The organism is Mucilaginibacter aureus (assembly GCF_053514885.1).
Genome location: NZ_CP170601.1, coordinates 1958087 through 2015757 on the forward strand (window position 1 = coordinate 1958087; position 57671 = coordinate 2015757).

Genomic DNA, 57671 nt, shown 5'->3' on the forward strand with positions numbered 1-57671 from the left:
ATCGGTAAATTTACCCTACTGCGGCTTGGCACTCTTCGCCAAGCGTCTGCCCGCAAATGCATACCCCAAAACCCCGCCGAGGGTATTTAAGATAATATCGTCAATGTCAACCGAGCGGTAATTGCCAAAATGCTGCCAGATAAACTGGGTTAGTTCGATAGAAAATGAGAAAACCAGCGCTGTCAGAAATATGCTTTTAAGGGATCGGAATGCAGGGGAAAGCACTGGTAAAAGTACCCCCAACGGGAAAAACAAAACAACGTTTCCGGGTACATTCTCGAGCGTGTGTATCTTCATGTAAATACTTCCGCGCGAAAATGTTGCAATAAACTCTTTCAATGTATGTACAACGGGTATGAAATTGATGTGATCAAAGCCCGTGTTTTGATGCCGTGTCATGGGTATTGGCACCACGGTAACCAGTAAAACACAAATGATGTAAGTATAAAACCAGAACAAGGTAAGTTCGTGCTTCAATGAAAATGTGCTACCGTTTTTGCGGTAACCGTTAACCATTAGCCTCAAAATAAACCAAGCCGGCAGCATTAAACTAAAAATAATAAGCGCCGGCTTTAAAAGTTGATGGAACATTGCCTGGTAAGCAGATTAGATTTGTGAATTAACCGCTAAGATAATAAAAGGGCAATTGCGGCAATATTTAGTTTGTACTTTTAAAACTATCCCCCTATCTTACAATAAATTAATTGATTTTGACAGAAGAATATAAACGCTGGTACTCGCGCTGCCTGAGCAGAAACCTCGATATGCTGATCTTTGGCGATCGCGGGTACCCGGTTATCCTGTTCCCAACCTCAATGGGGCGATATTACCAAAACAAGGATTTTGGCTTACTGGATAGTGTAAGCTGGTATGTTGATCAGGGTTTGGTAAAGATCTACTGTATAGATTCGATAGATGAGCAAAGCTGGTATAACAAAGGTATCCATCCGGCCGACCGTGCCCGTACTCACGAAGCTTATGACCGTATGCTTAACGAAGAGCTGGCACCCTGGGCAAGTTACGAAACCGGTGTGAGCCGTATTGCCGTTGCCGGTTGCAGCTTTGGCGGATACCATGCCGTAAACTTTGCCTTTAAACATCCCGATAAGGTTGCGCATCTGTTTTCGATGGGTGGGGCATTCAACATCAAGCAGTTTACCGATGGCTTTTACAGCGATGAGATATTTTATAATAACCCGCCCGATTTTTTACCCGGCGATAATAACCCTGCCCTGTGGAACATGAATATTATACTGGGTACCGCTGAACACGATTTTTGTAAAGGCGAAAACATCGGCCTGTCAAACATTTTAAAGCAAAAAGATATTAATCATTGGCTGGACATTCGCTCCGGCGAACATGACTGGCCCGTTTGGCGGGAAATGTTCCCCCACTATTTATCAACCATAAAATAAGCTACCTTTATACATAGTAATAGTATTATTTTTTATTCACATAAATCAATAACATTATGAAAAAGTATCTTGCTGAATTTATCGGGACGTTTTCGTTAGTATTATTTGGATGTGGTGCAGCTGTAGTGGCCGGAAAAACAATACCAATAACAGTTTCCGATTCGATAGACGGTATCGGACTATTAGGTATAGCGCTGGCCTTTGGTTTTACGGTAGTGGTAATGGCTTACGCCATCGGCCCAATTTCGGGATGCCACATTAACCCGGCTATTACTATTGCTATGCTGGTGGCTAAAAAAATAACCGCAAAAGATGCCGTTGGTTATATTATAGCGCAATTTGCCGGTGCAACGCTGGCTGCTTTCGCTTTAATGAATATTAAGCAAGGCGGTGCAAACTTCAAAATGAATGAGTGGGCCCTTGGTTCTAACGGCTGGGGCCCGGGTTATTTAGGCACCTACACAACAATTACAGCATTTATAACCGAAACGCTGCTTACCTTTCTGTTTTTGTTCGTCATTTTCGCTACCACATCAAAATCTGGCAATAGCCCTATGGCGGGCATGGCCATAGGGCTTAGTTTGGTGCTGATACATTTAGTAGCTATTCCCATTACCGGCACATCGGTTAACCCAGCCCGTAGTTTTGGGCCGGCCATATTTGCCGGAGGAAAGGCATTAGAACAGTTGTGGCTGTTCATTATAGCGCCCATATTAGGGGGCATCCTGTCGGCTTTAGTATGGCGCGGTATATTTGAACCCAATGATGTAACCTAACTTGCTATTGATCAAAACAATTAACGGGTTTAAGTATTATTAACAGGCACTCTTTATCCTCCAACAAATGAAAAAAATAGGCATACTCTTTGGCCAGGAAAATACCTTTCCGCAGGCTTTTGTTGAATGTGTGAATCATAAAGGCGAAAAAGGCATTCGTGCCGACTTTGTAAGCATTAACAAAGTAATGCAGGCCGAACCATTAGACTATGCCGTTATTATCGATCGCATATCGCAGGATGTACCTTTTTACCGGGCTACCTTAAAAAATGCCGCCATTTGCGGTACGGCGGTTATCAATAACCCGTTTTGGTGGAGCGCCGACGAAAAGTTTTTTAACAATGCCCTCGCGGTAAAGATCGATGTACCGGTGCCTAAAACGGTCATCCTGCCATCAAAGGAACATCCGGATGATACTACTGATCTGTCCTTCCGTAACCTGGCGTACCCGCTTGATTGGCAGGGGATATTTGAGTACGTGGGCTTCCCGGCGTATATGAAACCTTTTGACGGCGGCGGCTGGAAAGAGGTTTACAAGCTGCACGATGCCGACGATTTTTTTGATAAGTACGACCGGACCAAACAATACGTAATGATGCTGCAGGAAGAAGTTGTTTTTGACGATTACTTCCGCTGTTATTGCATTGGCGGCAAGCATGTGCGTATTATGCAGTACGAGCCGCGCAACCCGCACCATCTGCGCTACGAGCATGGCAAAGCACCGGCAGCAAAAAAACTGCTCCACCAGGTTACTAAATATGTTATCCAGCTCAACCAATACCTGGGTTACGATTTTAATACCGTTGAGTTTGCAATACGCGATGGAGTACCTTATGCAATAGACTTTTGTAACCCCGCGCCCGATGCCGATGTTAAAAGTGTTGGCCAGGCCAACTTTGACTGGGTGGTAGAAACTGCCGCAAGTTATGCCATAGAGCGCGCCAAAGCGCAAAAGCCGGGTAGGGATAATTTAACCTGGGGGCAGTTTGTAAAAAGCGGCGCGGCAGGTATGCCGCTGGTAGCGTCGACTCCAAAAAAGACCGCTCCGAAAGAGGCGAAGCCAAAGAAAGTGGTAAAAAAATAATTATCCATCCATAGCAATGGGTTTTAAACCCATCGCTATCGTAAATACCCCTTAATTATGAACGAGTTTACCTTAGGTGTCGAAGAAGAGTTTATGGTGATCGATCCCGTTAGCCGGGAACTGAAATCGCATGAGCAAAAAATTGTTGATGCGGCGCAAAAGATACACGAAGACCAGGTAAAGGCCGAAATGCACCAGGCCGTAGTTGAGGTGGGCACGCATATTTGCCGCAATACCGATGAAGCCCGCGCCGAGGTAACCAAACTTAGGCGCACAGTAGCGGGCCTTGCCGGCGACCTGGGTTTACGCATAGGTGCGGCAGGTACGCACCCGTTTTCGCATTGGCAGCACCAGTTGATAACCGATCACCCAAGGTATTTCGAGATCGTCGACGAGATGCAGGAGGCCGCCCGCTCAAACCTCATTTTTGGTTTGCATGTGCATGTGGGTATCCAATCGCGCGAAATGGCCATTAATATTGCCAACCAGGTGCGCTATTTTTTGCCGCACGTGTATGCCTTATCAACCAACTCACCTTTCTGGGAAGGGCGTAATACCGGGTTCAAATCATTCCGAACCAAAGTATTCGATAAATTTCCACGCACCGGTATTCCTGATTATTTCAGTAGTATCGAGGAGTACGATAGCTACATTAAGCTATTGGTAAAAACCAATTGCATTGATAACGCTAAAAAGATATGGTGGGATATCCGGGTGCACCCGTTTTTTGAGACCATTGAGTTCCGCATTTGCGATTGCCCTATGCTGATTGACGAAACCATGGCCTTTGTGGCACTGTTTCAATGTCTGTGCGCCAAGTTGTACAAACTGCGCCAGCAAAACATGAACTTTATAACCTACAGCCGTGCGCTCATTAACGAAAATAAATGGCGTGCCGCACGTTACGGAATTGATGGCAAGATGATCGATTTTGGTAAACAGCTCGAAGTGAACACCCGCGCCCTGATTTTAGAACTGCTGGATTTTGTTGACGATGTGGTTGATGATTTAGGCTGCCGGCGGGAGTTGAACTATGTGCATAAAATACTGGAGCACGGCACCGGCGCCGACAGGCAACTGGCTGTTTATAACCAAAAACAAAGCTTTGCCGATGTGGTTGATTACATTACATCGCAAACTTTAATAGGAACGTAGGAACTACGTCAGGACTATGATATCTGCTTCTAAATCAACTTAAATATCCCAAAAAACCTTAACAGTTTTATTATTTTTGCTGATAATTTACTTTAACTGACACCAGCAACAAAAGAGATCAATGCAGAAAGAAAGAACAGCAATAAAAGTTGCCATAATTGACCTTTACGATAATTATCCCAACCAGGGTATGCGCAACTTTGTGGAGCTGGTAGAGCGTTACAGGCAACAGCACCAGGTTAACTTAAGTTACCAGGTATTTGATCTTCGAGCTAAAAACGAAATTCCGGGTACCGATTTTGATGTGTACATTTCGAGCGGCGGCCCCGGTAGCCCGATTGATACCGCCGACACCGAATGGGAGGCCCAATACTGGAACCTGGTCGATGAGATCAGCGCACATAACGCTTCCGGCAATCCTAATAAAAAACACGTATTGTTTGTTTGCCATTCGTTCCAGTTGATGTGCCGCAGATACGGGTTGGGTGTGGTAAACGAGCGCAATTCCGAATCGTTTGGTATTATGCCCGTTCATCAAACAGCGGCAGCCGCATCCGAATATTTATTTGAGGGCCTGACCGATCCGTTCGCGGTTGTCGACTCGCGCGAATGGCAGGTGATCCATCCCAACGAAGAAAAATTTAAGGAAATGGGCGCAACTTTGCTGGCTATCGAAAAGGAGCGCCCGCATATTGATCTGCCCCGCGCCATGATGGCCATCCGCTTTAACGAATACTTTTTTGGTACCCAGTTTCACCCCGAAGCCGACCCGACAGGGATGAAGGTGCACATGCTGGATGAAGAGCGCAAACAATCGATGATAGAAGAATACGGCCAGAAAAAGTACGACGATATGCTGAAGGGGCTTGACGATCCGGATCAGATCTTGCTGACACATAACACCATTATCCCTAACTTTTTGTACTCGGCTTTACACAGTTTACAGGAGGCTTAACCCCATGGTGCCATTAGCGCGAAAAGCTTATAACGAACATTACAGCGATGAAAAATATGCCGCGTTTTTGGCCAACCTGGACAAAAATTCGCCGTTCCCGATAACTTTCCGCGTTGCCGAAACGCCTTTATTTATTGATAATGCTTTTCGCAATAAGCTGATAGCAGCAGGTAACGACATTGTTAAAACCATCCTCAGGCCTGATTTTAAACAACTCACCAACCGCTCCATCCCGCCAAGGTGGAACGTGGCTAATGAAAACGATCACCCACATTTTTTAGCGCTCGATTTTGGTATTTGCAAAAATGAAAAAGGTGAGCTTGTGCCAAAACTGATAGAGCTGCAAGGTTTCCCGTCACTGTTTGGCTTTCAATCGTTGCTTGGCGAGCAATACGGAGAAAGTTTTGAAGTACCGGGGAAAGACTGGACATTGTACTTTAACGGGCTGGATAAAGAAAGCTATATTGAGTTGCTTAAGCGTACCATTGTTGGCCCGCACCAGCCACAAGAGGTGGTTTTAATGGACGTTAGCGCCAATGAGCAAAAAACCAATGTTGATTTTTACATTACCCAAAATTACCTGGGTATCGGTATCGTTTCTTTGCAAGATCTGCGCCAGTGTGAAAATAAATTATATTACGAGGTCGATGGCGAGTGGATACAGATCAAACGCATTTATAACCGTTTAATATTTGACGAGATTGCCGGCAACGATGAATTGTTAGCCAAGGTGGTGGATGTGCGCCAGCCGCTGGATGTGGAATGGGTAACTCACCCTAACTGGTTTTACCGCATCAGCAAATACACCATGCCGTTTTTAAAAGGTGCATATATCCCCAAAACCTGGTTTTTAAACCAATTGGATGAGATACCCGCCGATTTGGAAAATTATGTGCTAAAACCTTTGTTTTCTTTTGCCGGGCAGGGAGTTATTATTGATGTATCAGGAAGCGATATCGAAGCCATTGCCGATCCGGAGAACTGGATATTACAACAAAAGGTATATTACGAACCTGTTATACAATCGCCGGATGGTGGTGTTAAGGCCGAGATCAGGTTATTGTATTTATGGCCCGATGGCGACGAGCGTCCAACCTTAGCCATTAATCTGGCTCGCCTTAGTCGCGGAAAAATGATCGGTGTGCGGTATAACCAGGATTTTGACTGGGTTGGCAGCACGGTAGCCTTTATGCAAAAATAAAACCAATCAATAAACGTTTTGTATATTACTATAGGTTTCATTGCTACATTTGCCACTTGGCGTTTAAAGGCAAAATTTTATTAAATTTGCAGTATGAATTTTCAGATCATCATCGTTTTAGCAATTTTCGCAGCAGCATTATTTTATGTGAGCCGTATGGTTTACAAAAGTTTAACTGCAAAATCAGGCTGCGGTTCAAATTGTAAGTGTGGTGTTGATTTTTCAAACATCGATCATCCAAAACCGGGCAAATAGTTAAAACCAATCGCTACTTTTATTGATGTTATTAAATTTGCTAAACCTATTAACTATTAATGTCTAATAAACAGGTTTTTCAAGCTGATACCCCGGGCAGATGGACACGTTTTAAGTGGTTAAGCCGGTTACTGATCATTTTATTGGTTTGCGGCGTTGTAGGTGCGGCAATTACCATTACATCCAAACAATATCCGGCTTTACCTAATCTGGAGCAGGCGCCCAAAAAATTCTCGAAAGATGAGCTGGATGCCTTAAAGCACTCTACCAAGTACAAGGATTTTAAGTTAGAGAAAAATCAGATCCAGGAACTTAAGCGGGATCTTCGTTTGCACCAGCTCAAACATCCAAGCAATAAAAACCGGATCAATGCGGCGTTTTATGTAAACTGGGATCCGCAATCCTTCACCTCGCTCGAAAGTCATATCAGTAAGCTCGACCTGGTAGTAAGCGAGTGGTTCTTTTTAACAAAAAATGCCGATACGGTACGTGCCAGTATTGATACCGCGTTGATCAGGCTCAATAAAAAATACAAAAAGCCTATTATAGCACAGGTATCAAACTATGTAAACATCAACAACGTTGCGGGCGAGTGGGATACCAAAGACGTTGAGCGGATAATCAAATCAAAAAAAACGCGTACAAAATTTATCAATAGCCTCATCGATAAACTGGATAAGTTTCACCTGCAAGGTATCAATCTCGATTTTGAAGACTTAAAGGACAGGAACAGTGATGATTTCGTCACCTTTCAAAAAGAGGTTTACGCGGCATTGCATGCCCGGGGTTTTTTGGTTACCCAGGACGTTTTTCCGCAAAATGACGAGTACGATGTTGAAGAACTGGCCAAATACAACGATTACCTGTTTATTATGGCTTACGATCAACATACCGAGTCGAGCAATGATGGCGATATCTCCGACCAGCGCTGGGCCGAATCAGTTTTAGATGATATTTGCGCACGTATCCCCAGCAACAAGATAATTTTTGCCGTAGGTGCTTACGGGTACGATTGGCCCCAAAGCAGTATCGGTACACCGGTAACTTATCAACAGGCCATCAGTACCGCGCAGGAGCATAAGAGCAAAATTATATTCAACCCTGTTACGGCTAACCTGCACTATACCTATACTTTTCAGGATGGGATACCGCATTCGGTTTACTTTACCGATGCTATCACCAATTTCAATATCATCCGCATGGCCGATGACTGGGCCACCGCAGGTGTTGCGCTGTGGCGCTTAGGATCTGAAGACCCGCGTTTGTGGAGTTTTTTTGATAAGAACTTGTCTATCGATTCGCTGCGTAAAACCGGTGTCGACAAACAAAAGCTAACCACCGTTGCCTTAAATAACAAGGTGGAAGTTGATTATGCGGGTACAGGCGAGGTGCTCGACCTGGTATCAACCCCACACCCCGGTTTGATCAGTGTGGCACTTGATCCGGTAACGTTTAGTTTTACCGGCCAGGAGTATAAAGAGCTGCCTACAAAATACGTGATCAGACGATACGGCTATGCGCCAAAAAAGATCGTGCTCACATTTGACGATGGTCCCGATCCGGACTATACACCGCGTATCCTCGAAATTTTAAAACGTGAAAATGTACCTGCTTCGTTTTTTGTAGTCGGATCGATGGTTGAAAAGAACATCTCGATATTAAAAGACGAATTTAATGCCGGATACGAAATTGGTAACCACACTTTTTTTCACCCCGATATATCAGCGGTAAGCTTAAAACGGGTAAACCTCGAGTTAAACTCGACCCGCAAACTCATAGAACTGGTTACCGGCCGCAGTACAATTTTGTTCCGCCCGCCGTTTAATGCTGATGCCGAGCCAACAACTTTACAGGAGGTTATCCCGGTAGCACTGAGCCGCGAAGAAAGGTATATCAATATCGGCGAATCGATCGACCCACACGATTGGGAACCTGGTGTAACTGCCGATACGATCCTGGCGCGTGTTATCGCCCAAAAAGATAATGGCTCAATGTTGCTATTGCACGATGCCGGCGGCGATGGCCGTGAGCAAACGGTTAAGGTATTGCCCGATATTATCCACTATTTTAAAAGTCACGGCTATCAATTTACTACAATTGCCGATGTATTGCACAAAACCAAAGACGACCTGATGCCCAAAATTACCGATGATGCCGATAGTGGTGTGATAGGCAGTTTTTACAACATGTTTGTATTTGCTGTGTTTTATGGTAATTGGTTTATGCTATACCTGTTTTTAACGGCTATATTTTTAGCTATGGGCCGGGTGGTGCTGATAGGTATTTTGGCCCTGATACAAAACAAGGAAGATAAAAAGGAAACTGCCGAACGGTTAGCAGAGGCTGTTTTATACCCGGTAAGTATTATTGTGCCGGCTTATAATGAAGAGATAACTGCTACCAAAACCATCGAGAGTTTACTGAAAACGGACTATAAAGATTTCGAGATCATTTTTGTGGATGATGGCTCGAAAGACAAAACATTTGAAATAGTAAACGCTGCTTACGGGGGGCATCCGAAGGTTAAGATATTGACCAAGCCCAATGGTGGCAAAGCCTCGGCATTAAACTACGGAATAAGCCATGCTACCTACGATTTTGTAGTTTGTATTGATGCCGATACGCAGTTGAAAGACGATGCCGTATATCACCTGATGACCTATTTTAGCGATGAGGAAATTGGTGCGGTTGCGGGTACGGTAAAAGTTGGTAACGAAAACAACCTGATCACCCGCTGGCAATCCATCGAATATATTACGGCGCAGAATATGGATCGCCGGGCGTTTGATCTCATCAACAGTATTACCGTAGTGCCGGGTGCTATCGGCGCTTTCCGCAAAACAGCTATTGACAAGGCGGGCGGCTTTACTTATGATACTTTGGCCGAAGATTGCGATTTAACGATGCGCATTTTAAAACAAGGTTATGTTATAAAAAATTGCGCCGAAGCCATAGCCTATACCGAAGCGCCTGAATCGGTTACTATGCTGCTAAAACAGCGCTTCAGGTGGAGTTTTGGGGTGATGCAGAGCTTCTGGAAAAACCGCGATGCGTTGTTCAACAAAAAGTACAGATACTTTGGCATGGTGGGTATGCCTAACATCCTCATCTTCCAGATCATATTGCCGTTGTTTTCGCCGCTGGCGGATCTGATGATGATCTTCGGTTTAATGGGCGATCATAAAGAAAAGATCCTCATCTACTACGTGACCTTTGTGCTGGTGGACTTTATTGTGGGCATCATTGCCTTCCGGATGGAAAAAGAAAACTACAAAAAGCTGGTGTACATTATCCCGCAAAGGCTAATATGGCGGCAGTTAATGTATTACGTTTTATTTAAATCCATACGCCGCGCCGTTAAAGGTGAACTGAGCGGCTGGGGCGTTTTAAAACGTACAGGTAACGTTACCGCTAAGTAATCAAAATATTATAAAATTTACCCTTTACACGTGTTTTCGGCAGTTGCATTATAAACATTACTCATTATATTTGCTGTCGCTAAAAAAATACATGATTTAACACAGAATGAGAGAAATACAATTCAGAGAAGCGCTTCGCGAAGCAATGAACGAAGAGATGCGTAAGGACGAAAATATTTACCTGATGGGTGAAGAAGTTGCCGAATACAATGGTGCCTATAAAGTTAGCCAGGGCATGCTTGACGAATTTGGTGCAAAACGTGTAATTGATACGCCTATCTCTGAGTTAGGTTTTGCCGGTATAGGTATCGGTTCGGCTATGAATGGCCTGCGTCCTATCATCGAGTTCATGACGTTTAACTTTTCTCTGGTAGCTATCGACCAGGTAATTAACGCGGCAGCTAAAATGATGTCGATGAGCGGCGGTCAGTTTTCGGTGCCTATCGTATTCCGCGGTCCAACTGGTAATGCGGGTATGTTAAGCTCACAACACAGCCAATGCTTTGAAAACTGGTATGCCAACTGCCCGGGTTTAAAAGTAGTTGTACCGTCAAATCCTTATGACGCAAAAGGTTTGTTGAAATCAGCTATTCTTGATCCCGATCCGGTTATCTTTATGGAGTCGGAATTAATGTACGGTGATAAAGGCGAAGTACCTGAGGAAACATATTATATTGAAATAGGTAAAGCTAAAGTAGTAAGCGAAGGTACCGATGTTACCCTGGTAGGCTTTGGCAAGATCATGAAAGTGGTGATTGCCGCGGCAGCCGAACTGGCAAAAGACGGTATCAGCGCCGAAGTGATCGACTTACGTACCGTACGCCCTATTGATTACGCTACTGTGATCGAATCGGTTAAAAAAACAAACCGTTTGGTGATCGTTGAAGAAAGCTGGCCATTAGGTTCAATTGCTACCGAGGTTGCTTTTAAAGTGCAAAAAGATGCATTTGATTACCTGGATGCCCCTATCCTGCGCATTATGGGTGGAGACGTGCCATTGCCTTACGCGCCAACTTTAATACAGGAGTATTTACCAAACCCTGAGCGTGTGATAAAAGCTGTTAAAGAAGTAATGTACGTGGCTAAATAATTAGTAGCCTGTTTGAATATTAAAAAAGCCTTCCTGATTTTTTTCAGGAAGGCTTTTTGTTTGGAATAAATTAGCTGATATACCGGAGCGCAACTGCGCCTGATTTAAAGATCCTTGAATCAATTAGTTTTAGATTTAGTTGCTCCTGCAGGTTAATACCGTTGAATACCTTTGTGCCCCCTCCTGCGATTATCGGGAGAACCACAAAATGATATTCATCAATCAAGCCAAGCTCTGCCAATTGCGAAGCAAGGTTTACCCCACCGGTTGAAATATCTTTGCCTTCCTCTTGTTTTAGTCTGAGTATTTCGTCGCGAAGACCGGTGTGCACAATTTTTGTTTTGCTATTTGCTACACCGTCCAACGTTTTTGAGAATACCACAATTTTGCTAACGGCATCAAATGCGCGGGCAAATTCAACATCTAACTTCCGGGTATTGTCGGGGTTTTTAGCTAAATCGGGCCAGTAAGGCACCATCAGTTCGTACGTTTTACGCCCGTACAGGTAAGTGTCGGCATCCCGTGCGAGTTGCGTAAAATATTCCATTAATTCGTCATCTGGAAAAAATAAAGTATGGTCGCAATAGCCATCTAAGGTTGTGTTGATTGCAAAGACTAATTTTCTCATATACCAGTTTTTAGTTTTTTGATGATTTAGTGATTCATTGTCAGATCAAAAATAAGATACTGTGGACACCATAGGGAGGGCAATACGCGACAAAAAAGGGGCGATTAAGCCAACGGCACACTCTCCTCAAACAGAAAATAAATTTACTTTATATTAGCGTAACCTTTTAAATTTCCTGTCGTCTTTATCTACATGAAACTTAAACTGACCTGCTTCACAATCCTCATCTTTTTGTCGGCCATTGCAAAGGCCCAGTTAACACCCAGTCAAAAAGTATTCTACGTGTTCGCCTGTAAAAGCGATACTTTGCGTATGGACGCTTATAAAAAGCGCGATGCTAAAGCATACGCCCAACTCACCACCAGCTTTGAAAATGAGTATAAAAAACTGAGCACTGTTGACCAGGCTTGTTTTAAGGGAAACTATAACAGCGCCTGGTACAACCTGGCGTGCGTTTACTCGCTGCTCAACGACAAAGAAAATGCCTTAAACACCTTAGATAAAAGCATCAAACTGGGTTTTATCTGGTATAAAACCATAACCGGCGATGTTGATATGAATAACATACGTAACGAGCCTCGTTTTATTGCCATGGTTACCCGTGTACGCGAAGTGAACGATTATTTATACATCTTAAAAAAGGCCGGCAAATATAACACGGCTGATACCCGGCAGGTGCCGCAGTTTACCTATCAATCGGCAACCGAGCCGCACCTGGTTGAATTGCGCAAAGCCTTTAAATTGGATTCGGTAGCAGGTAAAGGCAATGAAGTGTCGCAGATAATAAGCTTACTGCATTGGATACATGATCTGGTACCTCATGATGGGCAGCACAATAACCCGGCTGTTAAAAATGCCATGAGCATGATAGCCGTTTGTAAAAAAGAGAGCCGTGGTTTAAACTGCCGGGGATTGGCAACGGTATTGAATGAATGTTATTTATCGATGGGTTTTAAGTCGCGGTTTGTTACCTGTTTCCCGAAAGATAGCCTGAAGATAGATAACGATTGCCATGTGATCAATATGGTATATGCCCGCTCATTAAATAAATGGATTTGGATAGACCCGACCAATGATGCCTACGTGATGGATGAAACCGGCACATTACTTGGCCTTGCCGAAGTGCGCGAGCGATTGGTTAACGATAAGCCGCTTATTGTTAATCCCGATGCAAACTGGAATCATCGTCAGTCGACCCTTAAACAGGATTATTTATACAACTACATGGCTAAAAACCTGTATATTTTAGAGTGCCCGCTGCGCAGCGAGTATGATACTGAAACCGCCGGCGAAGGCAAAAAAACGGAGTACGTAACCCTGCTACCGCTTGATTACTTTAAACAATCGCCTGATCAAGCCGTAGTAACCGACGATAAGAACAAGTACACCAAAGTGTTTTATAAAACCAACAACCCTAACTTGTTCTGGCAGCTGCCGGTTGACGATAAAACGTCGGCTTCGATCAGGTAAGTTACTGTTGCGACGTTGTTGAAAACCATTTTTGTGAGATAGCCCTGTTACTGTCAAATTAGTGGTTGCAAACACGACTATGATGGCAGACAGAAAAGTAAAACTATTTATTGCGATGAGTCTTGACGGCTTTATTGCCAAACCGGATGGAAGCCTTGACTTCTTATCAATTGTCGAACAAAAAGGCGAAGACTACGGTTACAGCGAGTTTATAAAAGATATTGACACTGTAATTTTAGGCCGTAAAACTTATGATAAAGTTTTAACCTTTGGCGTCCCTTTCCCGCATGCGGATAAGCAAACTTTTGTGCTCACCCGTACCGAACGGCCGGCAGAAGGTAATATTGCTTTTTATACCGGCGATCTGCACGCTCTTGTATCGAAACTGAAAACAGCGGCAGGCAAACACATATTTGTAGATGGCGGTGCAGACATTGTTAACCAGATGATGGCCTTAAATCTGATCGACGAATACATTATCTCCATCATACCGGTTTATCTGGGCGAAGGTGTGCCATTGTTTAAGCAGGGGCGACCTGAAGGCAAACTGAAGTTGATCTCATCTAAAGCGTTTGAAAAGGGATTGGTGCAACTGCATTATGCTACGGAGTAGAGTATCCTCACTCTTGCCCCATTTGTTGAAAACGATTTTTGGCATTTTGATGCGATACCGCCAAATTAGTAACCTCAATTACAAAGATGATATCCCACTATAAAAAAATAGCTTCCGAACTTTCTGTTGCCGAAAAACAAGTTAGTGCCACTGTTGATCTGTTGGATGAAGGCGCCACCGTACCCTTTATCTCCCGTTACCGTAAAGAGGCTACCGGGGCATTGGATGAAGTTGCCGTAGCCGCCATCCGCGACAGGATACAACAACTGCGCGATCTGGATAAACGTAAAGAAGCCATCATCAAATCGCTTACCGATATGGGCAAGTTAACGCCCGAACTCAACAAAGCTATTGATGAAGCCGAAAGCATGACCCTGCTTGAAGATATCTATTTGCCGTATCGCCCCAAACGCAAAACCCGTGCTACTGCTGCCCGGGAAAAAGGTTTACAGCCTTTGGCCGATATTATTTTGGAACAAGGCAGGCTGGATGTTGCCTTAGAAGCCGACAAATACATCAATGAAGAAAAGGGTGTAAACAGTGCCGAAGAAGCACTGGCCGGAGCAAGAGATATTATTGCCGAAACCATCAGCGAAAATGTTGAAGCGCGCGATAAAGTGCGTAAGCTGTTTGTTGAGAAAGGCAACTTTGATTGTAAGGTAGTGCCCGGCAAAGAGCAGGAGGGTATTAAATATAAAGACTATTTTGAGTGGAACGAGCCGGTAAAATCGGCACCATCGCACCGGATACTGGCCATGCGCAGGGGAGAGAAGGAGGAGATATTATACCTGGACCTGCTGCCACCAGAAGATGAAGCGATCAATACCCTGGAAGATCTGTTTGTAAAAGCACGTAATGAAGTTGCTGCCCAGGTTAGCCTGGCTGTTGCCGATGGTTACAAACGCCTGCTCAAACCATCGATGGAGACGGAGGTACGCCTGCTCACCAAAAAGAAGGCCGATGAAGAGGCCATTAAAGTATTTGCCGAAAATGTTCGCCAACTGCTGTTGGCTGCGCCGCTTGGCCAAAAACGTATCATGGCTATCGATCCGGGTTTCCGTACGGGTTGTAAAGTAGTTTGCCTTGATGCACAAGGGCAATTATTGGATAATACCACCATTTACCCGCACACCGGCGCAGGCAGTGTTAAAGAAGCCGAAAAGACCGTTACGCATCTTTGCGAAAAATATAACATCGAGGCTATTGCCATTGGCAACGGCACCGCAGGCCGCGAAACCGAAACATTTGTACGCGGCTTAAATATCCCCAACGTTACCATTGTGATGGTGAACGAAAGCGGGGCATCGATTTATTCGGCATCCGAAGTGGCCCGCGAAGAATTTCCCGATAAGGATATTACCGTACGCGGCGCGGTTTCTATCGGTCGCAGGCTGATAGATCCATTGGCCGAACTGGTAAAGATAGACCCTAAATCAATAGGCGTGGGCCAATACCAGCACGATGTTGACCAAACCAAGCTGCAAACCAGTTTGGATGATACCGTAATGAGCTGCGTTAATGCCGTTGGGGTTGAGCTCAATACCGCTTCCAAACAAATACTGGCCTACGTATCGGGCCTTGGGCCGCAACTGGCGCAAAACATCGTAGAGTACCGTAACCAAAATGGCGCTTTCAAAAGGCGCTTCGATCTAAAAAAGGTAGCCCGCTTGGGCGATAAAGCTTTTGAGCAGGCCGCCGGCTTTTTACGTATCCGCAATGCCGAAAACCCGCTTGATGCCAGCGCGGTGCATCCCGAAAGCTATGCCCTGGTGGAGCAGATGGCCAAAGATATGGGCTGCACAGTTCAGGACCTGATGAAAGATGATCAGCTGCGCAAGCGGATACCACTGCAAAAATATGTGACCGAAACCGTTGGTTTACCTACACTACACGATATTATGGCCGAGCTGGCCAAACCTGGTCTCGACCCGCGTGAGCAGTTTGAGGCTTTTGAATTTTCTGAAGGGATCAATGCCATAGGCGATCTGAAAGTTGGCATGGTACTGCCTGGCGTGGTAACCAATATTACCAATTTTGGCGCTTTTGTGGATATCGGCGTACACCAGGATGGCCTGGTACACCTGAGCCAGATCACCAACCGGTTTATTAAAGACCCTAACGAGGTTTTAAAGGTAAACCAAAAAGTAAAAGTTACCGTTACCGGTGTTGATGCCGACAGGAAGCGTATTTCGTTATCCATGAAAGAAAACGAAGTAAGAGAACCCGCCACAAAGAAAGAATTTGTTAAAAAGACTGCGCCTGTCGCTCAAAAACAGCATGACAGGCACATCCCGGAAACGGATATGGCTGTTAAATTAGCAGCCTTAAAAAGCAAATTTAAGTAAGCTTTTAGTCAAGCGTGATCTGACGTTTAATGCTTTCTTCCAGCGAAATAAAGGTTTCGGTGCGTTGTATGCCCTTTACGCTTTGTATATGCTCGTTCAATACTTCGCGCAGGTGGTTGGTATCGTGGCAAACAATTTTAGCGAAAATGCTCCAGCTGCCGGTTGTATAGTGCAGTTCAACAATCTCTTTAATGTTTTTTAATTGTTTAACCGCTTCGTTGTATTGCGAACCCTTCTCCAGATAGATACCCAAAAAAGCACAGATGTCATACCCCAGCTTTTGCGGATCAACCTCAAGGTTGGCGCCTTTTATCACCCCCATCTCTTCGAGCTTTTTCATACGAACGTGGATAGTTCCGCCAGAAACGATCAGATCTTTAGCTATCTCCGTGTATGGAGTGGTAGCATTCTTCATCAATATCGATAAAATTTGGATGTCCAAATTATCAATTTCTAAATTCTGGGCTTTTTTGTGCGACATAAATTCTTAAATGTTTATCTAAATACAAGTTTAATTAAAAATTGTATAAAAATACAAATATTTTGTTAAAATATTTGCAAGGAATGTTCAAGCCTGTTAAATTTGTATTAAGCAAAAAACCTAAAAGCTAATCCTGTTCTTATAAATAAATTGTTGGGTGGTGAAATTTTTGGCAGACACACCTCCTTGTCGCGGTGGCGGAGATCATGGGAAACCCGAAGCGGGCTAACCACTCTGTGAAGGTTCGACTCCTTCCCCAACAGCTATTCCGGTTGAGAAACGGAATTAAAACTACAATACTGTAGGATGGTGAAATTTGGCAGACACACCTCCTTGTCGCGGTGGCGGAGATCTTGGGAAACTCTTAGCAATAAGAATAACCACTCTGTGAAGGTTCGACCCCTTCTCCTACAGCTCTTCTCATAATTTAGGTTTATAATTGGTTAGTAAAAGCCTCCTGCCCATCAGGAGGCTTTACTGTTTTTAAGCCTTTTTTAATCATTGTCATTTCGAGCGAGCATAGCGACGAGAAATCTTCTGCGAGCGATAGGTACGTTGCTAAGCTTAAATAACGGTGTATTTCACGCAAAGGCACGGAGGCGCCAAGTTATTTAGATAAGTTTCTTGCGCCTTAGCGGCTTTGCGTGAGCTTATTTGGGCGTTGCCTGCGGCCGGGCTATTCGTTCATACGCCTGCAGGCATTACACACAAGGCCGGTATCCACTTCTATCCCTAACGCAAACTTTCGGTACGTACTATTGCTGACTGCAACTGCCACTAAGAACTGCTACTATTTACAAATCCTGTGCTTCTGCATCAACTATTGGCTTTTTGCCTTTGATGCTTTTTTCAAAACTGATGAGGAAGGCAGGCAACAAAGTAAGGTTACAGATCATTGCCGTAAGTAGGGTGAACGATAGCAAAATACCCAGTACAACCGTTCCACCAAAGGTTGATGCTGCAAAAATGCCAAAACCAAAGAAAAGGATAGTAGCGATATAGATCATGCTGATACCTGTTTCGCGGATGGTGTCGGATACAATTTGCGAGATGGTTTTGGTGCCCAGGCTCAGCTCCTGCCGGTAGCGGGTTAAAAAGTATATGGTCTGGTCGGACGAGATGCCCATCGCGATACTGAAGATCAAAATGGTAGATGGCTTTAACGGGATACCTAAAAAGCCCATCAGGCCGGCGGTAATCACTAAGGGTATGAGGTTAGGCAGAATGGATATCAGCACCATTTTTAGTCCGCGGAACAGGATCAGCATCACCATAGCGATCAGAAATATGGCCAGCGCCAAACTTTGATACAGGTTTTTCACCATATAGTTAGCGCCTTTAACAAATATCACACTGCTGCCGGTTAGCTCAACATGGAATTTCTTCGGGTTAAATATCGAGTCGATGCGTGGCTGCAGTTCATCAAACAGCTTATTCAGTTTAGCCGAGCCAATATCCGCCATCTGGAAACTAACGCGCGTTATCTGTTTGTTACTGTCGAGGTAATTGTGCAGCATATCGGTTTTTTTACCCGAATTAGCCGCGTAGCTTAATATAAAGTTTTGCTCCATGCTGTTGGGCAGGCGGTAAAAACTACTGTCGCCGCCATAAAAAGCCTGGGTTGAATATTTTAACGCTTGTGTAAGCGAAATGGAGCGGCTAAAAGCCTGGTAGGATGAAATAAGGTTTTCCAAACGATTGATCTTATTGATCACACCCAGATTCATTACCCCGTTTTTGTGTTTGGTATCAATGGTGACATCCAAAGGCAATACGCCTTTAAAGTTCGACTCGAAGAAATGCAGATCGGTTAAGGTGGTACTGCTTTTGGGCAGGTCGTCGATCAGGTAGCTGTTCACCTTGATCCGCGATAAGCCATAACCACCAACTATTAAAATAATGACGGTACCCGCATAAATTACTTTACGGTTGTGGTGTACTATATGGTCAATCTTAATTAACAATTGCTGCATAAACGGGCGATCCTTAATACCGCTTTGCGATTTGCCCGGCGCAGGCAGGTAGCTAAAGATGATGGGTATCAATATCAGGGTAAGCGCAAAGGTGAGCATAATGCTGATGGAGGCCACCAGGCCAAACTCGGTTAGTATCTGGCTGTTGGTAAAGCACAATACCCCGAAACCTATGGCAGTAGTTACGTTGGCAATAAAAGTAGTAATACCTACTTTTTCGATCACGGTATACAGCGATCGCATTTTATCGCCGGTAAGGCCATACTCGCGGTAGTATTTATTGAGTAAAAATATACTGTTAGGTATACCGATGATGACGATAAGCGGCGGTATGATCCCCGTAAGGAGTGTAATATTATAATGGTTAAGCACCAGCAAGCCCAGGCTGCAGATAACACCCAAAACCACCACAATAACCGGGAAGATAACCGGGTAAAACGAACGGAAAAAGATAAGCAGGATCAGCGCCGTTATCCCCAGCGATAAACCCAAAAACAAACTGAATTCGTGCGAAACAAGATCGCTGATAATGGTGCGGATATACGGCTGCCCCGAATAGCGCATGGTGATATGATGCGCTGTGCCAAATTGATTGGCCTGCTGCAAAATGGTATCCAGTATTTTGCTGCGGGCAGGGGTATTAACCACTTTAGGGTCGAAAGATACCGCCATCAGGGTTGATTGCCGGTCGCGGCTTAATATCAGCTGATTATAAAATGGCTGCGCATATATTTGTTGCTTAACACTGTCGGCCGCTTGTGTTGATGTTAAAGGGGCAGCCACTAAAGGTTTTAAAACAAAGGTGTGAGCAGTAGTATCCTTTTGCAGTTTGTAGATATGAGCAACAGAAATTACCGCGCTTATACCTTTTATTTTTTTTAGGCTGTTGCCTAATTTGTACCAGTCGTTAAAAAAATCTTTTTGAAACAGGTTGGGCGTTTTTACTCCTATCACCATCGCTGTGGCATCTTCGCCAAACATTTTGCGGAACTGGGTGTAACGGATGTAAGCCGAATCGGTTACAGGCAATATTTTACCGGCATTGTAGGTAAGGCGCACTTTGCTTGCCTCGAAGCCCATAAACGAGCAGAAAACTAATACCGAAAACAGAATTATTAAACGATTTTTGAGAATCAGGTTGGCAAGTTTTTTCCAGATCATTTACATAATATTCGGTAAGAGGCGGTAAAACTACGAAATTTGCTTTAAAGCCCGATTTTATGAACGATATTGTGACAAAATGGTAATATTGGCGACACATCAGGATGAAAAAATTATTGGCCAGTTTTAAGTACGCCGCACAAGGGTTTAGCTATGCTTCAAAAACGCAGCTTAACTTTCGCATCCATTTAGTGATCGCGTTTTTTGCTTTATTGTTAAGTTGGTACCTACATCTGTCGGCAAACGAATGGCTTTGGGTAATATCAACCATTGCCGTTGTATTAACTGCCGAACTGCTTAATACCGCGATCGAAATATTAACCGACCTGATTTCGCCGGACTGGAACGAAAAGGCCGGGCATATTAAAGATGTATCGGCAGCAGCCGTAACCATTACAGCTATTTTTGCGGTAATAGTGGGTTGTATTATTTTTTTACCAAAGCTTATCGCAATATTATAGCACGCTAAGGCGGTAAGGCGCCAGGAAAAAACCTTGCGGGCTTTGCGGCTTTGCGAGAGAATCAGAAAAAAATATTATGCTGCACAAAACCCGCGGAATTGTTTTTAAAACCACCAACTATGGCGAAAGCAGTGTGGTAGTGCAGGTTTTTACCGAAAAGTTCGGTTTGCAATCGTACATGGTGAACGGGGTGAAAAAGCCAAAGGCTAAGATCAGCCGGAATATGCTGCAACCATTGCATTTGCTGGATATGGTGGTTTATCATAAAGCAAACGGAAGTATACAGCGTATTGCCGAATTAAAGAACGACCCGATACTGCAAAGTATCCCTTACGATGTGGTTAAAACTTCTATCGTGATGTTTTTGAACGAGGTTTTATACAAAGCCGTAAAACACCAGGCCACCGACGAAAATCTGTTCAGGTACATTTTTCATGGGATAGAATGGCTGGAGCACCAGGATACCGGCATCTCAAATTTTCACCTGTTGTTTTTATTAAAGCTTACGCGATACCTGGGGTTTTATCCCGAAATAAATCTGAATGTCGACGCTGATTTTTTTGATATGAAGGAAGGTGTTTTTAAACGGTACAAACCCGATCATGTGCTGTACCTGTCGCCGCCGCATACACATAACTTTAACCGGTTGCTGCAGTATTCGTTCGAAAACTTGCCCGAACTGAAGTTGAGTAACGATGAGCGGCGTTACCTGATAGCGAAGCTGCTGGAATATTATGCGCTGCACATCGAAAACTTTGGCAACGTATACTCGCACGAAATTTTGGAAGAAGTATTAGGCTAATACGCTATTGATCACCTTTTCCAGTTCATCAATATCGAAAGGCTTGGCTAAAAAACTATCGGCACCGGCATGGCTGGCCAGGATCTGGATATCATTATTAGCCGAAAAGTAAATAACGGGGATATGTTTTAACACATCAGAGCTTTTGAGCGTACGGGTAGCGGTAATACCGCCAACATCGGGTATCCAGTTATCCATCAATATCACATCCGGATTAATAGCCGCAACCTTATCGATGATCTCGTTACAATCGCCAAAGGTATGCACTTTCCAGCCCTGCTCCTCTAAAATATAGGTACAAATAGACAAGATGTCATCGTCATCATCAAATATGATAATACTTTTAGAGGAGTTATCGGCCATCACTTTAATAGAATAAGGTTTGATATTATTGGACAATTACAAAGTTTATAGGTTTTGTATAAAAAAGCAAATTGCCTTGTAGTGAAAATAATAAATTATTAGCTTAATTGTAGTTAAACAAAACCGCTGCCACAATGTTTATTGTAACAGCGGTTTTTTTAAAATTTATTTTTGACCGGCCGCTACCTCCATTGGGTTGGTGCCGGTTGACTGCCCGCGAGCCGCCGCCGCGCGCTGTTTAAACATTTCAAATTTTGATGGGGGCGGTACTTTGCCCCAGTAATTGTTTGTTTCGTCAATGTCTGCGGTTTCGCGCATCGGGTCTAATTTTATTGCTGTTACTTCTTTGCTTTGTACGTAAAACTTGGTTGCTTTGTTCTCGTTGAGCCGCCATATCTGTGCCGGTATCCGGTCGATGGTTTTGGTGCCGTCGGCAAAAGTAAACTCAACGATGATGGGCATTACCAAACCACCTTTATTGCTAAAGGATAATTCGTAAAAATATTTACCGGCATATTTTGCTTTTTCTTCGGCAGTAAAATCTTCTACAGGTGCTGTTTTGCGCGGAACGGGTTTAAAGTTCACCGTATCTATTTTAACAATACCGCGGGCATATTTCCAATAAAAGTCTTGCGTTGAAGTATCACGGTCAGTATAAAATTTGATGTTAGCGTCGGCACGGTTACGTACTTTGCTGATGTCATCAAATGCGGGTAGCAATGGTTTTAAATAGGTTGGTGTAACAGGCGGGCCTTTGTGTTCGGCCATTGAGTTGCTAAAGTCGGGGCGCGATACTTTTACCGAATCTAAAGAAATATCGCAGGCATCGGTACTGTAAAACCACCCGCGCCAAAACCAATCCAGATCCTCGCCGCTGGCATCTTCCATAGTGCGGAAAAAGTCGGCAGGGGTGGGGTGTTTAAACGCCCAGCGTTTGGCATATTCTTTAAAAGCATAATCAAACAGCTTGCGGCCCATAATGGTTTCGCGCAAAATGTTTAAAGCTGTTGATGGTTTGCTGTAAGCATTGGGCCCAAAACGAACAATGTTTTCAGAATTGGTCATGATGGGCTCCAGCTCATTTTTGGGCAATTTCATGTAATCAACAATGTTGTATGCCGCGCCGCGTTTGGTGGGGAATTTATTGTCCCACAATTCTTCGGTGAGGTATTCAACAAACGAGTTCAGGCCCTCGTCCATCCAGGTCCACTGGCGCTCATCGCTGTTAACGATCATCGGGAAAAAGTTGTGCCCAACTTCGTGGATAATTACGCCCAGCATGGCGTTCTTGGTGCTTTCGCTGTAAGTGCCGTCTTTTTCGGTACGGCCATTATTAAAGCAGATCATGGGGTACTCCATACCGTTTGACGCCTCCACGCTTTGCGCTACCGGGTAAGGGTAAGTAAATGTAAAATGCGAATACGTTTTAACCGTGTGTGCAACCGCTTTAGTTGAAAACTTGCTCCACAGGTTATAAGCTTCTTTACCATAAAAGCTCATACACATTACGTTTTTGCCGTCGACGTTTACGTTCATGCCATCCCATATAAACTTACGCGATGATGTCCAGGCAAAATCGCGCACGTTGGTGGCCGTAAATACCCAGGTTTTTTTGGCTTCGCTTTTTATAGGCTCGGCGGCTTTGGCATCGGCCAGGGTGACTATCTCGACCGGTACTGCTGATGTTTTTGCTTTGTTATAACGCGCCAAGCGTGCTGCACTTAATACCGCAGCGTAATTAATACACTCGCCGGTACCGCCAACCACGTGATCGGCCGGAACGGTTAGCTGCACCTTAAAGTTACCAAAGGCCAAAGCAAACTCGCCGCGGCCGGTAAACTGGTGGTTTTGCCATCCCTGGAAATCGCTGTACACACAAAGGCGGGGGTACCACTGCGTCATGGTGAAGAGGTAATTGCCATCTTCGGCAAAGTACTCATAACCGCCGCGGCCGCCAATGGTTAAGCGGTTGCTTATTTTATAGCTCCAGTTTAGTTTAAATACAAATTGCTGGCCGGGCTTTAAGGTGTAGGGCAGATCAATCCGCATCATGGTTTTGTTGATGGTATAGCTTAACGGTTTGCCCAGAGCATCGGTTAGTTTGCTGATCTTATCGCCATAACCATTATCGCTATCGTCGGTAATAGCCGGTGCGCCGCCTTTGGGCATGGTGGTGCTGCTTTGGTAGTTTGCATTATCAATATTGCTGTGCTGATTTTCATCAAGCTGCAGCCAGATGTAGGTAAGCGGATCGGGCGAATTGTTAAAGTAAGTTACGGTTTCGCTGCCGGTGAGTTTAAGGTTCTTTTCGTCTAAGCTGGCTTTAATGTCGTAATCGGCGCGTTGCTGCCAGTATTTAACACCGGGCGCGCCGCTGGCGGTGCGTTGCTCGTTGGGTGTGCTTAAAATGCTGCCCAGTTGTTCAAATTTGTTGCCGTGGTTACTGCCGGGGTTGTTCTGGATATCCTGCGCGGTAGTGATGCCGACTGTTGTTAGGGTAATGAATAATGAAGTAAATAACTTTTTCATGTTACTTGTTAATATAAAGAGGTCAGTTTTTAAAAAGGTAATCGTTCGAACGCCATTTTTAATGAAAGCGCGAAGGCAGCGGATGATAAAAAGAATATCCAGTCTCTACGTTTGATCTTAAAAATGCTTAAAGCAGCGGCGGTTAGTGCTAATATTATTGAAACCACGGCAATTTGCCCGGTTTCTAAACCGCAGTTAAAGCCAAACAAACCCCAGCCAATGGTTTGATCGTGCGCCAGCATGATACGGATGGAATTGGCAAAGCCCATGCCATGTATCAGTCCGAAACTTAGCGCAAGATAATAGTTTATCCGGATATTTTGTGGCTTTAAACCCGCTAAACGCAGATTATTAAGCGCAGTGAGAAAAATAGTGCAGGGAATTAAAAATTCGACCCATTTGCTTGAGAAGCGGATAATATCCAGCACACTTAAAATTAAGGTTAATGAATGCCCGATGGTGAACGCGGTAACGAGGATCAATACCTGCCTGGTATCCCGAAAGGTATAAATGGCTGCCAGGGCCAAAATAAAAAGCTGGTGATCCAATGCATCTGCACTGATAATGTGGTGCCAGCCGATCTTAAAATAGAACAGAAAATCAGGAACGGATTGAGAAAGCAAGGGTCAGTTTGTTTAACTTTTTAAATGTTAAAATTAAACCCTTTTTTTGCATTATTAAAACCCGCAGGCGCTATGTACAGTTTATTGCAGCATCATCTATTATATTGTTACCTGTTTGTGGCTTGTTTGATGCCCGCTAAAACGGTTACCAAAGCACCGCACCCGCTGCATGTAAGCACGGTAGATATTAACCTGAACCCTAAAAGCCAGAAGCTTGAGGTGATCTGCAGTATTTTTACCGACGATTTTGAATCGGCTTTAGCCAAACAATACGGTGGTAAGACAGACCTGAGCTTACCGACCATGCACACGGCCATGGAAGAACCGGTAAAAAAATATATTGCCGCACATTTGCAAATTAAAACCAATGGCAGGCTTGCGCCGATGACTTATTTAGGTTTTGAAAAGGTAAAAGAGATCGTGAATGTTTATTACGAATCGAGTGATAACATTAGCGCTTTAAAAAATATAGATGTGGATGTAAGCCTGCTGTATAACCTGTACAACGATCAATCGAATATTGTGCATATCACTGTAAACGGAAAACGCCAGAGCACCAAGATCGATTACCCGGAAAGGAAAGTGAGTTTGCAGTATTAACCTTCCAACATTTCAACCTTCCAACATTTAAAACCCTCCTATATTTTACCTATTTTTGCCGCATGACTAAAGAACAATTACAAGACTTGAGAGATAGAACTGCTTCTCTGAGGAGGCATCTTTGACATCGACAAGAAGCTTGACGAATTACACACAGAAGAGGCCATAACTACCAGTCCCGATTTTTGGGACAGGCCCAAGGATGCCGAAAAAGTACTGGCATCAATGAAAAACAAAAAACAATGGACCGACGCGTACGCTAAACTGGAAACGGTTGTAGAGGATACCGACGTAATGTTTGAGTTTTACCAGGCGGGCGATGCCACGGCTGAAGAATTGGACGAACAGTACAACCAGGCGCTTAAAATTGCCGAGGACCTGGAGTTTAAAAATATGCTGAGCTCGCCCGAGGACCAGCTGAGCGCCGTACTGCAGATTACCGCAGGTGCCGGTGGTACCGAAAGCTGCGACTGGGCCGGTATGCTGATGCGCATGTATATTATGTGGGCGCAAAAAAGCGGCTACAAAGTTACCGAACAGGATTTTCAGGAAGGGGATGTGGCCGGGGTAAAAAGCGTAACGTTACAAATTGACGGCGAGTTTAGCTACGGCTACCTTAAAGGCGAAAACGGTGTGCACCGCCTGGTGCGGATATCACCGTTTGATGCCAATGCCAAAAGGCATACCTCGTTCGCGTCGGTATATGTGTACCCATTGGTTGACGATACCATTGAAATAGACGTTAACCCGGCTGATATTGAGTTTGAAACCTTCCGTTCTGGTGGTGCGGGCGGTCAGAATGTGAACAAGGTGGAAACCGCGGTACGTTTATACCACAAGCCATCGGGTATCATTATCAAGAACCAGGAGTCGCGCTCGCAGTTACAGAACAAGGAGAATGCCATACGCTTACTGAAATCGCAATTATACGAGGCCGAAATGCGCAAACGCATGGAGATCACCAACGAGATAGAGGGCAACAAAAAGAAAATTGAATGGGGCAGCCAGATACGTAACTACGTACTGCACCCTTACAAAATGGTTAAAGACGTAAGGACGGGCCACGAAACATCGAACGCGCAGGGCGTGCTGGATGGCGACCTGGATGAGTTTTTAAAAGCGTTTTTAATGGAGTTTGGGGGAACGAATTGATTTCGGATATCGGATGTTCGATTTCGGATTTGGTTTGATTTCGGACTGTTTATGCTATAGCTTCAGAAGGTTTTTAATTGAACCTCGATGTTTTATATTGCAATAATTGATGAAAACTTTAGCAGAGACTAAGTTCCAAACTTTAGTAAAGGATGTTTTTCAGAATACTTTAAAGCCACTTGGATTCAAAAAGAAAGGAAATAACTTCTATTTGGGTTGCAACGGTTTTGGCAAAATTATTAATCTTCAAAAAAGTAGCTTTTATTCTAAAGAACATATTAATTTCACAATTAACACCGGCTTGTTTTCTCCTCAATATTGGGATGCATATTATACCTATCCCGGCAAGATATTACCTGATTATCCTAATGAGCCGGAATGCGTTATAAGACGCAGGATAGGAAATTTGTTGAATACAAAAGATACATGGTATGATATTGGCGATGATACAGATGTTGACGTTCTGAAACAAATACAATATCATAATTTAGTAAATGTTATTCTGCCATATTTTAATCGTATAAACAGCACTGAAGATATCATAGCTGAATTTGGGAATGAAAGGACAAATAGCCATTCAACGGTAGCAAAGCTAATGATACTTGGTGAGCTGGGACTGGTTAAAAGAGCGCAAGAGGAACTTGTGCGGTTGATAAATAAAGGATATGTAAACAACGACACTGTTTTAGAATATTGTAATAAGTATAAGCTTAAAGTATGATTTGGTTATCACGCCAAAGCAGATATTATATAGCCGGTGGATATATTCCAGGCTTTTTTATTGGGAATAAGTAACAATCCCTGTACAAATTATGACTTTGCAATAAAAGCATTAATTTTAAGGCAACCAATTATTGTTGTCATGTTTACACGAAAAACCCTTACTATAGTATTAGTGGTCTTATTTTCATCCCGTCTTTTCGCGCAAGAAACACCTATAAAACTTTACCCTAACGGTGTGCCTAATTCAAAACCAGCGCCGGCTACTTATGCTTTTAAGCTGGAGAACAACCGGGCAAGCATGGTTACCGATCCGACCATTACGCCTTATTTCCCCGAGAAGGGAAAAGCTAACGGTACGGCAATTGTAATTTGTCCGGGTGGTGGATACGCGCGTTTATCGATGGAGGGTGAAGGCTCTTCGGTGGCTAAGAAATTCGCGGAGATAGGTGTTACGGCTTTTGTGCTGACCTACCGCTTACCCAGCGATCAGATCATGGTTGACAAAACCATTGGCCCGCTGCAGGATGCACAACGTGCTATACAACTGGTTCGTCAGCGTGCTGCGGAGTGGGGCATTAACCCGGCTAAAGTTGGCATCATCGGTTTTTCGGCGGGTGGGCACCTGGCCTCTACAGCCGGTACGCATTTTGATAAAGCGGTGATCGATAACCCGAACAACATCAGCCTGCGGCCTGATTTTATGATACTGATGTACCCGGTGATCACCTTCGGCGACCTGGCGCACAAAGGATCGCGTGAGAACCTGATCGGTAAAGATGCACCGCAGGCCATGGTGGATCTGTACTCGAACGAGAAACAGGTTACCGCCAATACCCCTATTACCATGCTGGTGCAAGCCCAGGATGATAAGACCGTACCCGTACAGAACAGCCTGATGTTTTATGAGGCCCTGCTTAAAAACAACGTTAAAGCCGAAATGCTGATCTACCCCAATGGCGGGCATGGCTTTGGTTTGAATAATAAAACCACTAAAGATCAATGGTTTAACAGTGCCACCAATTGGCTGGATGCGAATGGGCTGTTGGGAACCAAACAATAAAAAAATTGTCATTTCGAATGCCTGAAAGGCTGAGAAATCTTCTGCTGCAGAAGTATGGAGTAGACAGGTATACTGTAGACCGGCTTGGAGCAGACAAGTATACAGCAGAAGATTTCTCGTCGCTATCGCTCGCTCGAAATGACACGATGGTTTTAGAGGGGTAAGTAAAATCCGAAATCGAACATCCGAATTCCGAAATCAATCCACATCCCCCAAAATCTCATCCACCATGCCATGACCTTTCGCTTCGGCGGCGGTCATCCAGTAGTCACGCTCGGATGCCTTGTGTACCCAATCGTAGGTTTGACCGGTGTGTTTGGCGATGATCTTGTACAGGTCGCCGCGTATTTTGAGTATTTGCTGTGCGGTAATCTCGATATCGGCTGAAACACCTTGCACGCCCCCAGATGGCTGGTGGATCATGATGCGGGAGTGCTGTAAGGCGGCGCGTTTTCCTTTTTTACCGGCGCAAAGCAAAATGGCGCTCATGGAGCAGGCCATGCCTATGCAAATGGTACCCACATCAGGCGTAATCAATTGCATGGTATCGTAAATACCCATACCCGAGTACACATCGCCGCCTGGCGAATTGATATATAACTGGATATCCTTTTTAGGGTCGACAGATTGCAGGAACAGCAATTGCGCCTGGATGATGTTGGCCATCCTGTCGCCAACGGGCTCGCCTAAAAATATAATGCGGTCCATCATCAGTCGCGAAAAGACATCCATTTGCGCTACGTTGAGCTGGCGTTCTTCGGTGATATAGGGTGTCATGGCGGTTGGGATGCTGGCAGTTCGGCCAATATAGCTGTCTACATGCTGGCTGCCGATGCGGTGGTGCTTAACAGCATATTTTCTAAATTCGTTAGCGTTGATATTCATGATTAGTGCTTTTTAAACAGGCTGATAATGCGTTGCATAAAGCCCTGGTGCTGCGGTTGGGTTTGTAATTTTTGCTGCGCGGCAGCGATCTCGACCCTAAGCTTTTTGCGGCTGTACTGCGTGATCACCGCGTAAGTTTTTTGCTGATGCCGCACGTCATCGCGTAAGCTGCTGTTGAGTATGCTGTTGGCTTCAAACAATAAGGCATCCCCGGGCGCGGTGCGACCAAAAAGGTGATCTTCGATCATCTTGATATTATTCAATGAAGTCCGCATAGCTCAGTGAGTTTTGTTTTACGTTTTCCCTTACCTTTTCCAAACATTTGTATTTGGCTACCGTGGCCGACCGTTCGCCGTTATAACCAAACAGTGTGGCTATATCGCCAACAGGCAAATGGTCGTAATAGTAAGCTTTGAGCAGCTCCATACATTTTTGCCCGGCGGTTTCGAGGTAGTGCAGCAGCTTATTGCCTGCCGGTTGTTCATCGGTTACAGCCTCAAAATCGGCATCGTTTAAAGGCTGGTTTTTGCTGTTGATCCTGTACGCCTGGTTCCACAGGTGTTTGGCTATGCCCAGCAGGTAAGCTTTTTCGCTTACGCGGATGTTGGCCTGCTGTGCCTGTACTTTTTCGTAATAAATTACCAAAGTATCCTGAAAAATATCCTGGGCTTCCTCGAGCGTACCGCCCATACGGGCTATGTGCCGTGCAACAGCCGGGAAGGCTTTTTTGTACAGGCCGATGAAGAATTCTTCACGATCGGCAACCGATTTTAATGAAACTTGCTCTGCCATTGGTTATGCGTTTAAATACCTGTGTAAGTTAACAACCAAATATCACCCGAAGTTGGTAAATATTTTTTGAAGAAGGGGGAATAGAAGCAAGAAACAAGAGTCGGGAACCAGGATGAAAGCCCGGCACATTTGCTTATAAAATTATGTGTCCGGGTTATTGTATGGCTTTCAAAATTGCCCGAAAATGCGTATATTTATAGGATGAGCAGCATAAAAGCTGCTTTATTTTGTTCTTTGATAAAAGCAAAATGCGACATAGGTATACCGATGCCATACCTATGTGTTTGATGGGTATAAAAAACGGGAAATGTGGCTTTTTAGCTTAGAAATGAAGAAAAGCGTAAAAAGCCATAAAAAATACCGAAAAATACCTATGTGTTTGGAGCTGGCAGCCAGAGGCAGGAAGCCGGAAGCAAAAGTTATTTAAAACACCGATAAATACCCATGTTTTTTACGGTATAGCGATGGGTTTCAAACCCATCGCTATGAAGAAAGTTACGTTCTGATCGCATTGAATACGTTACCTGATGCAATTTAAATATTAGCTATCTTAGCACAACTATGCATAAAGGACGCGTTGAAACATTTAGTGATGGTGTGATCGCTATTATTATTACTATTATGGTGCTTGAACTGAAGGTGCCTCACGGCGATAACTTGCACGACCTGCTGCCGCTTATCCCCACCATTATCAGTTACGTGCTAAGCTTTGTGTATATTGGAATTTACTGGAACAATCATCATCATACCTTCCAGGCGGTAAAATCAGTAAACGGGGCAATTATGTGGGCCAATATGCATTTGTTGTTCTGGCTTTCGCTGATCCCGTTTGTAACCAACTGGATGGGCGACAGCCATTTTACCCAATGGCCCATTATTACCTATGGCTTTGTACTGATTATGAATGCGATAGCTTACGGTATTTTAATGGTGCAGCTCATCAAACACCATGGCGAACATTCGGTGCTGGCTAAGGCTGTGGGCAGTGATCTGAAAGGGAACGTATCTATAGGAATATACGCTACAGCTATCGCAGTGGCCTTTTTTAGCCCCTGGGTAAGTTTCGGCCTGTACGTGGTTGTAGCCTGCATCTGGTTTATACCCGATAAACGGATAGAAAGCCGGTTAGTTAAAGAGAACTAACCTGGCTTAACGTGCTAATTAAAATATTTGGCTAACAATTCGACGCCGGCCGTTGCTGCTTCTTTATCCTGATCGGGACTGCCGCCTGAAAACACGGCCATGATATATCCTGAACTTACCTTGCGGATGACACCGCCTTTGTAGCCGTATTCGCCCCGTAAAGGCGGGCGTACACCACTGCCGCTGTCCTGATAGGTATCGGCCATTTCGGAAGCCTTGGTGTTGGCTACTCCCAGCAGGTTTGAACTACCTTTTTTGAGTTGCCCAACCACCTTCATTTTTGATGTCCATGATCGCACACTATCGCCCGGAACAAATACCACAATGGCCACACCTTTAATATTGAGTTTGATGGCTCCCTGCTCAATAGCCGATAGGGCCTCATCGGCATGGCTCATAAATATTTTTTCGCTTTTGGCGGGATCTTTTTTAGGTGCAAAAGCGCATAACATGCCGCAAAGCAAGATGCCCACAAGGGCAAAATGGTACTTGTTCATGATGATGATAATAGGTTAATAACAACAAATTAAAACCATATTTTACACCATAACCTATTGATAATTGGCCAACTACTCAGGGATATTTACATGGAGGGGGAGTTTGTTTGACTATGGCGTTATGGCTGCATTTTAAACATGATGATATCCCTAAAAGAAATTAACACCAACGCTCCAGCCTATCCATCCCTTAAAGCGCGGGCCGATACCTGTTAGCGCGAGCTTATTTTTGGTAACTGCCGTTTCCTCATCTTTGGTGTTATTGTTCTCCTGGTCGTACAGGTTTAGCGACGGGCCAAAAAACACGGCAATTTTTGGCGCTACCGGAATATTTACCAATGCATTGATGCGGTACAGTTGGTGCGAGTTATTCCATTTTGGCGAACTAAGTAATTGCGAGCTCAATTCGGTAGATAATAAAGCTCCTTTCCAAAGGTTAAAATCGTGACCAAAGGTAATTCCGTAAGCATAATACCTGGCCGTATCCGTAAAGTTAATACCGCCGTTAATTTTGGTGTAAAATTTGGCATTCCCGGTTTTGATCGCCAGGTTAGCCGTCAGGTTTTCATCGGTATATAAAACCAGTTGGTGGTAACCATTATGCGAAATGCTGAGCAGGTCGATGGCGCAGCCATTCAGGGTATCGGCTATGTTTACCAAAGCCATATGCACACCATTCAATGATCTGGCTTTGTTAACCAGTCCGGCGAGCTCAAACCCGTTGGCGGCTTTAGTGGTAATATTGCCAAGGCCCGCTATATGCGCTCCCTTAAAGGTATCAGCTTTGTTAACCAGGCCTGCTAACTGGAAGCCGGCAGATGTTTTAGCGGTTATATTGGCCAGGCCTGCTATTAGCACCCCGCGGGCATCCTGATCATTCTTGTTAAAAAGGCCGGCAACCTGTACGCCATCTACATTTTTATATACAACATTGCTTAGGCCGCCCACTTGCACCCCTGTAAGGTTGCCGCCTACTACGTTAAACAAACCGGCAACCTGTACATATTTTACATCTTGTTTATTGAGGTTACACAATCCGCCAAGTTCAAAGCCATTTACACCGGCATTGTAGCCGCCAAGCACGTTGAAGGAAAAATTGTTGACGATCTGCCCGCTTAATAATCCGTGGCTGCCCACACCGGGTAATATGGATGCCTGCACCGGTACATCGGCTATAAAGCCACCGATATTGAGTGACTGGATGCGTAACCGGGAAGAGATAAACAACCTGCCCAGCCAGTTCCGTTCGGTTTTATTGGTTGCCATGCCCGGGCTATAAACATACTGATGCGGGTTGACGTATACTGTAACCTTATTTAAAAAGCTTACAGTAGTATCCCTGTAATACTCTTTACTCACCGTAAGGGTAATTGCCCCGGCCGTTTTGAGCCTGATCTTGAAAAACCCATTCTGATCGGTTAAGGTGGATACCAGTAAATGTTTTTCAAAAACGCTGGCATCCGGCAGTTTCTTCCCGGTTACATTATCTAAAATATAACCGCTGATGAAAAATGTATTTTCCGGTTCGTCGGTACTATCCGGCACCAAAACCAGGCGGTTGGGTGCCGGGCGAAGGATAATATATCCCGGCGCCTCTTTATAATCAACATTGTTGCCAAACAAACGATCAAGCAGTTGGCGCACGGTTTGATTTTCTGCCGATAAGGTAACCAGGCTATCGGTACGCAACATCTCACTGCTGTACGAAAAATAAAAATTGCCTTTTTTGCCTATTTCGGTAAGCAGGTCGGCCAGTTTGAGTTGTTTAACATTGATAGAAATATTGCGGTTGAGATTATTTTGTGCATCGGCATTTTTTACTGAAAAACACAAAGCGGTTACTAAAAGTATATAGTAGGTGAAAGGTTTAAAAAAGTTCATGATAAGGTTACTATTGAATGATGATGCGGCCCGCTTTGCGGACTATTTTAACATTAAATGTTTCACTGATGATCTGCAGGTTGCGGTCGAGGGGGTTACTGATATCAAAGGTGGTGGTGAGCGTGCGGCCTGCCAGCTTTTTATCGGCTATCACAATATTTGCTTTGTAAACCTCGTTCAGCACTTCTACCACGCGCCAAAGCGGGGTTTTATTGGCAACTAATTTTTTTGTACGATAATAATTGTAAAGTTGATCGGTGCTTTGCCCCTTTTTCATACCGCCTGATTGGTAGTCAATATCAACCTTTTCGGCAGGCTGTAACCTGATGGCTACCTTGTTCCTGATCACCTGTACTATGCCTGTTTCTACAATTACTTCTGCCTTTCCATTTCCGGTTTTGATATTGAAAGAAGTACCCAACACCTGCACTATGGCATCATTTACATGGATCAAAAAAGGTTTGGTTTTATCGTGTTCGATATTGAAAAACGCTTCGCCCCGGGCCAGTTTGATCTCACGGGTATTGCCGGTAAACTTATCCGGATAAACAATACTTGAATACTTGTTCAGCGTGATCACCGAACCATCGGGCAGTGTACCTGTACGTACCTGGCCGGCAGATTGCAGGGTAAGCATATTTACCTTTGATGGCTTTAGCGCGGTGTAGAGCACCCCACCTGCAATGCATAACACCAGTGCTATGGCAGCTATCTGCATCCAGCGCCTTTCAAAAAACATTGAACGGCGGGTAGCTTTGTTACCGGTGTTTTGGGTCATCTGTTTAAACTCTGCCCATAATTCGTCCGGATCAAGCTTGCTCTCAATTTTTAACAGTTTGCTGGTTTCCCAGATGAGCTTAAAGTGGTTAAAATGCTTTTGATTGTCGCTGCTTGCTTTTACCCATGCTTCAATAGCCTGTATCTCTTCTTTGCTGGCTTCGCCCAATAAATATTTAGCTAATAATTCGTCCATCTTTTCCATTGTTAAAATTTATTGAGTTTGCTGAGCAACCAGATCAGTAGCGGCAGGTAATCAACCAGTTTAAGTCTTAAAATTTTGAGCGCTTTGCCCATTTGTGCCTCTACTGTTTTTATCGAGATACTGAGCCTGTCGGCAATTTCGTGGTATTTCAATTCTTCAAACCTGCTCATCTGGAAAACTGTTCGGCATTTTTCGGGCAGTTCGTTCAGTGCCTCTTGTAATTTCTCTTTCAGGTCAAGTAATTCCATACCGTTACCTGCTGCATCATTATCTTTCATTGTATTAACTACATGTAACTGGTGGTTAATCTTTACTTTTTGGTGTCTCAAATTATTTAGGCATTCGTTGTAAACCGCGCCATACAGGTAAGCCTGCACCGACCCGCTGAATGACAGGCGCTCACGTCTTTCCCATAACTTTAAAAATACATTTTGCACCATGCCTTTGGCTATATCCTCATCTTTAAGCATGGATATGGCGTAAACGTGCAGCGGCCGCAGGTAATATTTATAAACCTGCTCAAAAATTGCTTCATCTCCCGATAGAAGCAACGGAATGATCTGTTCGTTATTCAGGTCGAGGGTTGGCATGGTCGTTAAAATTCAATGCGGTAAGTTAGCGAAGGTATAATACCGAGCCAGGTGTTTTTCTCTATGATATGTTTACTTGGGTTATAGAATAAGCCAATATTATTTACCCGGTTCAGCAGGTTTTGAATATCCAGTAACAGGTAATGCGACACCCTTTTACCATTGATACGATAGCTGGCCGAAAAATCAACACGAATATAAGGATCGGCAGTTAATGTATTGGTTTGCGACTGGTATATTACCTGCTCATCCAAACGTACCGATTCGGCAAGGTTAACCGGCGAGTATTTACGGCCGCCGGCGTAAATGATCTTTCCGTTTAGCCCGAACAGGTTTTTCTTATCCCTGCTCACCGCCCATTCCCTGCCTGCAACCACGTTGGCTACAAACCGGCTGTTAAAGGCAGTATTAAACATCTGCCCGCTTAGTGCTGTAAACTTAGAGTCGAAAACGGAACTTGTAACAATGAAATAATAGCCCTTGCTCAGCGATTTTTCAAGCGAAAGTTCTATCCCGTAATTTCTGCCTGTTCCCTTGTTAACCAGCGAAGTGTAATCTGCCGACCGGATATCGCCATTGTCCAGTACGTTGAGCAGTGAAAAATTATTGGCCGCATCGGATGAAACCGGCACATCATACAAATGCTGGTAATAAACCTCCGTTTTAAACTTCAGCCGGCCCGAAAACAATTTTTCATAACCCAGCACCACCTGTTCCGATCGTGTTGGTTTGAGCGTGCTGCTGCTTACCGCTGATGAATTAGAAGTTTCAGCAAAGTAATAAGACAACGATTCCAGGCGGCTGTATGAGCCAATCGCCAGCGACAGCATTTGCCCTGCTGGTAACTGGTAATTTAATCCAGCTCTTGGTTCCAGCGTCCAGCTATTGCTCAAATTAAAGTAATTGGTATGCAGGCCAGCATTTAAGGTTAAGCCATTTTTAAAGTCGTGCTTATCTTCAATATAAGCATCATAGGTTTGGGCATGCCCGGTTTGGTTGATCAGTTCCTGCAGGTTTTGGGTATCCTTTTTGTATTCAAGGGCGTACAGGTTATAGCTTAAAAAGCCTGCATTTAACCCCGCGCGGATATTATCCATGCTGCCGGCCCGGTAATTCATGGTACCTGCGTAGCGGATGGAGCTGTTATCAAAATGGCGCTGCCCGGTACGGCTAACCTGGTAAGTATGGCTCAGGGTATCAATTGTGCCGCTGCTCCGGTCTTTGTTGTACGATATGATATTGTTGAAATACAAGTTGCTGCTTACACTGTATATATGTTTAAGACCTATGCTTCCGGCACCATAATTACCGGTATAGTCCGACGCATCATCGCGTTCCTTCCATTTGGTAAAATCGCGCTTGGCCGACTCGTTGAGGTTGCTAAGCCCGCCGATGCCGAACAGCGAAAATGTTCCGGCTGACTGAGTGGGGAACACAAAATTGAATGACAGATCCTGATATTTCGGTATACCGCTAACACCACCTAAAAGCCCTGCCTGCTGTAGCAGCCCGAGAGATGAATAACGATAGCTCACCAGGTACGAAGCTGCCCCTCCTTTTTTAAACGGGCCCTCCATTGTTGCACCGGCACCCAACACGCCAATGCTGAATGAGTACTCCCTTTTGTCTGTATTTCCTTTTCTGAATTTGAGATCAAAAACACCTGAGATAGCATCGTTATACTCGGCAGGCAGCGCGCCGGTGTAAAAGTCGGAAGTGCTTAAAACGGTCGAGTTGATCATGCTGATATTACCGCCCGATGAACCCTCATTACTAAAGTGGTTGGGGTTAATGATCTCTATACCTTCCAGCCGCCATTCGAGGCTTTTAGGTGAATTACCCCGCACCACGATCTCATTATTATCGCCTCCTGCTACTACACCGGCAAAGCTTTGCGCCATCCGTGCAGGGTCGAAAAACCCGCCTGCATAACGGTTGGTTTCTTCGGGCGAGAACGACCGGGCGCTGGCCATTGCCATGGAGTTTAAAGGGCGCTTATCCGCGGCAGCGTTAACCGATACTTCGTTTAATTGCTGGTTTTGGGTTTCGAGTTCAACATTTATTTCAGATTCTTTCCCGGTGGTCACCAAAACCTCTGATAATACAACGGTCTGATAGCCGGTATACTTTATTTCGAGGATATGCCTGCCAACAGGTACTTTGGTTATTTTAAAAATGCCATTTGCATCAGTTGCGGTTGCTTTTGCAGGATCAACCGATGTTAGCTGTACCGTTACCCCGGGAAGTGCTAATCCGGATGATTTATCTGTGATGGTTCCCTTAATAGTTTGTGTAAAGGCAACAGGCGGTAAACCTTTAGTTTGTGCCTGGCTTGCTGTATACTGCATTAGTACAAGCGCCAGTGTAAAGTATAAAAGCTGTTTCATGTGATAAAATTTCCACTGAAACACGCCTGAAACGATTTACCCTTACGTGGCAGAAAAATATTTTATATTGTGAGTCTCCTTTGGCAGCCTTTTAATTTTTATTCTGCGCAATAAGCCGCGATAATTGTCGCTTTACGATGTAGCAGTTACTAAAGATAAAGCTGCACCATTTTTCGCCAGTTGCGCGGGTTATGCGCATAGCCATGCCAGGTATAAAACTGGTGGCGGATGCCTTTCCAGCCAAGCAGCTCGCTAAATTCGTAATTATCATGTTTAAAGGGGTCGGCTTCGCCTATTACCAGCAGCATATCAAGCCTGCGGATATGCTGAAGCATGTCTTCGTTTTGCATATTGGCCATAAACTGGCGAGGCATGTTAAAGTAAATGTTTTCGTTATGGTAACCATCAAACAGATCGCGAAAGTATTGAACCGACCGGGTAAGATCATACCTGCCGCTCATACAAACCAGTTTTTTAAACAGGTGCGGATATTTTAGCGTAATGTTTGCGGCATGGTAAGCGCCCATACTACAGCCGGCAACTTCAAAATCATTGTCCGGCTTTTTGGCGCTCATCAGCGGCAATACTTCGCATAGAATATACTGTTCGTATTGTAAATGACGGTTGATACGTGCATCGGGGTGCGACCATTCGCTGTAAAAGCTCTCACAATCTAAACTATCAACACAAAAGAGTTGTAGTTCGCCATTGTTTATGCGGTCGGCAAGCGCATCTATGATGCCCCAGTTTTCGTAGTCATAAAAACGGCCCATACGGGGTGGGAAAAATAAAACGGCCCTGCCGGCGTGACCAAAAACCAGCAGCTCCATATCACGACCCAGACGGCCGCTATACCACCGGTGATATTCCCTGTTCATTAAGCGCGGCTAATTTTTTGTAAAAATCAGCTTTAAATGTTAAGTACAGGTCAATCAACAGTTAATTAACTATTTGTTAATGCATTTAAAATAATGGTCTTCCATATTTGGTACCCCTTTTCGCTGAGATGCAGGCCATCGCCCAGATAGTATTCAGCATTGGGGTATCCATCCTGATTGAGCATGGCGCCGTAAATGTCTATCCAATGCCAACCGGGCTGATTGTTTTTGATCTCGGCCGAGATCAGCCCATTGGTAAAGCTAAACTGTTCGGCCATGTTCCAGCGGCTAATACTCGGTTTTAGCGATATAAAATAACAAGGTATAGCGCCAAACCGCTTTGTTGCCCTTGCGGCAAGCTGCTGAAAAAAAAGAAAGATCTCTTCGGGGTGCCGGCCATCGCCAAGGTCGTTATCGCCGGCGTAAACAATCAATCGTTTAGGTTGATATCCCACCATAACACGATCAAAAAACCAGGTGCAGGCAGCCAGTGTAGAACCCCCAAACCCGAGATTGATGGCGTTAAAGTTGCGAAAGTCATCAGCAAGACTTTCCCATAGCCGGATGGTGGAACTTCCGTAAAACAGTGTGTCCGGTGCATCCACTATTTCTGACCGAAGGTTTTCCAGCCGTTTTATTTCATCTTCATACCAAAACATTGCTCAGTTGTTAAGTATTGCCAAACCTAAATAAATGATTTGAAAGCAAAAGGTTTTGATAATTTATTGTGTCAGGGATTTTTCGATCGCCAGGCTGATGTTAAACTATCGTCCATTAAAAAAAAAGTGCTTGTCAGTATTACCTGGCAAGCACTTTTTTATTCACTGATTTTTGTCAGCCTGTTTTACGGCGACTCATTTTATCATTGTTGCGGTAATCCATAACCATTTGTAACTTTTCCCTTCGATTTGCTGATCGTTTCGGAAGGGATAGGCCAATAGATGCGTGGCGGATCGCCGGCTGATGTTATGCCCGAAAGTATGTTGCGCTGGTATACAGTTACAGCATTAGCCAAAGCAATGCCCCAGTCTGTTTTTACATATCCCGCAGCCTGCAGAGTAGTAGCCTCGGCGCTGAGTGGGTTAATGTAACGGAACAAGCCTTGTATTGCTATATTATGGGTAGTACCTACTACTTTGCTGGCTACAGCAGGGATCTTGGTGTAATCATATTGTCCCCTCCATGCCGGGTAAGCAGCAGGATTAGCAATGGTATCCGCTGCAGCACAATCAAATGTTAACGGGTTAGTTAAAGCAACCTTTTTTACCCAGATATATGCAGGGAAATCGTTACCATTGGCAAAGTGGTGGAAGCCCAGGGTTTTTATGTCATTTATGGTTGCGGCCATTTCCTGCTGAATGGCTATTGCCCTTTCAGAGTAAGTGCCCGAACGGATCATGTCCCAGCGGCGTGTACCTTCGCCAAGCAGCTCCAGTTTACGCTCCTCCAAAATAGCATCTTTTAATGCCTGGCCCGTTGCAGTAATATTATGCAAAGCGTTACCAAAAGCCCTTTGGCGTATCTGGTTAACTAAAGTAACAGCATCAGTTTCTCCCAGTTCGGCTTTAACTTCGGCCAGCATTAAAATAACATCTGCCATCCTTAAAATAGGCCAGTTGATGCCCGAATTTCTTTGAGCTGCAACGTAAGGCGGATTCATCCGGTTATCATCCCATTTGTTGATCGATATCCCGCCAAGGCTTTTACTGCCCGGTACAAAACTGATCATTTTTTCGTTGCCATCACCATTGCTTGCCGTAACAGTTACGCTTGGATCCCTGCGATGATCGGAGTTTGCATACTCTCCATAATAAACGGTAGGAATAATACGAAGTGCGCCAAACACCTTATTAGGAGCAGCGTTAGAGCTGCCACCGTCTGAAGGGCGGCCAAAAGCATATGGATATTCGCTGTTGGTTGCCGCTAATGCGCCACTTACGTTTCCTATTTCAAACAATGATTCCGGGCTTACAGCCAAATCATTAAAGTACTGAAAATGGCGCTGGAAAGGGTTGTTGATGCCGCCGCCCCTGCTATCGGTTGTAATTAAAAGAGAGGTGCCTTTATTATCAATAGCCCTTTGGAGGTAAGTTTTAGCTATTTGGTAATAAGTAAGGTAATCTTTACGGCGGGCGTAAATGCATTTATTGGTTTCGTTACCTTTTGTGTCGAAGGTTACGGTTCCGTATAAACCGGTTACATCAGTACGTATGGTTTGATAACCACCCGAAAACAGAGCTATCTGTCCTATTAAAGCGTTGCAAAACGTACGCGACATCCGTTCCTGGTTAATACCACCCTGGCCTATCGGATACATCAGCGGTTCTACTTTTTTAAGGTCATCTATCAGCTTGTCATATATCTCAAAACGTGATGATAAGGTGTAATCATCAGCACCTGAATTTTCATAGCCATAAGGAACGTCGCCAAAATGCTGCACCAATTCAAAATAACAAAACGCCCTCATGGTTATCGCTTCGCCATATAGTTGTGTCCAGTCGGTAGTTTTGTTGGCTGCTGCATCAGCTTTATAAACATCTTTAGCAGCAATAACATTAGCCAACCTGCTGGCCAATGCAAGCGTTTGATAAAGCGCATTAAAACCACCAGCGGCATTATCAACTCCTAACTGATCAGAACGGCCAATGGCGTTGATATTATTGGCGGAACCATCCTCAGGATAGTATTCGGCGTCAGAACCAACCGGGTCATTCCACCTGTACCCTCCCATAATGCAATTTTGCCTGTAATTGGCATAACACCACGAAAGTGATTTGAATGTTTCTGTTGTGGTTGTTGTAACAAAATTATCGTCTGTACTGGATGGGGAGGTTACATCCAGAAAGCTTTTTTTACAATTGGAAAAAGATAGACACAAGACAACTGCGGCTATATATTTGATATATGTTTTCATTTTTTTTTGCTTTAACTGTTAAAAATTAAGGTTTACGCCCACAACAAATGAACGGGCACGCGGATAGGCGCCATAATCAAAGCCCGTGGTAGGGTAAACGGAGTTGTTTGCGTTATCGTTAACACCAACCTCCGGATCGATACCACTGTAGCCGGTGATAGTAAACACATTATATATACTGCCATATACACGCAGGCTGCTTAAATGAGCCTTTGATAATAAAGATTTAGGTAAGGTATATCCTAAAGATAGTGTATTGAGACGAAGGAACGAACCTTTTTCAATGCCCAGGGTTGATGTTACCCCCGTTTCGCTGTAAGATAAAGGTAAATCAGCATTGGCATTTGCGGCATTAAACTCATCGGGTGTTCTTAACCGAACAAGTTGTCCGTTAACAACATTATAAATTTTATAAGAGTTAGCCATAATAGCCAGCTTGTTCTGATAAACTCCTGCTTCTTTAGGTCCGAATAACGACAATAGCTTATTGGCATTGAAAACATCGTTACCATAGCTGTAATTAAAGTTCAGTCCCAGGTCGATATTTTTATAGCTAACATTAATATGAAACCCACCGGTAAACTTAGGAGTGGTATTCCCGATTATGGTGAGGTCTTTATCATCAACCTTACCATCATTGTTCAGATCTTTATACTTAGGCAACCCCGGATATGCATTTTGCCCTGTGGGGCGATCAGTGCCGGTATTAATCCCGTGCACTAAACCAGCGGGAGTGGTGGTAACGTCGGGCACACCGCTTTTTAAGGTATATAAACCGTTGTTGTAGGTAAAATCGTTAGGGGTATAAAAACCATCGTAAATTAAACCGCGCACCTGGCCCACAGGGCGCCCAACTATCAGTTGGTAATCAGCCGCAGGATAAGTTGCGGTGCCGTTCCAACCCGATCCGTAAAGAGGGTTCACGTTATCAGCAAGCTTATCTACATTGTTTTTATTGAAATTAATGTTACCTCCAGCGGTTACCCTCCAATCACTGTTGCTAAATACCGTTCCTAAAAGCGATATCTCTACCCCTTGGTTACTTACCTGGCCAACATTGGCATAAGTATAAGTAAAGCCGGTTATGCCGGTAACTGTAGTTTGCAGCAACAGATCTTTAGTAGTATTTGAATAGACATCAACCGTACCCGACAGCTTATCGTTAAACAAACTAAAATCAGTACCAATATTGCGTGTAATGGTAGTTTCCCATTTTAAAGTTGGATTAGACAGGATAGTAGGTGTACTTAGCTGATAAGCGGGCAGAAGCAGGTGATTGCTTTCATACTGGCTTCGCGGATCGGATACAGAGCCCCAGGATTGTGTAGTTACCCCCGAAGGTATATTGTTATTACCAACCGCACCGTAGGATACCCGTAGTTTCAAATCGTTTATCCAGGTTACATTTTTCATGAAAGACTCCTGGGACACCCTCCAGGCAAAGGCTCCGCCCGGGAAATAGCCCCAACGGTTAGCAGGGTTAAATTTAGAAGAACCATCGGCCCGGAATGTACCCGTTAGCAAGTATCTGTCTTTAAAATTATAGATTAAACGTCCAAAATAAGAATTAAGGCGATCAGGCGTATTCACGCTGGACGAAAGGGTGACCGTGCCATTTGAGATCTGAGCAAAAGCTGTTTCCTTAGTAAAATTGGAGGGAAATTTGCTGGATTGTATTGAAATACCGGTGCCGCCCGAGTTAAAAAATTCGGTACCGGCTAAAAGGTTCAGTGTATTATCCTTATTGATATTATACTGATAGCCTAATGTATTTGCCCAACGCATTCCCCAACTGTCGTTCTTGCGATAATCAGCGTTACCGGCAAATACTTTATTACCGGTAGCGTCATCAACATAACCGTTATAAACAGCACCAGACCAGTATTTACGCTGTCCCCAGAAACCATTGCCGCTAAAATCAGTATGGTACGTTAAACCTTTTATAATTTCCCAGTTTAACGACGCTATACCCACAAAGTTTGAAGAAAGGGTAAGCGGATCGTAATCACTGATACGCGCTACCGGACTGTAGTTATCCCACAAAACGTTTTTACCATACAGGGATATGTTATTGCTGGCAGTTAATACAGAAACGTTACCTAAAATATGATTAGTTGCAATAGGCCTGAACTGGTAGGAAGACGAAAGTATTGACCCGCCGCCACTGCCGGTTGATTCATCACCTAATGTTGGGGTGTTGGCATAGCGGGTGTTTATATCAAAGGTAACGTTGTCAAATATTTTTTGAGTTAATTTAAACTGCGCAGTTGCACGGCGCTGATACGATTGCAGTTTCATTCCTTCATCGTCTGAATAGGTAGCAGAGAACAATACTTTTGTTTTGTCTGTGCCGCCCGAAACGGTTAGGGAGTGGTTCCATGATATGGACCGTTTATAGGCTTGCTTTTGAATATCATCTGCCGGCAGGTCGTGGTAACTTTCTATCCCACCGGTATTGCTGCCTGCATTTGCGCCCAGGCCATACAATTGCTCAAACGGTGTTTGATAAGCAACTGCGTTTGCAGCGGCATTGGCCCATACATATTTCAAATACTCATACGGGCTTAATGCCTGTAAATATTTAGCGGGTGTGTTAATTTTAACATAGCCGTTATAACTCACGTTAACTTTTCCGGCTTTTGCAGATTTTGTAGTAACAAGCACCACCCCATTGGCCCCGCGTGAACCATAGATAGCTGCCGACGAGGCATCTTTCAGTACGTCAACGCTTTCTACCTGGTCACCCGGAATGTCGTTTAAATTGCCCGGAACGCCGTCAATAAGTACCAAAGCCTGGTTGCTTTGAGATATAGAGCTCCCGCCGCGCACACGGATACTGATGTTACCGCCGGGACGACCGTCCTGTGAGGTGATGTTTACCCCTGGCAACTTACCTTGCATGGCCTGTGCCACGTTGGTAACGGGTATAGCTGCGATGTCTTTTCCGCTAATCGAAGATACAGCGCCGGTAAGGTCGCGTTTTTTTACAGTGCCATACCCTATAACAACAACCTCATCCAGGGTTTTGTCGGTTTCTTTCAGTTTAACATCAATAGTTGTGCGATTATTGATCTTTTCTTCAACCGTGGCGTATCCTATAAAAGAAAATACCAGTGTGGCATCGGGTTTATTAATTTTAAGGCTATAATGGCCGTTTACGTCGGTAACGCCTCCGTTAGTTGTGCCTTTAATGCTTACACTAACGCCGGGTAAGGTTTGCCCGCCATTGTCGCGAACTGTACCGCTCACTACTTTATCTGTCTGTGCAAAGGCCTGTGCAGCCAGCATCAGAACAAAAAAGCTACTGAGCACATAACATCTGTTAAGGAGTTGATGTTTTTGACGCCAGTATTTGACGTTGAATAACAATTGAGTAAAAAAATTCATAATTAACTTGGGTTTAAAGGTTATTAAATAGTTTATGGTTAGGTATTTTAGCGACCGACCAATGTTTCTGCATTCAACCAACTTTGCGATGGTGAACGCTCGAATCACAAAGGCGCGAACTGCATGGAAAAAAGTAAAAATTTTCTCATATCAATAAAAATTTAGGGTCGGCCAGGTTATAATTACCGACGGATTAATAATTGGTTATTGCCAAAAAGGCCCACAGCGACGGTCTCCAGGGTGGGCGATCGCTGTATTACTATACGAATTTACTGAAAGTGTGCCGGAAAGAGGGATAAAAATTGCTCAAAAAGGTATAAAAATTAACATTTCTGTGCAATCGTTCCCGGGAACGATTGCACTACTAGAAATGAGTTGGAGAAACGTTTTCGTTAAATGCTGGCCGAAACCGGGAGTGTTAAATGCGGTTCTGTTCATCAAATACCTACGGGAAATTTTCGGATTACAGGAACGTACCGAAAGCATGTGTTTAGCCGGATTACTTAAAATAGCTAAGTTTGATGAAGCTGATAAAGATGTTTTGAAGATCAACTGATATAACCATGAAAAAAATGCGCCCATATTTGCTTTTATTGATGTTATTACTGATTTCTCCGTTTTGTTTGCTGGCGCAAAGCGGCCGGCAGGTTATCGACCTTTCGGGACTGAACTGGTCGTTACGGCCTGACCCTGATGCCAAATGGCAGAACGATACCCTGTACCCGCCGGCTTTGGCCGATATAAAAAAACTGCTGGTTAACCTGCCCACAGGCGGCTGGAAAAATTTAAACGGCCCCGGCTCAAAAATTGTGCACCTGCCTGCTACGGTCGAGGAATATTTTTGGGGCGCAAATGGCAACAAATTTGGTGTATCAGGTAATTACGTTGGTGTTTCCTGGTTCAGCACGAAGCTGATCATCCCCGAAAGTTTCAGGAACAAACGGGTTGTGATCAATTTTGAAAGTGTGCGCCTAAGGGCCGAAGTTTTTGTGAACCATAGGCTGGCCGGTTATGACCTGGTGAATAGCACGCCTTTCGATGTCGACATTTCAGCACTGATGATTCCAGGAAAGGAAAACGAGATCGCTATTCGCATTACCGACCCGAACGGGAACTTTGACTGGCGAGACAGCCAGAATTTTATGTGGGGCGATTACCGCATCCAGCCAACCCACGGCTTTGGCGGGATCACCGGCAAGGTAAGGCTGACCAAAACGGAAAAGGTATTTATCAACGACGTTTTCGTCAAAAACAAACCGGCGATGACCTCGGTGGATGTACAGATCACGGGTATGAACACGCTCAAGACAACTGCTGCCGGGAAATATATTGTTGAGGTAACAGAAAACAAGACTCAAAAATCCGTATTCCGCGAAACTTACCCTGTTACCCTCTCGCCGGGGCTTTCGGTCAATACTATCCCGGTCACGATCAACAACGCTGCACTGTGGGATGTTGACCATCCTAATTTATATACGATACATGCCAGCTGGGCCGGTAATGATGGCGCCGCCGACCAAAGGCAGGCACGTTTTGGCTTTCGTTGGTTCGAGATCAAAAATATCGGCGGTGATCAGCAGTTTTACCTGAATGGTAAGCGGATAGTTTTACGGACCGCCATATCCTGGGGTTTTTGGCCGGTGAACGGGATAGCACCGAGTGATGAACTGGCCAGGAAGCAGGTGCTTGACGCCAAACGATTAGGCCTGAACATGCTGAACTTTCACCGGACGATAGGGCAAAGCAACGTGCTTGACGCTGCAGACGAACTCGGCCTGTTGTACTTTGAAGAACCGGGTGGAAACCAATACCCGGAAAACCTTTTTAACCCCAAAAACGACCTGGAAAAAAAGGAAACCGACTTTTACATGGCCGAACGTACCGAGAAATTTGCAAGGATGGTACGCCGTGACCGGAACCATCCGTCGCTGATCATTTACAATATGCACAATGAGCGGGGCGCCCAGCCGCAAAAGGCCGACCGGGATGAAATGATGATGGGCCACCATCTTGACGAAACGCGCATCATTACTTATAATTCATCCAACGGTAACATTAAACAGAACGAGCCCGATCCCAAATTCAAATTGCATTTGCTGCCTTATGACAGTACCTTTTATGATTATGGCTGGTTTGATCAGCATCATGCCGGAGGCCCGGGAACTTATCACGATGCCCTGTACAACAACCCGAAAAGCTACGCCAAATATACCGACCACAAAGACGAGATCATTTATTACGGAGAAGAGGGCGCTATTGGCACGCCACCAAGGCTACAGCTTATTCGTGATGAGATACTTCGTACGGGTAAGGATATTGGCTGGGAAACCGACACCTATCTGAAATGGTATGATGCTTATGATAGTTTCCTCAAAAATACACCGGGATTTTTAAAGGCATTTCCGAATGTGGACAGCCTGACCCGGAAAATGGGCAATGTGGCTTATTATTACCAGGGACGGGTGATTGAGAATGTGAGGATCAATAATACCATCGACGGGTACGCCGTAAACGGCTGGGAAAGCATGAAGCTGGAAAACCATTCGGGTATTGTGGATAACTATCGCAACTTAAAAGGCGACCCTGACCTGATAGCGCGGTATAACGGCCCGCTTTACCTGGCCGTTAAACTGAATCACAAAGTGGTTTCTGCCGGTGATACGGTGGCGGCGGATATCTACCTGGTTAATGAAAAGAATGTTACCGGCAATTGTGAGCTGGTGCTGAATATGACCGATGAAAAACGGATCAAAGAATTTTCGGTTACTGTACCTGTGCGTGCAACCGGCGGCATTGTTTATGGTGAACTACTGGCTCAAGGTATCAAATTACCGGTACCCGGGCCCGGTTATCACCTGGTGAGCGCAACACTGCTGCAAAATAAAAAACCGATCTGTACAGGCGACGACCGGATCTATTCCGTACGCCTGGATATCACAGGTGTTAGCCAACAATTAGCCGTTGCCGATACGAGCGCTATGATGCAGGATTATTTAAGATCTGCAGGGATTACCCGCTTTAGCAATTACAGATCGGGGAAACCCAATGGCAACACCCTGTTGGTAGGCGCGTTTGACCCGCAACAAACCGGCAACCCTTTAGTTACCGATATACTGGAATGGGTTAACAACGGAAACACGCTGGTTATTGCCGGGAATATTGAAAAATGGGCACCATATCTTGGAAAAAAAGAAGCGATCGATTTTCGTGGGATACAAGTTTTGGGTACAAGCTGGTACGGGGGAAATTATTTTGTTAAAGCACATTCCTTATTTACCGGGCTGCCCAACTCGTGTGTGTTTAACTGGGAATACCAGTGCCTGGCCACCTATAATAAAAGCCGTATTGGCATGCGGATAATGAACGGTGAAACCATAGTGGGTTGTGTTTCCGATCATAAGCAGGAGGTTTACTCGGCATTAAGCATTATACCTCACGGCAGGGGGAAGATCATTTTGTGCGCGTTGGATATTCAGTCGTGCATTAAGGATGCCCGAAAGGAGAAGAGGCAGGAAGGCGATGGTGAAAACGCTTCGATGAATACGTTTAACAGTTCGGCTAAAAATCCGGCAAACATTGTGGGGCAACAGCTTTTGCTCAACCTAATCAAGCAATGGCCTTCATCAAACCAATATTAATTTGTTTAGTGTAATTTATATTGTATAGTTTAAAAAAGCACACGCGACACGCGTGCGTCAGCAGGGGGGGCCATCGATGAAAATGATCAATTATTATTTAAATGCCTGGCTTTAAATTGCGCCAAATAAAGTGATGCCGGCTCCAGTCCGTTTTTATTTTGTCCTTCCCAATAGCCGCTATAGCGGCCTTCATAGGCTCCTTCGTATTTTTTGCCGGTTAAGCCAATACAATAATTTTGGCCGCTTACCCAAGGTTTTTGTACCGCGGCTCTGGATGCTTTGCAGTTCCACAAAACTTGTGTTACGCCACTCCAGCCATGTCCGGTACCCATATGGCCACGGTCTTGCACATTGATCTCGCCATCGGTGATAATATTATCGTACAAAGTGCCCGATGTCCAACGATGGTGCGGCCCGGCATCAGCATGAGTTTTAATGGCGGTGCAGTTATAAAAGACGTTTGGCCCACATACGCGGGCGCTGGTTACAAAATCGTGCCGCCCGTCTTCGGCATGGCAATTTAAAAACAGGTTAAGCTGTCCATTGTTTCCGAACGAGTACCGCCTGCCACCATCAATAACCGATTTTGCATCGGTACACTTACTATCGGTTACGGTAAAATTACGGGTGCCTGTTTGTAAGGTTACGCATGAATTGCCAAAATACTTTGCGGCTACATTGCGTACCCAGCCATTCTCCACATCTTTTACTACGATGGCATTCCAACCGTGGTTTTCATCGGTATTGCCCGCGTATTCTGATTGAAAAAGTATATTCTCGACGCCTACTTCCTTAATGCGCCCCGGGAAGGTATACTTACAAATGGTGCCGCCACCATATCGGCTGCTTATTTGCATCACAATGGAGTTATCGATAAAAATTTCGTTGCCTTCTATTTTGGTGACGGTACGCTCAAACCGTAAATCGTACTCACCGGCTTTCCATTGTTGGGTACCGGTTATTGCGGGGATCTGATCCATCTTCAGATCGTGTATCCAATTGGCTGTACTGGGGCGGTAAACAATAATATGATCGCCCGGCTTAAATGCCGTTGGCGTCTGTACATTAAACGATTTAGCGCCCACAGGCACAAAGTCATCTACTATCTTAACCTTATCATCAGCTTCCCTGATATTCCCCCTGCCTGATACATGTAATAATGAACGCTGGCCTTTGCCGGTAGCAATGATGATCGTTCCATTTTTGTCGGAACCCTCGCCCCTCAATACAATACCACCTGTGCTTATACGTAAGCTATCGGCAACTTTATAGATCCCTTTTTTTAACAAAATAGCTCCCCGGAAGCCATTTGCGCCGGGCTTAAGTTTAGCTACTTCAGTAATAGCGTCCTGTATCAATTGCTGGCCGTTACCATCTGCCGGAGCTTCGACAGTTTTAACTACCGGAATATCGGGTATGGGCTCATCACCTTCGTGATAACCTACGCGGCTAAAATCCGGTAATGTATTTCCCTCCTCATCCTGATGATAGGTGAGTGAGTTATCGGTATTAAGGGTAACCAATTTTGATTGCCAGCTATCGGTATAATTTTTAAAGGCTAATGCCGATAATATCAATGCTGCAATAATGCCGATGTATATTAGGTTTCTTTTTCTCATATCTTTAAAAAATATACGTGCGCTAGTATGGGGGATTTTAAATGAATTAAAAGTTTCAGAATTGACTTTTAATAGGTAATAAAAATTTAGGTTCGGTAATACTTTGTGTTTTTGGGAATAAAGACGCTTGCATTTGCTGTCTTGAAGACTTTCCAACAATAAACTTGAAATTGATCTGATTTACATTCTATTGGAAAGGGCTTTGTCAATTGCGTGCCAATTTTAGTGGGCACTCCCATTGTCTGCGCCTTTCGCATAATTGGTCTCCACATATTTACTACTGCTGGATCTGTTGACATAACGCTAACGGATGAAAGTCCTAAATACTTATCATGCAAAATTGGACGCGGATGCGCTGACTTTTTAAGTCGAAATTCCTCCGATGCAAAAAGAACTTCCAAATCTTTTCTTCGACCACCCAACATAAATATACAATTGGTATTTAATTGGCGTGATAATGTTTCAAGGCGAATTAAATCCCACAGTATGCTTTCAACTGATGGAATAGTTTGACCAATCCATTTAGTTTCAATTGCTAATTCTGGCTGATGTTGCGCATTCAATACAGCAAAATCAATTTTGGGCTTTGCTCCGCGACCAAGGGAATATTGACTAAGAACTGGATGTATATATTCAGCATGAACATGCGAACCATAAACAGAATTTAATATTTGACCAATAGGAAATGACATGTAACGTTCACTAAAAAGGCCTGATTTATTACAATGATCTTCAAAGAAGAGCCATCCGGCGACCCCCTCTGTTAGCCTTCTTTCAATGTTCAATTTTCATAATTTTAAAATGGTAAAATCAAATATACCATCCAACTGCATCTAGTACAAATGAAAGACGTCGAACTACTTTTCTTTACAAAGAAAAGTAGCAAAAGAAACGTAAGATTTTTGGAAATCTATAGTTGAAATTAAAACTTTTATAAATATTTATTAAAAAACCTAACTCTTTTAAATGATATATAATATTTTTTTGTTTTCAATAGAATGTTTACTTATTATAAAATAGGTTACCTTTAATTACTTAACCTAATCCCAAATGGAAGACGAATTATTATCACATCTTAACGCGATTGGTAATTTACCATATTTATTTGTTGGTTCTGGCTTTTCAAGGCGATATATAGGAATGGAAAGCTGGCAGGATTTATTGGAAGCAATAACAAAAATAGCAAATGTTCCAAAGCCGTTTACATATTATTTAACAGAGTGTGCTAAGGATTACCCATTACTTGGAGGACTAATTAGTGATGCGTTTTACCAAAGTTTTTACGATTCTGATTACAAAATATTGTATCCCTATATTACAGATGATATACGACCATGTAAATTGATCGATAACAGTTGGTGATTTTTCTTGTAGGCACCTTTTTGATCTCCCTGCGTATTGTCGACGATCTGCTCAACCAATGGCGGGCTGTTGTTTTAATTGACTTTCATAGGCAGCCGAAGTCAACTATTTACCTTCCTTGAAGGATAGCGTATCAGCAATGTGAAAGTAATCAAAGTCAGCCCATCCTCCCGGTGAACGTGTAGCGTAATTAAATAAGGCAAAGCGATATCCGATGAACTGTGGTATCGTATAAGCCATTTTTAACTGCGTACCCAACCGTACCCATGTCTTCCCATCCAAGCTGTAATAAAAGTCAGCAACGTCTTTCCTTTCTCTGAAATTACATTCCGCTTTCAGATAGACCGTATGCTGCGTAAGCCGAACGCGCTGCGCAGCGACCGGAGTGCCTGTCGAAGCATTGACCATCACGATCCATTTCTGGTCTCCGTCGACCCGGACGCCGATCTGGCCATAGTTCTTTTGTAACAAACCAAGCCCGGCGAAATCGCCGTCTTTCATGCGGGAGGCATCCAACGATATTGAGCCGGTGCATACCGGTCCGATGGTCCGTTGGGTCAGTGAATTTCTTGCGGTGAGAAAATTGGTATCCAATCTCCCCGTGGACAGGCGTAGGTATCCTGGGCGCGCAGAGACGGACCACAGACTATTGTCGGGGTTATGGTTCCATTGCCAAACCAGCGGGAATGCCGCATCACGCTTTTTCCTCGTAAAGTCATCAGAGGCAACGATACCGGGGATGGGGCCTTTACTTGCCGGCAGGGCCAGGCTATCGGGTACTTTGCCATTGATCCCGAGTACCGGCCAATCGTTTTCCCAATTTACCGGCACGAGGTAAGGGATCCTGCCCACAGCGCCATTGTCCCGGAAGAGATAGGCAAACCAACGACCGTCCGGCGTACTGATCAACCCGCCTTGCGCTATCCCTCTATCCTGCAAGGCTACTTTTCCTTCCCACGGCCCGGTGATCTTTTCGGCCCGGTGCACAACCACGGTACGCATCCCTCCTCGTGGCCAGGTGATGTTAAACAAGTAATATTTTCCATTAATTTTGAATAGTTGGGAACCTTCTGCACCCAGCCCTCCATTATTGCCCGAGGGGAGGCTGGCATTTTCGATGATGACTTGATCGACTCCCCCTGGCTTGATACCGGAAACATCATCATTAAGCTGGATCAACCGCAACTTGCTACTACCGGTGACCATATATACTTTACCGTCATCATCAAAGAAAAGGGAGTGATCATGTAGGGCGGGCTTAAAAGCAACCCGTTTCCACTGGCCTTTTTCGGGGTCTTTAGTAGAATAGACATAAGTTTCACCAGTGGTTTGCGCGAATGTGCTCACGTAATAGATCCCCTTATGGTAACGGATGCTGCTTGCCCAGGACCCGCGGCCGTAAGTGCTTTTTCCGTTAACGAGGTTTAAGGCATCAACATTAGCTAATGTATCATAAGCATAGCTGATCAAATGCCAGTTTACCAGATCCTCGGATCTCATGATCGGAACACCGGGACTCATATGCATGGTCGTGCTCGTCATATAATAATGATCGCCCACCCTGATCATGCACATATCAGGTAGGTCAGCGTAAATGAGCGGATTTTTGAACCCCTGCGTTTCCTGTGCCACGGATCTGGTAAAGAAAAACGTGAGGAAAAGTGCAGTGATGATGAGCAGTTTTTTCATAGGAGCTATATAGGCTATTTATTTATGAAGGTGTAGGTCCCGCCGCGAACCGTGGCGACGTCATATAGAAAAGTATTTTTGATCATTGGCTGCGCAAGGCCCGCCTGTGGTGAAATGACCGGGGCCGGCACTGTAACTAATTGGTAAAAAGAGTTGGGATTTTCGCCGCGTGTGATGATCATCAATAGCAGGAAAGCCTTCATTTTTTTTATGGTTAGCATCGTATCATATTAGTAATCCACGGTCTGTTCGGTCCACGTTGGCCCTTTGATGAAAAACAGGCCATTTTTAAAACCGACCGGTTCAATACCGAGCTGCGGTGTTTTTTCCCATGGCTCGAATGTCTGGGAATAAGGATAGGGCCGTTTGTCGTACATCAGGTAATGACAAGAGCTCCAAAGCTTACCATCAGGTCCTTCGAATAAAGCATTATGACCGGTCTCGCAATAAGGGTCCTGGGTATTTTGGAATTTCAGAGCGGCATAACCGCCGCCAAGCGCCAATTCCGGACGATAACCCTTTTTTCGTGTACCAAAGATCGGTTCACGCGAGGCAAGTTCCCAGGGTCCGAGCGGCGATCTGGCTTTTAAGAGCCCAACCTCGTAGCCGCGGGTCCAGGTTGAAAAGAACATAAAATAGGTGCCTTCTTTTTTGATAACGAACGGGCCTTCGATCCCGCCTACCATCCAGTCCGGGTACCCGGGTTGCCTTTTGTCCAGTATTTTTTGTACTGGCCCGATCAGTTTTCCGGAAGGGAGGTCGATCTTAGCCTGAAAGAGACCGTTGCCGCTGCAATAAAGGTAAGTTTTTCCATCGTCATCTTCAAAAAGGGTCGCGTCATTGTTGTACTGCGGCGTAAGCGGCCCATTGACCAGTTTATAAGGCCCTGTCACCTGGTCCGATACAAATAACCAAACGCTGTGGGTTTTCATTCCTTTAAGGTCATCTGGTGTTACTCTGCCGCTGTTAACGGTAAGCCAAAACCTTTTTTTAATCAGATGGATCTCAGGAGCCCAAAAGCGTCCGTTATAAGGGCAATCTGCCGGAAGTTTACTGGCATCGATCAGCCAGCCTTGCTGTTTCCAATGGGTCAGGTCGTCCGATACCAACAGGCGAACGCCCGGATTGAAACCAGTCCAGACCGGCTCAGAGGTTCCGGTGCAATACCATTTGGCGCCTACCTTAATAATAAAATGATCGCGCATGGAAATTGCGGTGTCTCTGGTGATCGGGTTCGTATATCGAAAACTATGCTGAGCCAAACCTAAACATGGCGCGATCATCAACAGACTAAATAAGATCAATTTTTTAGGCATCTTTTTATTCATAAGAAAAGCTGCCCGATTTTCGGGCAGCTTGAATTTAATAGCTTATATTGAAGATAACTTAATACCCGTTGTTCTGCGGGTAAGCAGGGCCGCTTGAAACATTCTGAATTAATGTTTGCGGAATAGGCCTGCGCGCATGGAAAGGCTGGATATTTGGTCCGGCTATAGAATTATATTGTTTTACACGTCTGATTAGCTGACCCGTCCTCACCAAATCATACCAGCGGCGGGGATCGCCGTAGTACTCTCGGGTATACTCATCCAAAATCAGGTCCATTCCGCAAGGTCCTGAACCTACTGTTGTATTGTTTGGAATAGACAACTGAGCCAGTTGGGCAGGGGTCAAAGCCATTGCGGCGGCACACGATGCATTTACTGCGGCTTGAGTTGCGGCGGTTACACTAACTGCACTATTTGCAACTGAATTCGCATCGGCAGGGCTGCGGAAAGCCGCGCGCTGCCTGATGACATTTAAAGAAGTTGCAGCATTTGTGTAGTTGCCCAGCATATAATTCGCTTCTGCATTTACCATATAAGCTTCCGAGAAACGTAATAACACTATCGGTCTGGTTGAAAAGTCACTGGTTTGAAGACGTGCGGGATCATCGAATTTTTTAACGGTTGGGAAAATAACGTTCGTGTATTGTGCCGGCGTTACGATCAAGCCCTTAAAAGCATCGCGGCGTGCCATTGTTACGCTGTTAGTTCCGGGCATCAGTATTGCTGTATCGCCGCCTATTGGTGCCTGATATGATGAAAGCGAAACATTAGAACAAGGTGTAAGTTGGCCTTTTAATGTTACCCCATCACTTTTTAAACCCGCAGCAGTTGCAACGTTGCAGATCCAATAGGTTTGAAAGGTTGCGTCGTAGCGGCAATCATGTACCTGGTCGGCAAATGCCTGGTTTATGGTATATGGCGTATTAGGGGCTATACGAACGTACGGCCTGCCATTAAAAACATCCCTGAGCATTCCTGGCTTTTTGGTGCCAACAACCTGCGGAACAGCGTCTATACCTGCTACGTTATCAACACCCGGTCCAACATAGTTAAAGCGTGCAAGCACATAAAGAGCATTAATACCATTACCCCCGGCTGGCGATCCTAAGTCGCCTGTGTATGCTGCGTCTGCCAGGCCGCCATAATCTATATTAAACATATTTTCTTTGCCGTAATCATTTGCGGGTTTGTTTACATCATTGTAATCCTGCCATAGGTCAAGGCCATAGGTGCCTTTGTTAGCGATCAAGGCAGCAGTAAGGTCAGCAGCTTTTTGAAAATCGCCGGTAACGGCGGCTTCAGTATACCCCCTTGTGAGATAAGCTTTTGCCAAATACAAATTCGCTACCGCCACCGTTGCAGACTTTCCTATACCCCCTGCCGAAAATGGGTTTGTTGCGGTGATAGTAGTAGGCAAAGCTGCTGCGGCATCTGTAAAATCCTGGATGATCTGCGTATAAATGGCAGACAGTGTAGCAGGCGCATCAGCATTATTGGCCTCTGTTATGAACGTAGTGTGTAACGCGATCCCGCTTTTTTGAGTTGCAGTTGTACCACCATAAGTTTGCACTAGAAAAAAGTAGATCCATGCACGCAGAAATTTTGCTTGTGCTATATAAGCTGCCTTGGTAGGCGCATCAAGGTTTGCCGATGGCGCAAACTGTATAACCCCATTTAGTGTATTGATATCTGTGTATAAGTTGCTGAAACCAACACTATTTGACGAGGTAACTCCGTTATAACTTGCGCCGACCGGATTAGTTGATGATCCGCCTGCTATAACTTCATCGGTTCCTTGCAAAAAGAAAACAATGCCTTCGCCTGCAAAAAAATTCTGTCTCAAATCGTTATAGACACCGGTAATACCGGCGAGAACTCCGCCAGGTGTACTGAAGTAACTCGGAAACAGCGCTGACTTCGGCGATTCTTCCAAATATTTTTTACAGCCCGTAGCTGCCGTTAACATTGTTGCCATGGCAACAATTAACCTTGTTTTATTTAATATTTTCATCACTTAATAAATTAAAATCTTGCATTAATACCTATGATAAAATCGCGCGTTTGTTCGCCGGCATTGATGCCAACACCGCGCCAGCCGTTAGGGTTGTTGTTAGCATCGTACCCGCCAACGTTCCCGCTTGATGCAGCAGATACCGGGTTGATACCACCAACAGACTCAGGATCAGTAACCGAAAAACTATGATGCATAATAGGCGCATAAATAATAAAAGGGTTGGTAATATTTGAATAAAGCCTTAAAGAACTCAATCCTATATGTTTGACAAGATTAGCCGGGACGTTGTATCCAAAGTTGATACTTTTCGCCCGGATAAATGAACCATCATAATATTGGAGCGTAGCATAGTACAAGCTCTGAAATTGATCATTTGGCCCAGGAAAGGCATTTGTAGGGTTGCTTGGTGTCCAGTAATCAATAACTGGCTGGTTATGCCTGCCCAGGTTGAGGAATTGCCAGCCTTGTGTTCCTGAGTTCGACGATGAAACATAAGGTACAGTGGTAGTAAAGCCCATTCTACCTTGTATAACGATGTTCAAATCAAAGTTTTTATAGACGAACCGATTGGTAAACCCGAAAATATAATTGGGATTGAAATGACCAATGACCTGGTTATCACCCGCGTCAATCTTTCCGTCACCATTCAGATCCTCCACGTGTATTTGGCCGGGGTATTGTAGTGGTGTTGTTTGCCCTCTTACAGGCAAGTATACTTGTCCGGCTGGAGTTTTTGTGGCATCAATGCCCGGAGAATCGGAGATTTGCCATATACCTACTTTTTTAAGATCATAAATTACCGAAAGCGGCTGCCCAACAAATTCACCCGAGCTTATAATAAACGGTAACCCGTTTGGCAGTTCTAATATTTTCTCCCTTACGAAGGCAATATTGAAATCGGTAGACCATGAAAATCCACCTTTACTTTGGATATTAATTGAGCTAAGACTTATTTCAAGTCCCTTGTCAGAGGAAGAACCTAAGTTAGAAACCTGCGAAGGCGCACCGTTGGTTGCAGGTAAAGCATTCGGTAAAATAATACCAGTTGTTTTTTGCTGATAAATTTCAACACTACCCGTCAGCCTGCTTTTTAATAGACCGAAATCTAAAGCCAGATTATATTCAGAGGTTGTTTGCCAGGTAAGGTTATTGTTAACCAGGTTGTTTACTATCACACCTGCCGAATTGCCTGATGAGAGGCCGCCGTACTGGTATTTAACAGAACTTAATTGCCCGAGGGTGCTGTAAGCATTAACGCTTCCCGTTGTGGAAGTTTGGCCGTAACCGCCACGTAGCTTAAGATTGTCAACAACGGTATAATTTTTCATGAAGGATTCATTGCTGATCACCC

At 44.5% G+C, this 57671-nt stretch carries 48 protein-coding genes and 1 tRNA gene (1 of these 49 cut by a window edge); 23 read left to right on the plus strand and 26 right to left on the minus strand.

The window, feature by feature from the left end; all coding sequences use genetic code 11:
* Positions 1-15: 15 nt before the first annotated feature.
* Positions 16-591, minus strand: coding sequence for a VanZ family protein (locus tag ACFGVR_RS08285; RefSeq protein WP_448702333.1), 576 nt, complete (start codon positions 589-591; stop codon positions 16-18).
* A gap of 119 nt (positions 592-710) precedes the next feature.
* Between ACFGVR_RS08285 and ACFGVR_RS08290 the strand changes: the two genes are divergently transcribed.
* From ACFGVR_RS08290 to ACFGVR_RS08330, 9 genes are all read left to right on the plus strand, one after another.
* Positions 711-1415, plus strand: a complete 705-nt coding sequence (locus tag ACFGVR_RS08290) for an esterase family protein (RefSeq protein WP_448702334.1) — start codon at positions 711-713, stop codon at positions 1413-1415.
* Between the two features lie 56 nt (positions 1416-1471).
* On the plus strand, positions 1472-2191 hold the full coding sequence (aqpZ, locus tag ACFGVR_RS08295) for an aquaporin Z (protein ID WP_448702335.1): 720 nt from the start codon (positions 1472-1474) through the stop codon (positions 2189-2191).
* A gap of 67 nt (positions 2192-2258) precedes the next feature.
* A complete protein-coding gene (locus tag ACFGVR_RS08300) occupies positions 2259-3275 on the plus strand; it encodes an ATP-grasp domain-containing protein (RefSeq protein WP_448702336.1) in 1017 nt (338 codons plus the stop codon).
* Between the two features lie 57 nt (positions 3276-3332).
* Entirely contained in the window at positions 3333-4430 is a 1098-nt protein-coding gene (locus tag ACFGVR_RS08305) for a carboxylate-amine ligase (protein ID WP_448702337.1), read from the plus strand.
* Positions 4431-4551: 121 nt separating this feature from the next.
* A complete protein-coding gene (locus tag ACFGVR_RS08310) occupies positions 4552-5385 on the plus strand; it encodes a type 1 glutamine amidotransferase (protein WP_448702338.1) in 834 nt (277 codons plus the stop codon).
* A gap of 4 nt (positions 5386-5389) precedes the next feature.
* Positions 5390-6586 carry a hypothetical protein gene (locus ACFGVR_RS08315; protein ID WP_448702339.1) on the plus strand — a complete coding sequence of 399 codons (1197 nt, stop codon included), beginning with the start codon at positions 5390-5392 and terminating at the stop codon, positions 6584-6586.
* 93 nt (positions 6587-6679) lie between these two features.
* Complete coding sequence (locus ACFGVR_RS08320; RefSeq protein WP_448702340.1) at positions 6680-6841, plus strand: FeoB-associated Cys-rich membrane protein; 162 nt, start codon at positions 6680-6682, stop codon at positions 6839-6841.
* Positions 6842-6900: 59 nt separating this feature from the next.
* On the plus strand, positions 6901-10260 hold the full coding sequence (locus tag ACFGVR_RS08325) for a glycosyltransferase (RefSeq protein WP_448702341.1): 3360 nt from the start codon (positions 6901-6903) through the stop codon (positions 10258-10260).
* A 106-nt stretch (positions 10261-10366) separates the two neighbouring features.
* The gene (locus tag ACFGVR_RS08330) at positions 10367-11350 is read left to right on the plus strand and encodes a pyruvate dehydrogenase complex E1 component subunit beta (protein ID WP_448702343.1); all 984 of its coding nucleotides are present in this window, start codon (positions 10367-10369) and stop codon (positions 11348-11350) included.
* 70 nt (positions 11351-11420) lie between these two features.
* Here ACFGVR_RS08330 and ACFGVR_RS08335 read toward each other — a convergent pair whose 3' ends face one another.
* Positions 11421-11978, minus strand: a complete 558-nt coding sequence (locus tag ACFGVR_RS08335; RefSeq protein WP_448702344.1) for a dihydrofolate reductase family protein — start codon at positions 11976-11978, stop codon at positions 11421-11423.
* A 192-nt stretch (positions 11979-12170) separates the two neighbouring features.
* Here ACFGVR_RS08335 and ACFGVR_RS08340 point away from each other — a divergent pair, with 192 nt between their 5' ends.
* From ACFGVR_RS08340 to ACFGVR_RS08350, 3 genes are all read left to right on the plus strand, one after another.
* On the plus strand, positions 12171-13448 hold the full coding sequence (locus tag ACFGVR_RS08340) for a TPR end-of-group domain-containing protein (protein ID WP_448702345.1): 1278 nt from the start codon (positions 12171-12173) through the stop codon (positions 13446-13448).
* A gap of 79 nt (positions 13449-13527) precedes the next feature.
* Positions 13528-14061: a dihydrofolate reductase family protein gene (locus tag ACFGVR_RS08345; protein ID WP_448702346.1), complete on the plus strand. Its 534-nt coding sequence runs from the start codon at positions 13528-13530 to the stop codon at positions 14059-14061.
* A gap of 86 nt (positions 14062-14147) precedes the next feature.
* Positions 14148-16406: a Tex family protein gene (locus ACFGVR_RS08350; protein WP_448702347.1), complete on the plus strand. Its 2259-nt coding sequence runs from the start codon at positions 14148-14150 to the stop codon at positions 16404-16406.
* A gap of 4 nt (positions 16407-16410) precedes the next feature.
* On the opposite strand, the gene ACFGVR_RS08355 is transcribed toward ACFGVR_RS08350, so the two are convergent.
* A complete protein-coding gene (locus ACFGVR_RS08355; RefSeq protein ID WP_448702348.1) occupies positions 16411-16887 on the minus strand; it encodes an Lrp/AsnC ligand binding domain-containing protein in 477 nt (158 codons plus the stop codon).
* Between the two features lie 151 nt (positions 16888-17038).
* Here ACFGVR_RS08355 and ACFGVR_RS08360 point away from each other — a divergent pair.
* Positions 17039-17150, plus strand: a tRNA-Asp gene (locus ACFGVR_RS08360).
* Between the two features lie 531 nt (positions 17151-17681).
* Here ACFGVR_RS08360 and ACFGVR_RS08365 read toward each other — a convergent pair.
* Positions 17682-20021, minus strand: coding sequence for an efflux RND transporter permease subunit (locus ACFGVR_RS08365; RefSeq protein WP_448702349.1), 2340 nt, complete (start codon positions 20019-20021; stop codon positions 17682-17684).
* Positions 20022-20125: 104 nt separating this feature from the next.
* Here ACFGVR_RS08365 and ACFGVR_RS08370 point away from each other — a divergent pair, with 104 nt between their 5' ends.
* Together ACFGVR_RS08370 and recO are read left to right on the plus strand one after the other, a co-directional pair.
* Complete coding sequence (locus tag ACFGVR_RS08370; protein WP_448702350.1) at positions 20126-20482, plus strand: diacylglycerol kinase family protein; 357 nt, start codon at positions 20126-20128, stop codon at positions 20480-20482.
* Positions 20483-20558: 76 nt separating this feature from the next.
* The gene (gene recO, locus ACFGVR_RS08375) at positions 20559-21284 is read left to right on the plus strand and encodes a DNA repair protein RecO (protein ID WP_448702351.1); all 726 of its coding nucleotides are present in this window, start codon (positions 20559-20561) and stop codon (positions 21282-21284) included.
* Here recO and ACFGVR_RS08380 read toward each other — a convergent pair.
* From ACFGVR_RS08380 to ACFGVR_RS08390, 3 genes are all read right to left on the minus strand, one after another.
* Positions 21276-21683: a response regulator gene (locus ACFGVR_RS08380; protein WP_448702352.1), complete on the minus strand. Its 408-nt coding sequence runs from the start codon at positions 21681-21683 to the stop codon at positions 21276-21278. The genes recO and ACFGVR_RS08380 overlap by 9 nt on opposite strands.
* Positions 21684-21812: 129 nt before the next feature.
* Positions 21813-24176 carry a M1 family metallopeptidase gene (locus ACFGVR_RS08385; protein ID WP_448702353.1) on the minus strand — a complete coding sequence of 788 codons (2364 nt, stop codon included), beginning with the start codon at positions 24174-24176 and terminating at the stop codon, positions 21813-21815.
* Between the two features lie 29 nt (positions 24177-24205).
* Positions 24206-24799, minus strand: coding sequence for a HupE/UreJ family protein (locus ACFGVR_RS08390; RefSeq protein WP_448702354.1), 594 nt, complete (start codon positions 24797-24799; stop codon positions 24206-24208).
* Between the two features lie 24 nt (positions 24800-24823).
* Between ACFGVR_RS08390 and ACFGVR_RS08395 the strand changes: the two genes are divergently transcribed.
* The 4 genes from ACFGVR_RS08395 to ACFGVR_RS08410 all read left to right on the plus strand — a co-directional run bounded on the left by ACFGVR_RS08395 (position 24824) and on the right by ACFGVR_RS08410 (position 28334).
* On the plus strand, positions 24824-25399 hold the full coding sequence (locus ACFGVR_RS08395; protein WP_448702355.1) for a DUF6702 family protein: 576 nt from the start codon (positions 24824-24826) through the stop codon (positions 25397-25399).
* 62 nt (positions 25400-25461) lie between these two features.
* A protein-coding gene (prfB, locus tag ACFGVR_RS08400) for a peptide chain release factor 2 (protein WP_448702356.1) occupies positions 25462-26551 on the plus strand; the annotation gives its coding sequence in 2 pieces (ribosomal slippage) (positions 25462-25521 and positions 25523-26551; 1089 coding nt in all).
* Positions 26552-26660: 109 nt separating this feature from the next.
* On the plus strand, positions 26661-27272 hold the full coding sequence (locus ACFGVR_RS08405) for a DUF4304 domain-containing protein (protein WP_448702357.1): 612 nt from the start codon (positions 26661-26663) through the stop codon (positions 27270-27272).
* Positions 27273-27413: 141 nt separating this feature from the next.
* Positions 27414-28334, plus strand: a complete 921-nt coding sequence (locus ACFGVR_RS08410; RefSeq protein WP_448702358.1) for an alpha/beta hydrolase — start codon at positions 27414-27416, stop codon at positions 28332-28334.
* A 198-nt stretch (positions 28335-28532) separates the two neighbouring features.
* On the opposite strand, the gene ACFGVR_RS08415 is transcribed toward ACFGVR_RS08410, so the two are convergent.
* Genes ACFGVR_RS08415 through ACFGVR_RS08425 form a run of 3 tightly spaced genes read right to left on the minus strand, consistent with a single transcriptional unit; the run spans position 28533 to position 30011 of the window.
* The gene (locus ACFGVR_RS08415) at positions 28533-29219 is read right to left on the minus strand and encodes an ATP-dependent Clp protease proteolytic subunit (protein WP_448702359.1); all 687 of its coding nucleotides are present in this window, start codon (positions 29217-29219) and stop codon (positions 28533-28535) included.
* Between the two features lie 2 nt (positions 29220-29221).
* Entirely contained in the window at positions 29222-29467 is a 246-nt protein-coding gene (locus ACFGVR_RS08420) for a hypothetical protein (RefSeq protein ID WP_448702360.1), read from the minus strand.
* Between the two features lie 7 nt (positions 29468-29474).
* Positions 29475-30011, minus strand: a complete 537-nt coding sequence (locus ACFGVR_RS08425; protein ID WP_448702361.1) for an RNA polymerase sigma factor — start codon at positions 30009-30011, stop codon at positions 29475-29477.
* 561 nt (positions 30012-30572) lie between these two features.
* Here ACFGVR_RS08425 and ACFGVR_RS08430 point away from each other — a divergent pair.
* Positions 30573-31154, plus strand: coding sequence for a TMEM175 family protein (locus ACFGVR_RS08430; RefSeq protein WP_448702362.1), 582 nt, complete (start codon positions 30573-30575; stop codon positions 31152-31154).
* Positions 31155-31168: 14 nt separating this feature from the next.
* Here the strand turns inward: ACFGVR_RS08430 and ACFGVR_RS08435 are convergent, their stop codons facing one another.
* From ACFGVR_RS08435 to ACFGVR_RS08475, 9 genes are all read right to left on the minus strand, one after another.
* Entirely contained in the window at positions 31169-31651 is a 483-nt protein-coding gene (locus ACFGVR_RS08435) for a hypothetical protein (protein WP_448702364.1), read from the minus strand.
* Between the two features lie 150 nt (positions 31652-31801).
* On the minus strand, positions 31802-33532 hold the full coding sequence (locus ACFGVR_RS08440) for an STN and carboxypeptidase regulatory-like domain-containing protein (protein ID WP_448702365.1): 1731 nt from the start codon (positions 33530-33532) through the stop codon (positions 31802-31804).
* Positions 33533-33542: 10 nt separating this feature from the next.
* The gene (locus tag ACFGVR_RS08445) at positions 33543-34505 is read right to left on the minus strand and encodes a FecR domain-containing protein (RefSeq protein ID WP_448702367.1); all 963 of its coding nucleotides are present in this window, start codon (positions 34503-34505) and stop codon (positions 33543-33545) included.
* A gap of 11 nt (positions 34506-34516) precedes the next feature.
* Positions 34517-35104, minus strand: coding sequence for an RNA polymerase sigma-70 factor (locus tag ACFGVR_RS08450; RefSeq protein WP_448702369.1), 588 nt, complete (start codon positions 35102-35104; stop codon positions 34517-34519).
* 5 nt (positions 35105-35109) lie between these two features.
* Positions 35110-37491: a TonB-dependent receptor gene (locus ACFGVR_RS08455; protein ID WP_448702370.1), complete on the minus strand. Its 2382-nt coding sequence runs from the start codon at positions 37489-37491 to the stop codon at positions 35110-35112.
* A 149-nt stretch (positions 37492-37640) separates the two neighbouring features.
* Positions 37641-38369 carry an esterase family protein gene (locus ACFGVR_RS08460; protein WP_448702371.1) on the minus strand — a complete coding sequence of 243 codons (729 nt, stop codon included), beginning with the start codon at positions 38367-38369 and terminating at the stop codon, positions 37641-37643.
* A 65-nt stretch (positions 38370-38434) separates the two neighbouring features.
* Entirely contained in the window at positions 38435-39028 is a 594-nt protein-coding gene (locus tag ACFGVR_RS08465; protein ID WP_448702372.1) for a GDSL-type esterase/lipase family protein, read from the minus strand.
* Between the two features lie 203 nt (positions 39029-39231).
* Positions 39232-41100, minus strand: a complete 1869-nt coding sequence (locus ACFGVR_RS08470) for a RagB/SusD family nutrient uptake outer membrane protein (RefSeq protein ID WP_448702373.1) — start codon at positions 41098-41100, stop codon at positions 39232-39234.
* Positions 41101-41301: 201 nt separating this feature from the next.
* The gene (locus tag ACFGVR_RS08475) at positions 41302-44670 is read right to left on the minus strand and encodes a SusC/RagA family TonB-linked outer membrane protein (protein ID WP_448702374.1); all 3369 of its coding nucleotides are present in this window, start codon (positions 44668-44670) and stop codon (positions 41302-41304) included.
* Positions 44671-45040: 370 nt separating this feature from the next.
* On the opposite strand from ACFGVR_RS08475, the gene ACFGVR_RS08480 reads away from it, so the two are divergent.
* Both ACFGVR_RS08480 and ACFGVR_RS08485 read left to right on the plus strand, forming a co-directional pair.
* Complete coding sequence (locus ACFGVR_RS08480; RefSeq protein WP_448702375.1) at positions 45041-45226, plus strand: hypothetical protein; 186 nt, start codon at positions 45041-45043, stop codon at positions 45224-45226.
* Between the two features lie 40 nt (positions 45227-45266).
* The gene (locus ACFGVR_RS08485; RefSeq protein ID WP_448702376.1) at positions 45267-48308 is read left to right on the plus strand and encodes a glycoside hydrolase family 2 protein; all 3042 of its coding nucleotides are present in this window, start codon (positions 45267-45269) and stop codon (positions 48306-48308) included.
* Positions 48309-48394: 86 nt separating this feature from the next.
* On the opposite strand, the gene ACFGVR_RS08490 is transcribed toward ACFGVR_RS08485, so the two are convergent.
* Together ACFGVR_RS08490 and ACFGVR_RS08495 are read right to left on the minus strand one after the other, a co-directional pair.
* Positions 48395-49927, minus strand: coding sequence for a hypothetical protein (locus ACFGVR_RS08490; RefSeq protein WP_448702377.1), 1533 nt, complete (start codon positions 49925-49927; stop codon positions 48395-48397).
* Between the two features lie 86 nt (positions 49928-50013).
* Positions 50014-50712 carry a hypothetical protein gene (locus ACFGVR_RS08495; protein ID WP_448702378.1) on the minus strand — a complete coding sequence of 233 codons (699 nt, stop codon included), beginning with the start codon at positions 50710-50712 and terminating at the stop codon, positions 50014-50016.
* Positions 50713-50977: 265 nt separating this feature from the next.
* On the opposite strand from ACFGVR_RS08495, the gene ACFGVR_RS08500 reads away from it, so the two are divergent.
* The gene (locus ACFGVR_RS08500) at positions 50978-51289 is read left to right on the plus strand and encodes a hypothetical protein (protein WP_448702379.1); all 312 of its coding nucleotides are present in this window, start codon (positions 50978-50980) and stop codon (positions 51287-51289) included.
* A 105-nt stretch (positions 51290-51394) separates the two neighbouring features.
* On the opposite strand, the gene ACFGVR_RS08505 is transcribed toward ACFGVR_RS08500, so the two are convergent.
* The 5 genes in view from ACFGVR_RS08505 to ACFGVR_RS08525 are tightly spaced (at most 58 nt apart) and all read right to left on the minus strand, a layout consistent with a single transcriptional unit that may run on beyond the window.
* Positions 51395-52978, minus strand: a complete 1584-nt coding sequence (locus tag ACFGVR_RS08505) for a glycoside hydrolase family 43 protein (RefSeq protein ID WP_448702380.1) — start codon at positions 52976-52978, stop codon at positions 51395-51397.
* Positions 52979-52992: 14 nt separating this feature from the next.
* Entirely contained in the window at positions 52993-53181 is a 189-nt protein-coding gene (locus tag ACFGVR_RS08510) for a hypothetical protein (RefSeq protein WP_448702381.1), read from the minus strand.
* A gap of 27 nt (positions 53182-53208) precedes the next feature.
* The gene (locus tag ACFGVR_RS08515; RefSeq protein WP_448702382.1) at positions 53209-54306 is read right to left on the minus strand and encodes a glycoside hydrolase family 43 protein; all 1098 of its coding nucleotides are present in this window, start codon (positions 54304-54306) and stop codon (positions 53209-53211) included.
* Positions 54307-54364: 58 nt separating this feature from the next.
* Entirely contained in the window at positions 54365-56317 is a 1953-nt protein-coding gene (locus ACFGVR_RS08520; RefSeq protein ID WP_448702383.1) for a RagB/SusD family nutrient uptake outer membrane protein, read from the minus strand.
* 11 nt (positions 56318-56328) lie between these two features.
* Positions 56329-57671, minus strand: partial view of a SusC/RagA family TonB-linked outer membrane protein gene (locus ACFGVR_RS08525; protein ID WP_448702384.1) — the final stretch only. Its footprint extends 1837 nt past the window's final position; the window shows 1343 of its 3180 coding nt (coding positions 1838-3180); its start codon lies beyond the right edge, outside the window; it ends in the stop codon at positions 56329-56331.

Coding starts and splice junctions, on each gene's coding strand:
- ACFGVR_RS08285 (WP_448702333.1), bottom strand. CDS start 591: ATGTTCCATCAACTTTTAAAGCCGGCGCTTATTATTTTTAGTTTAATG.
- aqpZ (WP_448702335.1), top strand. CDS start 1,472: ATGAAAAAGTATCTTGCTGAATTTATCGGGACGTTTTCGTTAGTATTA.
- ACFGVR_RS08300 (WP_448702336.1), top strand. CDS start 2,259: ATGAAAAAAATAGGCATACTCTTTGGCCAGGAAAATACCTTTCCGCAG.
- ACFGVR_RS08305 (WP_448702337.1), top strand. CDS start 3,333: ATGAACGAGTTTACCTTAGGTGTCGAAGAAGAGTTTATGGTGATCGAT.
- ACFGVR_RS08310 (WP_448702338.1), top strand. CDS start 4,552: ATGCAGAAAGAAAGAACAGCAATAAAAGTTGCCATAATTGACCTTTAC.
- ACFGVR_RS08315 (WP_448702339.1), top strand. CDS start 5,390: ATGGTGCCATTAGCGCGAAAAGCTTATAACGAACATTACAGCGATGAA.
- ACFGVR_RS08320 (WP_448702340.1), top strand. CDS start 6,680: ATGAATTTTCAGATCATCATCGTTTTAGCAATTTTCGCAGCAGCATTA.
- ACFGVR_RS08325 (WP_448702341.1), top strand. CDS start 6,901: ATGTCTAATAAACAGGTTTTTCAAGCTGATACCCCGGGCAGATGGACA.
- ACFGVR_RS08330 (WP_448702343.1), top strand. CDS start 10,367: ATGAGAGAAATACAATTCAGAGAAGCGCTTCGCGAAGCAATGAACGAA.
- ACFGVR_RS08335 (WP_448702344.1), bottom strand. CDS start 11,978: ATGAGAAAATTAGTCTTTGCAATCAACACAACCTTAGATGGCTATTGC.
- ACFGVR_RS08340 (WP_448702345.1), top strand. CDS start 12,171: ATGAAACTTAAACTGACCTGCTTCACAATCCTCATCTTTTTGTCGGCC.
- ACFGVR_RS08345 (WP_448702346.1), top strand. CDS start 13,528: ATGATGGCAGACAGAAAAGTAAAACTATTTATTGCGATGAGTCTTGAC.
- ACFGVR_RS08350 (WP_448702347.1), top strand. CDS start 14,148: ATGATATCCCACTATAAAAAAATAGCTTCCGAACTTTCTGTTGCCGAA.
- ACFGVR_RS08355 (WP_448702348.1), bottom strand. CDS start 16,887: ATGTCGCACAAAAAAGCCCAGAATTTAGAAATTGATAATTTGGACATC.
- ACFGVR_RS08365 (WP_448702349.1), bottom strand. CDS start 20,021: ATGATCTGGAAAAAACTTGCCAACCTGATTCTCAAAAATCGTTTAATA.
- ACFGVR_RS08370 (WP_448702350.1), top strand. CDS start 20,126: ATGAAAAAATTATTGGCCAGTTTTAAGTACGCCGCACAAGGGTTTAGC.
- recO (WP_448702351.1), top strand. CDS start 20,559: ATGCTGCACAAAACCCGCGGAATTGTTTTTAAAACCACCAACTATGGC.
- ACFGVR_RS08385 (WP_448702353.1), bottom strand. CDS start 24,176: ATGAAAAAGTTATTTACTTCATTATTCATTACCCTAACAACAGTCGGC.
- ACFGVR_RS08395 (WP_448702355.1), top strand. CDS start 24,824: ATGTTAAAATTAAACCCTTTTTTTGCATTATTAAAACCCGCAGGCGCT.
- ACFGVR_RS08405 (WP_448702357.1), top strand. CDS start 26,661: ATGAAAACTTTAGCAGAGACTAAGTTCCAAACTTTAGTAAAGGATGTT.
- ACFGVR_RS08410 (WP_448702358.1), top strand. CDS start 27,414: ATGTTTACACGAAAAACCCTTACTATAGTATTAGTGGTCTTATTTTCA.
- ACFGVR_RS08415 (WP_448702359.1), bottom strand. CDS start 29,219: ATGAATATCAACGCTAACGAATTTAGAAAATATGCTGTTAAGCACCAC.
- ACFGVR_RS08420 (WP_448702360.1), bottom strand. CDS start 29,467: ATGATCGAAGATCACCTTTTTGGTCGCACCGCGCCCGGGGATGCCTTA.
- ACFGVR_RS08425 (WP_448702361.1), bottom strand. CDS start 30,011: ATGGCAGAGCAAGTTTCATTAAAATCGGTTGCCGATCGTGAAGAATTC.
- ACFGVR_RS08430 (WP_448702362.1), top strand. CDS start 30,573: ATGCATAAAGGACGCGTTGAAACATTTAGTGATGGTGTGATCGCTATT.
- ACFGVR_RS08435 (WP_448702364.1), bottom strand. CDS start 31,651: ATGAACAAGTACCATTTTGCCCTTGTGGGCATCTTGCTTTGCGGCATG.
- ACFGVR_RS08440 (WP_448702365.1), bottom strand. CDS start 33,532: ATGAACTTTTTTAAACCTTTCACCTACTATATACTTTTAGTAACCGCT.
- ACFGVR_RS08445 (WP_448702367.1), bottom strand. CDS start 34,505: ATGGACGAATTATTAGCTAAATATTTATTGGGCGAAGCCAGCAAAGAA.
- ACFGVR_RS08450 (WP_448702369.1), bottom strand. CDS start 35,104: ATGCCAACCCTCGACCTGAATAACGAACAGATCATTCCGTTGCTTCTA.
- ACFGVR_RS08455 (WP_448702370.1), bottom strand. CDS start 37,491: ATGAAACAGCTTTTATACTTTACACTGGCGCTTGTACTAATGCAGTAT.
- ACFGVR_RS08460 (WP_448702371.1), bottom strand. CDS start 38,369: ATGAACAGGGAATATCACCGGTGGTATAGCGGCCGTCTGGGTCGTGAT.
- ACFGVR_RS08465 (WP_448702372.1), bottom strand. CDS start 39,028: ATGTTTTGGTATGAAGATGAAATAAAACGGCTGGAAAACCTTCGGTCA.
- ACFGVR_RS08470 (WP_448702373.1), bottom strand. CDS start 41,100: ATGGGAGGGTACAGGTGGAATGACCCGGTTGGTTCTGACGCCGAATAC.
- ACFGVR_RS08475 (WP_448702374.1), bottom strand. CDS start 44,670: ATGAATTTTTTTACTCAATTGTTATTCAACGTCAAATACTGGCGTCAA.
- ACFGVR_RS08480 (WP_448702375.1), top strand. CDS start 45,041: ATGAGTTGGAGAAACGTTTTCGTTAAATGCTGGCCGAAACCGGGAGTG.
- ACFGVR_RS08485 (WP_448702376.1), top strand. CDS start 45,267: ATGTTATTACTGATTTCTCCGTTTTGTTTGCTGGCGCAAAGCGGCCGG.
- ACFGVR_RS08490 (WP_448702377.1), bottom strand. CDS start 49,927: ATGAGAAAAAGAAACCTAATATACATCGGCATTATTGCAGCATTGATA.
- ACFGVR_RS08500 (WP_448702379.1), top strand. CDS start 50,978: ATGGAAGACGAATTATTATCACATCTTAACGCGATTGGTAATTTACCA.
- ACFGVR_RS08505 (WP_448702380.1), bottom strand. CDS start 52,978: ATGAAAAAACTGCTCATCATCACTGCACTTTTCCTCACGTTTTTCTTT.
- ACFGVR_RS08510 (WP_448702381.1), bottom strand. CDS start 53,181: ATGAAGGCTTTCCTGCTATTGATGATCATCACACGCGGCGAAAATCCC.
- ACFGVR_RS08515 (WP_448702382.1), bottom strand. CDS start 54,306: ATGAATAAAAAGATGCCTAAAAAATTGATCTTATTTAGTCTGTTGATG.
- ACFGVR_RS08520 (WP_448702383.1), bottom strand. CDS start 56,317: ATGAAAATATTAAATAAAACAAGGTTAATTGTTGCCATGGCAACAATG.